Genomic DNA, 42,145 nt, shown 5'->3' on the forward strand with positions numbered 1-42,145 from the left:
CGACACGCCGGCGCGCCGGGGATGGCCGCCGGCGTTGATCCACGGCCGCGCCGTCGTATTCAGGTAGAACGGGCTACCGTCCAATCCGAGCGCCGGGTTGGGATGGTTCACCTTGATCGTCGGGGGGAGCACGCGGTGGTGCAGTGCCAGCGTCGCCTTGAGCAGCCCCGCCGCACCGGCGGCGTTCTTGGTATGCCCGATCTGCGATTTCACCGACCCCAGTGCACACCACCCGGTGTCGGCCCGGCCTGCCTCGCCGAAAACCGCTCGCAGAGCGGCGACCTCGGCCGCGTCACCGGCCGCCGTCCCGGTTCCGTGTGCCTCGACCAGTTCGACCGTATCCGGCCCATATCCGGCCATCTCGTAGGCACGTCGCAGTGCTCGTGCCTGGCCGCTGGATTGCGGCGCGTAGATCGCGCCGCCGCGGCCATCCGATGCGGTGCCGATCCCCCGGATCACCGCGAATATCCGGTCGCCGTCCCGTTCAGCATCGTGCAGTCGGCGCAGTGCGAACATGACCACGCCCTCGCCGAGAATCATGCCGTCCGCGTCCGCGGAGAACGGGCGGCAGTCCCCGGTTGGTGAGAGGGCGGGTGTCTTGCTGAAGGAGGTGTAGGTCACCGGATCGTTGAGCGTGTCCACGCCGCCGGTCACCACCAGGTCAGCGTGCCCGAGCGCGAGTTCGTTGATCCCGCTCGACAGCGCCGCCAACGAACTTGCGCACGCGGCGTCGGTGGTGTAGTTGCTGCCGTGGAGGTCGAACCGGTTCGCTATCCGACCAGCGACGACATTGCTGAGCATGCCGGGCAGGCTGCCCTCTTGCCACGGCACGTAGTGCTCGGCAATCCGATCGCAGATCGCGCGCGCCCGGTCCTCCGGGATTCCGTTCTCGCGCAGCGCGGCCAGCCACACCGGGCGCTCCATGCGCGCGGCCATGGTAGTGAGCAACTCCAGTGCGGACGTGCCGAGAATGACACTGACCCGCTCACGGTCCACAGCGGACATGCGCTGCGGTTCGAGCGACGACAGCAGCCGTTCGGCGACGACCAACGCCAGGAGTTGGCTCGTATCGGTGGCCTCGAGCGTGTTCGGCGGAATGCCGAAGGCGATCGGATCGAATGGCACTGGTGAGAGAAACGCCCCGCGCCGAGCATAGGTCCTGTCCGGTGTCGCGGGGTCGGCGTGGTAGTAGTCGTCGACGAGCCAATGTGTGGCCGGGACATCGCTCACCCGGTCTGCCCCGGACACGACCGTCCGCCAGAAACCGTCCGCGCCGGGTGCTCCGGGCAGCAGCGCGCTCACGCCAACGATCGCTACCGGTGGCACATTCCCACTATCGGACATGGTCGAACTTCCTTCGGTCGAGCTTTGTCACGACAGCCGTCGAGGCACGAATTCGAACGCCGTCGACGGCACCGGCACTCCGTATGTCCGCAGCTGGTGTGCCCTGGTGAGCACGGCCGCACCCTCGAGCAGGTTGCGGGCGACCTGCACGACATCACGTTGCGCGGGGTCGGCGAGAAAGCTGCCGGTCGCCCAATTGTTGAAGGCGCCGACCGCCGGTCCGCACCACAGTTGGTAATCGGTGCGCCTGGAACTTTCGCCCTCGATCGCCCACCAGCTGGACTTGCCGAGGTACCAGCGGAAAACCAGAGCCATGCGATGTTTCGGATCGGCTTCGGCACGGGCGACCTCGGTGGCATCCCGGTCGAGCCAGTAGCGGCGGGTCCGGGCCCAGATTTCGGCCAGGGGCGCCCGGAATACCGTGCGTTCCAGCTTGTCCCGCTCCGGCCCGGGAATCGCCTCTAGTGATTCGACATCCCGGTAGAGCTCGTAGAGCAGGTTGGCGCGGGTGCCGAACAGCGTGCCGCGGCGCAACACCTGCACCTTGATCCCGAGTTCGAACATGTCCGACGCCGGCGCCATGATCACGTCCGCGACGTCCGCCTGAGCCAGCAATTCCTTGGCCGCCGCGGACACGCCCGCTTCGACGCAGGTCTGGTTCACCGATCCGGTGACCACGTAGGCGGCACCGGCCGCGAACGCTGCCGCCACGCTGTGCGGAGTGCCCAGGCCACCGGCAACACCGATCCGTACCGATCGGCTGTATCCGGCCTGCTCGGTCACCCGCGCCGCGAGCGCAAGCATCCGCGGTAGCAGCGCTACCAGCGGCCGGTTGTCGGTGTGCCCTCCGCTGTCCGCCTCGACGGTCAGGTCCTCGGCCACCGGGACATGCGCGGCCAGCGCCGCCTCGTCGGCGGTGAGCCGGCCCTGGGCACACAGCATCTCCAGCATGGCCCGGGGTGCCGGCGACAGGAACTTCTCGGCGACCTCGGGCCGGGAGACCTTGGCGAATATGTGCCGAGGGCGGACGATACGGCCGTCCCGGTCCACCCGCAGACCGCTCGCGGCCAGTTGCACCACCGGCGGGGTCAATTCCATGAATGCGGAGGCGGATACGGCGCGGACATTCGCACCGATGAGCAGGTCCGCCATGTCTTGTTCCCAGCCGGGGTGCTGTGGCGCGTGAATGAGGTTCACTCCCCAGTTCGTCCGGCCGCCCAATTTCGCCCGGATCGTTGCGATCGCCTGCTCCACCAGGGGCACCGGCAGACCGGCCGCGCCGAAGAAGCCGAGCATGTCGGCCTTGCCCATCGCGATGACGAGTTCCGTGGTGGCGATGCCATTGGCCATTTCGCCGGCCACATAGGGAAAGCGGGTGCCGTGCAGTTCGCCGAACGACCGGTCGCCCAACCATTCGGGGTAAAGCGGTGGCAGGGTCGCGAGCACTCGGTGCCGGGTGGGATCGCCCGTCACTGCGGTGATCCCACCGTTGTCCTGGGATACGACGTGGACCTGCTCCCGAATCCGCCGCACGACCTCGGCGAGCGGCTCGGCGACGGTCACGGCATCGTCTCCGTCGATGCACGGCCACCGGGAAGCACGTGGCGTAGGGCGTCCGCCAGATCGCCCACTCGGCTCTCAGAGAGAATGGTGAAGTGGTTGCCGGGCACGTCCACGATCCGGAACCTGCCGGTTGCCACCGTGTCCCAGCCCTGGGTGCGATCACCGAGCGGCACTCTCGGTCCCCGGGCCGGGCCGAATACGATCGGAAATTCTCCGCGTGCCCGCAGCAGGGTGACAGGCAGATCGGACTCAGGCGGCCGGTAGCGGACGTTCGCCTCCAGATTCGCTTGGTACACCCGCTGGATGAACTGCAGCTGACGACGGGCGCTGACGGTGCTGCCGCTGGTCAACTGCCGGCATACCGCGTCGCGGCGCTGCTCCAGCGACAGATCCGGATCCAGGACCAGCTCGTGGCCCGAAGCCCCGGCTGCCGCCCGCAACATCGCCGCCAGCTCGTCCAGCGCGGCGCGCTCGTCCCAGGGCGGTGTGGGTTGACCGGCCAGCGGAACATAGGTGTCGATGAGTACGACCTCGCCGACCTCCTCGCCGGCGGCACGCAGCCGCCCGGCGACCTCGTAGGCGATCATCCCGCCGAGTGAATACCCGCCGACCAGATAGGGCCCGTGCGGTTGCGTCGCGCGGATGTCCAGGAGGTAGCGCTCAGCGAGTGCCTCGACCGTGTTGAGCGTCGGCTCGGATCCGTCATGACCGGGTGCCTGCAGTGCGGTGAACGGACACCATGGGCCGAGAGCGCTGGCCAGGGTCCGGAACTGGTAGGCGATGCCGTTCACTCCGGGTATGCAGAAGAAAGGGCGTGGCGGTGTCAGCGGAACTGCCAAGGGCGGGAGCAGCGCTGTGGCGGATGCGGTGCTCGGTGTGTCGGTCCCTACCTGCGCCAGCCGATTCGCAACACTCTCGATCGTCGGGTTCTCCAGCAGGATCGTAGGGTGGATGCGAAGGCCGAGCCACGCCGATAGGTCCAGGTGCATCGCGGCGACGGCCAATGAATCGAGTGGGAAGTCGTCGAGGACGGCTTGCGGGCCGATCTCGTTCTCCGCCAAATCGAACTCCCTGGCCAACCGGCTGATCAGCCAAGCATTGATCTCCGCGACGGTACGACCGGGGACGGGGGACCGGTGGTCATTCGTACCGGGCGCGTCGTCGATTTCCCCCTCGGCGAAGTGTCCGGCGACCACGTCGCGCGCATGGGCGATCGTGGTTTCGATCATCTCGAAGCCGAGCAGCCCGCCGACGTGGTAGGTCCGGCGACGTCCCTGCCGCTCCTCGAGCTTGTCGTAGACGCCTTCGGCGAGGTCCCTGCTCGCGAAGTGCGGAAAATACGGCCAGTGCCGCACGAGCAGGACCTCGGTCAGCTCGCCGCCGAACGCGACCACATCGTCACGTAGGTTCGCCACGATGTCGTCGGTGGTGAGACCGTCGGCACCGTAGGAGTAACAGACGTACACGTCGGTCTCGGCGTAGCGGTGATGGAACGAGACACAGTGCCCTGGTCCGGGGAGGGCGTCTCCGGACCGCACGGTGTAATGCCCGTTACGGGGCAACCCGGTGATCCGGCACAGCACGGTGTAGAAATCCAGTCGCCGGATCTTCAGGGCAAGCGCGCGCTCGGCCAGCGACATGTCCAGGACACCATCGAGCCGGTCGAGGGGGACGGACAGCACAAGGTCATCGGCGTGGACGGTGTGGCCGTCGGCGAGGTGCACGGCCACCCGGTCACCACTGCGGTCGATAGCAGTGATCTCGACGCCGGTCCGCACGTCGGCCAGCTTCGCCGCGACACGCTCCCACAGCGCACCGAGGCCACCGGAAATGGTGAAAGCGTTCGCGTGCCGGGTGCGGGTCGGCTCGGTGGACAGCTGGCTTACCGTCTCCGATACCTTGAGAAAGTACAGGGCAGGCAGGTCGTCGGCGAGATAGCCATATCCGGCCGAGGTGTACACGGCCCCGAGCGACGCGGCCATCGTCTCGAGATCGTTGTCCCGCAACCAGTCCCGCGCCGGCTGCGACAGCGCTCGGGCGGAGTGCGCAAGCCCCGGACGACCGATGTCGGGAAAGCTCTCGGCGCGCAACCGCATGTACCGCCCGACGATTTGGCGGGTGGCGAACGCCGTCTTGGGCATCGCGGTCGTAAAGGTCTGCGCATCGAAGATATGCGGCGGAATGATGTCCTCGGTCGCCAGCCCGAACTCGTCGGCCAGGTCGATGAAGTGTTCGTAGCGGTCGTTGCACAGGTGCGCGCCGAGATCGTAGGCACGCCCGTCGACCTGCACCGAGACCGACTTGCCGCCCGCGACCGCCTCCCGTTCGAGGACTACCACGGTATGCCCGAGCCGCTCTAGTTCGTTCGCGGCGACGAGCCCACCCGGCCCCGCGCCGATCACACAGACCGTCCGGCGGCCGTTGGCGGGGAGCGGCTCAGTCGTAGGCGGCGCGCTCGAACTCGTGGGATCGGGCCGGAAGGTGCGTGCGGCGTATCCCGCACGATAGACCAGGGCGCGGGCGTGGTTCATGGACGCGGCCTCGAAGGGGGACCGAGCGAGCGCGATGCCGAGCCCTTCCGGTGCGTCCGCGGGATCGAACGGCAGTTCCGCGGCGGGATCCCCATCGCACACCAGATTCAAACGAATCGCGCCGATCGTCCGGAAAGGATGCGACGCCACCGGCCATTCGGAGGATGGTGATAGTGCAGCCTGGTTCGCCGCGGTGTCGTCACCGAGTGGGTGCAGTTGGATCTGGAACAGCCCACGCAGGGTGTTCTCCGTTGCCGCCTTGCGAATCTCGTCACGTAGCAGCGTCGACGAACGTCGGTCGCCCGACTCCCGCATCAGCCGCTCGATGGGAGGCACCACCCATCCTCGAGGGGTGTGGTGGCCGACATCGGGCAGATTCTGCTCGGGCACCAGTCGGTAACGCACCAGCCAAGGACGTCCAGTGCCATCGATAAACTGTTGCGGCACTTGCGAGTTGAGGTGGTAGCGATCGTAGGGGTGCGGGTCCCGGATCGCGTCCAGCGCCGGTTCCACTGCGCCCGGGGTGGCGCGGACGAGTTCTTCACGCGCGGAGTCGTCGCGGAGCATGAAGAATTTCATGAAGGTCCATGCATTCGGGGCGAATACGCGGTAACCGGTATTGAACGTCAGATTGAATGGCGAACCACCCGATCCGTCCGGATCGAACCACCGCAGCGACAGCCCGCGGATTCCGGGCGCGAGATCGTCGTTGGACACGCCGTTGCTGTACCGCGCCAGGATCGGGTACCGCTTCCCGTCGGCAAAGAACGGGTGCACTGGCACACCGGGCGAGTCGAAGAAGTCGATGTGTCCGCGAACGACAATGCCCGGTGCGTGAAAGACCCGCGTACGGGTGAGTTTCCCCATCGCTGTCAACTGGGCGAAATCCGTAAGCAGTTGGTGGAAGTCGTCGTCGATGTCGTGGAGCCGGTCATCGTGCGCACCGGTGGAGAAGATCAGGCCGCTGCTCATCGCATCGCCGTTCCGGAAAGCCGACGTTCGCTCTCCTGCCGCAAGAACTCCGCACGGCATACGGCCCGGCGTACCTTGCCACTGGTCGTCTTCAGCACCAGTCCCGTGCCGACCAGGACGTCGTAACAGGCGATTCCGTGGTCGTCACGAACCTCGCGGCGGACCGCACGACGGATCTCGGTGGCGGTGGCCGGGTCGAGTTCGGTGCCGGTGGTCTCGGCAAGTATGATCAGCCGCTCACCCGAGGTTGTGCCCGGCAGTGGCGGCACCGAGAAGGCGGCGATCCCACCGGCACGAATGCGGGGGTGGGCGGTGCGAACGCTGTCCTCGATGTCCTGCGGCGCATAGTTGCGGCCGTGGATGATGACAAGGTCCTTCAGCCGACCGGTGACGAAAAGTTCACCGTCGCGGAGAAAGCCGAGATCGCCGGTGCGCAGGTAGTGCCGCGGGTCACCGTCGCCGACGACGGCGTGGAACGTGTCGCGAGTTTCCTTCTCGCGCAACCAGTATCCACGTGCTTTGGTTCGAGAGTCGACCCAGATCTCACCGATCTCGCCCGGTGCGCACGGTTGGCCGGTCTCCGGGTCGACGATGCGGACACTCGCATCGGGCTTAGTGGCCCAGCCGCTGCCGTAGAAGACGGCGGGTTCACGTGTCGAACCGGCGGCAGCCGGCACCGCGCGGCCCTGCTCGAGCTGATCACGGTCGAAGGCCACGGCGCCACCACTGCCGACGGTGACGCTGAGAGTATGCTCGGCAAGTCCGTAGCCGGGGTGGAAAGCCTGCCGTGAGGCCCCGGTGCCGTCGAATGTCGCGAAGAACGTGTCGACGGTTGACGGCTGGACACTTTCTCCCGCCGAGCCGAACCTCCGCACCGAACTGAGGTCCCAGGCGGCGCGTTGTTCGGGAGTCGTCTTGCGGACCATCAGGTCGTAGGCGAAGTTCGGTGCTGTGGTGTGCGTTCCGCCGACCCGGGAGAGCACATCGAACCACACGGCCGGGCGCTGCAGGAAGCTGAGCGGTGAGATCAGGTAGGTCCGGCGGGCATTGCCGACCAGGGTGTTGAGCAGGACGCAGACCAGTCCCAGATCGTGAAAATGCGGCAGCCAGCTGACCGCGATGGTGTCGTCGCCGAGCTCGAAGTCGGCGGCGAGAGCGGTGAGTTCGTGGTGGATATTGCGGTGGGTAACCACCACGCCCTTTGGAAAACCCGTCGAGCCGGACGTGTACTGCAGGAACGCCGGTTCATTCGGATCGGCGGGCTCGTACCAGGGAGACTCGTCGGGTTGACTTGTGCCGTCCGGCACTAGCCACGGCAACTCCGGCCACTGTGGTACGTGCGTGGGAAGCGGCACCGCGTGCACCGCGTCGCGATAGTCGCCATGCGTCAGAATCGCTCGCGCACCACAGTTTTCCGCGATCGCCGATACCGCATCGACCTCTTTCGCGAGTTTGAACGGGTTCGGCGGCGGGAGCGGCACGGGCACCACTCCGGCGGCCAGACAGCCGAGAAACGCGATGATGAAATCCAATGACGGCAGATGTAGCAGCAACACCCGATCGCCGGGGTTGATACCGGCCTCCTGCAGAATTGCTCGAGTGTGCTGAGCGCGCTCCGCGATCGCGGCGACGGTGAGATGGTCGGTGTCTTTGCCGTGCTCGTCGGCGAAGACGAACAACTTGCGCTGGGGATCCGTGGAATGAAGAGCGGTAAAGGCAGAGACGACGGATAGTTCACGGTCCATCGTGCATAGTCCTTAAGTTAGGCGACTCGACATACTCGCTCAGCACAAGCCGACCGTGCGGCATCAAGTTAGCGCGCTGTTCGCGGAGGGCTGTTGCCATCGGTGGGAACCGGCGACTTCGAAGACCTACCGTCTGCAGCTTCGGGCCTAGTCGGCGCCAAGGTCCTTGCGACTCGGCAACGCCGCACCAGCACACTCCGGTGTGACCGCACTCATCGGCGACAACCTTCGCCGCGTAGAGAACGAGGTCGCACGCCGCGGTTCCGCCTGAAGTGCGTATCGAACTGAATTGCGCGTGGCCGTGATGGTGCGCCAACAGCGCAGCCCGCGCCATTGTTTGTAAGCGGCGATGGCGTGCTCGACCGGGATGCGTTGCAAGGAGTGGGCGTGGCGGGCTCGTGCGCGGATACGGGCTGTCGCTGTAAGGATTTCAGTGTTCTCGATGGTGGGGCGATGACCTGGCGTGGGCAGCGCCCAGCCCGATCAGCGCGGCAGAGATCAAACAACGGGCGATATTCCGGGGCGATTTCGCCGAGGATCTGCTCACTCGCCGCGAGCGAGGCACGTGCGGAACTCACCGTGGCCGATATCAACGCCCGCACTGCAGGGGTGTCGCGTCCCTGCTCCAGGTCCGCCTGGGACACGCCGTACCGGTCGAGGTCGGAGACCGGCAGGCGCAGCCGTCCGTCCCGCAGGTCCTCGAACATGTCGGTGAGAAGGTCTGTCCGCTGCCCGCTGCCCGCTGCCCGCTGCCCGCTGCCCGCTGCCCGCTGCCCGCTGCCCGCTGCCCGCCGTCCGCCGTCCGCGTTCAAGCGGGCATAGGCGATGAAGTTTTGCCCCGGGGCCAGCCCAGGCATAGCCTCGGCGAGAATCATCACAGACGGCAACGACACCGCATCGACGTAGCGTTGGTAGTCCGCTTCCTGAGCGAATCCGGGGAAGTCCAGGTCGATCGGAATCCCGGCCAGATACGTGTCGATCCACATGCGGGCCAGATTCAGCAGAGCGGCGGAATGCAAATACGGGCGCAACAGCCGGTGCCCCGAACTACCGGTATCCAGCGCTGTCCCCACATGGGCGGCCCATTCCTTGAACCGCTGTGTCCGCCCCTCGACAGGGCCACGATCACAGAGGTCATCGGTATAGCGCGCCACCACCACCGCAGCGGCCAGGTGTGGCCGGCTCTCCGGCGGAGCCAACACCCACAGCGGACCCCAACCCGCGAACTCCCTGCGGCACAGGTACCGCGCTATCGCCGAATAGTCGGCGCGTGCCGCGCGGTCGTGTACCCCTGGTGCATCCAGACAACGTCGCCACGAAGGCATGATCACTCCGATCAGATCCACAGTCACACAAAGGATTTCGAGTATATCGATGACCTTGTTTACGGCGTGGGTGATTGTGTCAGGGGCTTCGGGCTGGTGAGGTCTCCGGGACCCCACCTGTTCGGTCATAGCAAAACTCCTTAACGTGACATTTCACCGAAAGTGGCCCCAAACCCCAAGTTCCTAACCGTCGATAACCTGCGTTGTCGACGCTTTGAGTTTGAAATGCGTTGTCTCGGAGATAATCCCAGGGTCCCTGCCTCGATGCGGTGCGGGCGCTAGGCCCTGTCCTCAAAGCCATATGAGCAGGGTGGCCAGATCCTGCATACGGCGGTAGGAGATGGCGGTCTTGTCGTAGCGGGTGGCGATCGCGCGGTACTGCTTGAGCCGGTTAAAGCAGCATTCAACCACGTTGCGGCGGCGATAGATTCGCGGTGAGAAGGCCGGGCACCACGATCCCGTCCATAAGTTCTGCCAACCTCGGTAAGATGCTCGTCCCCTTGCCATCCCTGGATGAGCAGCGACGACTCGGTGCAGAGGTGGCCACCGCAGATGCGGGCATTGCTGCCCTCCAGAAGCAGATCCAAATAGCAGAAGAAGAGCGAACTAATCTTGCGAGCGCCCTCTTCGCGAGGCTGCCTTCATCCTTTGAGGACGTGAACGGATCAGCCACTGGATCAGGAGAGCGGGCGTAACTCCGAATCACAAGAGGTACTCGAGCCGGTGCTGGAGGCATTCATCGTCGCAAGATCCAACACCGGCGTTGCAGAGGCTGGTCGTGCCCGCCCGTGGGAGTCTCGCGTCGGTACTCCGCGTTGACGGAGCGCGGCCAGCACGGTGGTGTGGGCGACGTCGAGGTGGTTGCCGACGCGTGCGAGTGACCAGCCGAGCTGGTAGAGGTGGATGGCGGTGTCGACCTGATCGGAGGACAGGCCGCCGCGGCGCATCGGTACCTCGTGCCGGTGGAGGATTTCGCTGACTGTGCGTCGTTCGATACCGAATCGGGCTGCCAGTTCATACACGGTCGCTCCGGTCTGGTAGCCGGTGGTCAATTCCGCTACCTGGGGGGAGTCGAGTTGCCGTGCCCGCCGGGGTTTGGGTCGTTCAACGGGTAGCTGGGTGGGTGTTGTGGCGTCGGGCAGCTTCTGGAGTAGGGCCTCCAGGGCTTCTACCTGCGTGTTTGTGTTGTAGTAAGCTCCCCCAAGCTCCACAGAAATAGCAGGTCAGGCCCGGTCTCGGACCGGGCCTGACCTGTTTTTTGCGTCTAGCCCCCCGTTTACCCCCCCGTTTTGGTCCCGCTTTCCGTCGATACGGCTCGGGGCCGTCGACGGCGGGTCGGATTCTACCGGGTCGGATTCTACGATGCGGGCATGCCAGCGCGTGGTGTGCTGGTCGGGATTGCCCGCGGTCCCACTGGATTTCAACCTTTCTCTAAGTGTGGACCAGAGGTGATCGACCTGGCTGCTTCGGACGTGGCGGTCACGCTCGGCTGCCACGTCATCCTGATCCGACACCGAAGAGCTCAATCGGCTTGCTGGTTCATAAACACGCGCAGAATTGGAGGAGTCGAAGAGACCCAGCGTCTCAGCGGCCACGGCGGCGGCTGTTCAGCGGTCGACCACCTTGTATCGAGATTCGTAGCCAGGAAGATATTGGCGTCGTCGCCTGCTGTCGGCGATGTACCCGCTGGGACCGGGAGATGCCGGACAATGCTCGTACTGTGTGATTCGTATGCGAATTGCAGGCAGTTGGCGGCTATCTCATGGCATCGCTTCGGAATGCCGTGATCAGCCTGCGCCGCCTCCACGGAGAGGAAAACATCGCCGAGGCCTGCCGCACCACCGCGCTCAGCCAACACCGCGGAATCCATCTCCTCCAGGACCATCAAAAAGCCAAGTCAGCAGCCTGAAACCCGACAACGCCGGAGCCCTGGATACCCCGAATTCAGCCACCTATCTTGCTGAGATCACCTCAGTAGCACTCATGTTGCGCTGATTACTCTATCTTAAGGTGACGGCGTTCGTCGGTTGCGTCATCGAAGAATTGATGCAGCTTCGTAACTACATTCTCTGTTGCCGGCCAATGATACTCCGTCTCGGCAGTGAATTCCCGCGGCCCGGCCTCATTAAAACCCATTTTCGCAAACTCGACAGCTCTACCCTTGTGTACTGCGAGAAATCCCTGGGTGTAGGAGTCGATCAAGTCATTGAAGGCGCGAACCACCGGATGGTCGCGTCGCTTTGCTGCGCACTCTTCAGCGAATTGTCGCAACTGGGGCCCGTGGGCCACGCTCTTGATGAAGACCTGATGGTTGTGCTGCATCTGCAGAAATGCCTTCTTTGAGGTTTTTCCTAGTTCGGTATCGAAGTTTGCACGCCCCAGAAAAGCATCGATTAGATGAATGCACGGAGCTTGTGGCCCCGACAGGCCGAGATGTCCCCCATACCCGGACGTGTACTTCACTATATCGCGGTGCCATACAACTGGATCGACAGATCTTCGTGACAGCATAGCAAATCCGAGTCGCAGTCGCTTGAATGCGTCGATAGCTTTACCAATATGATGTAGTATCTCGCCAACTATTGCCAGTTGCTCTGCGGATTCGGTTGCTCCGACGTTTAACGCACGGTAGTTGTGTATGAGTTGTTGAGTCTCGGCTACGATGCCCACAAGATCGCTTACACGATACTCCATCATGGTCGGCGTGTTGTGAAACCTATTCTCCGCTTGGCCTCGGACCTGTGATGATTCGATGTCGCCTGCGGCGGCTTCTGCTGGGCTGGATGCATTGTTAACCGGACATATCAGTTTGAAATCATCAAAAGTACAGCTCAGCAGGTCAACGTGGTCGCTCACCAGATAGGATGCGGTAAGACTCATGTCGGCAAGTGCACAATAATTAGGCGATTCACAATAATCGGCAAAGCGATTCACGGCATTCTGAACATGGCCGGGCAGCGGCTCCGGCTCAGGCATTTCTTGAGCAATAACTCGGTCGAAATCCATGCAAGCCTGAGCAATGCAAAAGACGATGCTTTTAGTCTTCATAAATGTTAACGGATCGTTAGCGCAGTCGTTATAAATGGAGTCGACATCCAGTGTTTCGACTTCATTAGCGCAAATTTCACGTACACGTTTACTGATGAATTGCTCTGGTAACTGTTTCCACAGGCGGAGCCATCGAGCGGGCAGGGCAATACGCGCCGATTGCATCGCTTTCGGATCAAACATGAAACCAAAATCTTTGGAGAGCGCGCCTTTCAAGGGATTAAGCCCATTTTCCAGAAGCTCCCATGACGGCACGGTTGATGCATGCATCGAAATGACCTTTTTCAGTTGATAGTATAAATTGGCAAACATCGGTCGGCCCGGAATAATCGCGTTTCAAACGATATGATTCCGTCCGCTCGAACCGAGGCGTTCACGGAACACATATTCACGCTGCAGAACTTTCACCGCGGAAGCCATCACGGCCTGCGGACGTAATTTACAAACGTACTCTTTACATATAATTCAGCAACATCACTCACGCTTCATTCGACGATGCTTGCCAAGCCCGAAGTTGATCACGCAAAGCGCGCGCCGAGCATCTTCTCGAGCGATGGGCTATGTACCGTTTCGACGACAGCGCCACCTCCTTTGGCAGTGCGTATCCCATCACATCTCCTCCAGTTCTACTTCTCTGCAGACTATCAGTGAGGCCCAGATTTGGAAACGATCTTTCTCATCGAACCTGAGTTGGCTCATCCGCTTAAAGATATTTTGGTAATAGAGTGAGTTGCTGTCAGAGGAGAAGCCTGGTGTGGTCGAGGAAGTTGGAACACAGATCGTAGTTCGTGCCGACGCGTTCGAGCCCGGTTTCGGTAGCGGCGCGGGCTTCGTCGATCGTGTCGGGACACAGATTGGCCAGTTCGGTGAATTTGATGTTGCCCCAGACCATTTCGATGGGGTTGAGTTCGTAACCGTAGGGTGGGAGTTGCTCGACGCGCAGCCACATGCGTTGGGTCGCGATCCAGGCTTTCATGGCCTTGGAGCGGTGCGAGGGCAGCCCGTCCCAGATCAGGGTGACCGCGTCACCGGCGAAGTGCTCACCCAGTGCGGTGAGGAATTCGATCAGCGACTCGGTGTTGTAAGCGCCCTCTTTGATCTGGAACACGAGCGCCGTGCCACTGCGGTCGGGCCGATAGGCCAGGACCCCGGCCATCGACAGTCGTTTCCACGAAAACCGGTGCCGCAGCACCGGTGTGACACCTTTGGGCGCCCAGGTCGCTCTCACTGCGGGCAGCAGGGAGAATCCGCTTTCGTCTTGGAAGCAGATCCGCACACCTCGGCGCCGAGCGCTTTTTTATGCGCGGCCACTCGATCTTGCGCCACGCCGCGATCGCCTCGTCGTTGCGCTCGACCGCTCGCCGTGCCGGACGCTGCCGACTCCATCCCATCCGCTCCCGCAGGATCGTCCAGGTCTGCGTCTGTGAATACCGCACCCCGGTCATGCGCTCGATCACCTCGGCCACCCGCGCCAAGGTCCACATGTCGGTCGGAAACCCATTCGCCTTGGGGCCCTTCATCAATGCGGCTTCGACCTCGCAAACGTGTTCATCGCTCAACCGTGGCCGACGACCCGCCCGGCCCACACTCGCCAAAGCGTCACGTCCACCTTCGACCCATGCCTTGTGCCAGCGCGACGCCGTCTGCGCCGACACCTCGAGCTCCACCACCACATCGACCTGCCGCCTACCGGCCTCGAACATCTCCACCGCCCGCATACGACGCTCCCGCAACACGTCGAAATCACGACGCGTCCGGGCACGCTTGCCCTTTCGGCTTCTCTCCCGCCCACCCGATGATGGCTCCCGCTCTGACACCCTGCGATTGTCCTACACCGCAGCACAACCCGACCGGAACAACTCACCAAGTAACCGAAAGATCTTTAGTTTTCGGATTTGATGTGATCGCAGCGGGTTGGAGGTTGCCGGTCGTGTGGGGCGCCGTGTTGTGGCAGATCGTTTGACCTGAACTAATGTTGAGGTTCTAGCATGCATGATCAACACTCAAACGTCGGCGAAGACGATTCTGGTGACCGGCGCGACTGGCAACATCGGCAGAGCACTGCTGACAGAGCTGGCTGAGCATGGTGAGGTCCGTGTGCGAGCGGTGACCCGCAACGCAACCTTCGCCGGGCTGCCCGAAGGGGTCGAGCCGTTCCAGGCCGATCTGCAGCATGCGGACTCGCTGCGGTCCGCGGTCGAGGGTGCGACCGCGTTGTTTCTGGTGTCCCGTGTCGGGGACGATGCCAGCATCCTGTCGGCGGCCCAGCGGGCGGGCGTCGAGCATGTCGTGCTGGTGTCGTCGATCACCGTGCAGACCCATCCCCATCTGGGACCGGCGCAGGAGAACGCTGCCGTGGAGCAACTGGTCGAGACCAGCGGCATGGACTGGACCGTCTTGCGCCCCACCCAGTTCGCGTCCAACGCTTTGTGGTGGGCGGAGTCGATCCGTGAACGCGGTGGTGTGGAGGTCCCTTTCGCCGACGTCGGTCTGCCGTTTGTATCGGATTCTTCGGATGGGCCGGCGGGTGTAGTGATCCAGGGCATCCGATAGCGCATAGCCGACTTTCGGTGCGCCCTATGTGCGGCATAGAAAGACGAGAAATCAGGGGAGGACGAAGCGTAACCAAGCGTCCGCGGACGTGGCGAGCCCTCCTGGGATCCGGCGATCTCTCTGTGCGCGATGTTGCCGGAGCCCGGGGAGGGCTTCGATTACCCGTGGGATCAGGCCGATGGCACGGTGAGTGCGCCCCCGACCAACGAGGTGTCGATCAGATTGTGGCCGTGTCGATCACGAAGCGGTAGCGCACGTCCGAGTTGTCGACCCGTTCGTACGCTTCGTTGATCTGGCTCGCCTCGATCAGCTCGATCTCTGCGCCCAGGCCGTGCTCGGCGCAAAAGTCGAGCATCTCCTGGGTCTCGGCTATGCCGCCGATCATGGAGCCGGCGAGGATCTTGGCGCCCCCGATCAGCGAGAACAGGTTCAGCGAGATGGGTTCCTCGGGAGCGCCCACGTTCACCAGCGCGCCGGCCGTCTTCAGCAGGCTCAGGTAGGCGCCGAAGTTCAGCGGCGCGGACACCGTGGAGAGGATGATGTCGAAGGAACCGGCCAGCTCCTCGAACGTTTTCGGATCGCTGGTGGCGTAGTAGTGGTCGGCGCCCAGCTTCAGGCCGTCGTCCTTCTTGCGCAGCGACTGCGACAGGACGGTGACTTCCGCGCCGAGAGCGTGGGCGATCTTGACGCCCATATGTCCCAGGCCGCCCAGGCCGATCACAGCGACCTTCTTGCCGGGGCCGGCGCCCCAGTGCTTGAGCGGGGAGTACGTGGTGATGCCGGCGCACAGCAGCGGTGCCGCGACGTCGAGGGGGAGGCCCTCGGGGATGCGTACGGTGAATGCCTCGGCGACGACGACCTTCTGTGAGTAGCCACCGTAGGTGGGTTCGCCGTCCTTGCCGATGCCGTTGTAGGTCTGCACATTTCCCTGCACACAGTGCTGCTCCTGGCCGTTGCGGCAGGGCTCGCATTCGCGGCAGGAGTCGACCATGCAGCCGACGCCGACGCGGTCGCCGACCTTGAACTTCGTCACACCGGAACCGACCGCCTCGACGACGCCGGCGATCTCGTGCCCCGGGACCATCGGGAAGATGGCCTCACCCCAGCCCGCACGGGCCTGGTGAATGTCGGAGTGGCAGATCCCGGCGAACTTGATGGCGATCAGTACATCGTGCTCGCCGACCGTGCGGCGCTCGATGGTGGTGCGCTCCAGCGGAGCCTTGGCGCTGGGGGCGGCATATGCGGCAACAGTGGTGGTCATGGCTTCCAGCGTGCTGGACGAACCGGCACTTGCCTAGGCCGTGCTTTGCGTACGTCCAGTGGTCCTACCACTGACAGGATCAGGCTCGTAGTCGTACGACCGGGAATACTGGAGAGCATGAGCGACAATCCTGCCCCGGACGACGCTCAGGCCGCCCACTCCGACGGCCTGGACCAGCGCGCCGAGCTCAGCGAGTTCTTGCGTACGCGCCGGGCCCGGCTCGAGCCGGGTGACGTAGGGATTCCCTGGCAAGGGCGGCACCGGCGGGTGCCGGGCCTGCGTCGCGAGGAACTGGCTCAGCTGGCCGGGGTCTCGGTGGCATACTACACACGGCTGGAGCAGGGCAACGGGCGCAATGTGTCGGCGGAGGTGCTCGACTCGATCGCGCGCGCCCTGCGGCTGACCGACGCCGAGCACGCGCACCTCACCCACCTCGCCAAGCCCAAGCAACTGCGGCGCAAGTATCGGGCACCCAAGCAGCAGCAGGTGCGGGTCACGTTGCGGCAACTGCTGGAGTCGATGGACAGGATGCCCGCGTACGTGGCCGGGGCGCGGTCGGAGATCCTCGCCTGGAACCAGATGGCGGCGGCGCTCTTCGGCGACTGGGGGCAGCTGCCGCCCGCCGAACGCAATTGGGCGCGGCTGACCTTTCTTTCTCCCGACTACCGGCGGCTGTTCCTGGACTGGGATTCCAAGGCGTCCGACATGGTCAGCTATCTGCGGCTGTACGCGGGCCAGCATCCGGACGACCCGGAGCTGTCGGCGCTGGTGGGGGAACTATCGGTCAAGAGCGAGGAGTTTCGGCGGCTGTGGGCCACGCATGACGTGAAGGAAAAGGGGCATGGTGTGAAGCGGATGCGGCACCCTCTGGTCGGTGAGCTGACCCTGGCGTACGAGACGTTGTACCTCCCGGACGACGCGGAGCAGTACCTGTGTGTCTACCACGCGGAACCGGGCTCGCCGTCGGCGGAGGCGCTGTGTCTCCTGGCCAGCTGGGGCACGGACGCCGCCCAAGCGCCCATCAACTCAACCCGCTCCTGACGCCCCGGCTGGGCTGGGTTTCGCGTCCGGTCGCATCGCCCCCCCCGGAGGTGCAGCACCAGGTCGGGTACGGCGTATCGGTCGAGGTTCTCGACGACCGAACCGCCGACACCCTCGCAGCCTGGCTACGAACCCATCCGGGCGTCGAGATGGTCTGCCGTGACCGGGCCGGCGCCTACGCCGAGGGCACCGCTGCCGGAGCGCCGGACGCGGTGCAGGTCGCCGACCGCTGGCACATCTGGCACAACCGCGGCGAGGCAGTCGAACGCACCGTGGCACGCCACCGCGCCAGCCTCGCCGCCGCGATCGCCGAACCCGAACCGCAGAACCGGCCCGACATCACCGACATTGCCGCTGAAATGCATCGCGGGCCTGTCACGCCCGATCAGCGGAAGGATCGCACCGCAGTCCGCACCCGCCAGCGCTGGGCCGAGGTCCATGCGTTGCTGGCCCAGGGCACGACCATCCGCGCGATCAGTCGTGAGCTGGGGCTGGCCCGCGGCACCGCCCGCCGAATCGGCCGACGAACTGCTGGTCAACGACCGCACCGGATACCGCATCAGCGTGCTCGAAGCACATAAATCCCACCTGCATCAGCGGTGGAACGAGGGCTGCACCAACGCGACCCAGCTGTTCGAAGAGATCAAGGCCCTCGGCCACCAAGGCAGCGAGAGGATGGTGCGCAACTACCTTCACCCCTTCCGCGCCCTCGCACATATCCCGGCTCCGCCACGCAAACCGCCGGCGGTCCGGAAGGTCGTCGGCTGGATCATGACCAACCCCGCCGCCCTTGCTCCCGAGCACCAGGAAAGTCTCGATCGGATTCTGGCGATCAGTCCGGAACTTGCCGCTCTCACCGGGCACGTCCGCGCGTTCGCAGAGATCATGGGCGAGCGGCGCGGTCGAGATCTCGAGCGGTGGATGGTCGCCGTCGACTCCGACGATCAACCGGCACTGCACTCGTTCGTCCGAGGACTGCGCCGCGACCAGGACGCAGTCACCGCGGGCCGAACCATGGCATGGAGTAGCGGAACGGTCGAAGGGCACGTCAACCGCATTAAGATGCTCAAACGGCAAATGTTCGGCCGAGCGAAGACCGACCTCCTCCGAAAGCGAATCCTGTTGAGCGAGTGAACAACCTGAGATCCGCGATCGCCAAATTTGTGCCAGATCCAGTATTCAGACGGCATCGACATTGCGGCCGAGACGGGCGGGGCGGTGTTGACCGGCCCCGCCGGCCCCGATAGCGGTGTGGCTAGTGGCCTCGATGGATGCAGAAGATCTGGTCCTCAGTGGCGTTCTGGTCACCCGCGCCTTGACACGGGAGGGGAGCCTACTTACCGCGCGTTCGAGGTAACTGGTGGTGCAGGTTGCGTATCGTTTGGTGGTGGTTCGCGGGTGTGGGCGCAGACTCGAGCTGGCCCCACGGTTACCCCACTCTTTCGTCGTCGATGTGATGTCGGTGTCGGGTGCCTACAGGGGGAGGACTGCTCATGGAGCCGAAGGGCCATCGTCGGTCGCGCAGCCTTTTCCCTGCTCAGTCGTCTGCTCGGGCGTCACGGACCGCCTCGGGCGCAGTGGGCTGGGAGCTACGGTGCCGCCGGTCGACTTGACGTTCTGACGAGCGGGTCATTGAGGTTGAGTATTCGTTGTGGGGGTGCGTTCGGGGTAGCCCGGTGAGGAGGCCGTGCAGTTCGGTCCTGACGGGAGTTCCTCGCCGTGCGCTGTATTTACGTTGTGGCCGAACGTAATTCGTCGGCTTCATAGCCGGGCCGGTGCGGCCACTTCCGTTGCTATCGCGGCGGCGATCGTTGGTGTCGGTGCAGAACGTCGATGCCTCGCCGGACCGATGAGTCTCATGAACCTCTTTGTGGGGGTCAGGGGTTCGAGTCCCCTTAGCTCCACCAAGTTTGCCATTGGGCGAACACTTTTCTCTGAGGCCCTGACCGGCGGTTTTCCTCCGGTTGGGGCCTTTTTCGTGTGCGGGGTGGTGGTCTTTTGGGGGTTGGTGGGTGGTTGGGGGATGCGGAAGACGGGCACGATGGTGTCGGGTCCGGTGATCTTAATTTCTTCGATGACGGTTTCGATCAGGGTTTTGCGGGCGTGGTCGGTGCCGGTGGCGATCAGTTCGGTGATGTGATCGGCCATGTCGGTGAGGGTGGCAGAGTCGGGGCCAGTGGGGACGGTGTCGAGGGTAGCGGTGAGTTCGTCGCGGCGGTGGGTGAGTTGGCGGCTGTTCGCGCGTAGTTGGGCCAGGCGGTCGCCGATGAGTTGTTCGTCCATGGTGCCGTTCTCGAACGCGGTGAGGTAGCGGCCGATCTTGGTGTCGATGTCGGCGATGTTGGCGCGGACGGCGGAGAGTTCGGCGTGGTGGGCGTCGTGTCCGGTGTGGTGCTGGCGTTGGGCCTCGGTGACAGCGTCGGCGATGAGAGGGTGATGGTCGCGGTAGAAGGTGGCTAGGGCGTCCAGGACGGCGGATTCGACGTTGTCGGCGTTGAGGCGGTAGCCGTCGCACCGGGCGCTGTCGTAGCGGTTGCGGGTGTGGCAGGTGTAGTAGCGGTAGACCTTGGTTTTGCCGTGGGCGCGGGTGCCGATCATGGCGGTACGGCACTGGGGGCAGCGCATCAGGCCGGTGAGGGTGTAGTCGGAGTCGTTGGCGCGGCGATGGGCGTGGTCGTCGCCGCGCTCGGTGAGTATCCGTTCGGCCTCGGTGAACAGGTCTGTGTCGATGAGTGGCGGGTGGCAGTCGGCGACAGTGATGTCACGGAAGGACAGTTCCCCGAGGTAGACGCGGTTGGACAGGGTGCGCAGGACTTGGTGCCCGGACCAGGTACCGCCGTTGGTTGTGCGGTGCCCGCGATCGTTGAGGACACGCGCTAATGCTTTGGAGCCCAGCCTGTCTCGGGTGTAGAGGTGGTAAATCAGTGCCACGATCGGGGATTCCTCGGGATGGGATGTGAGGCTGTGCCCGGTGGCGTCGGGGAGGTAACCGAAGGGGCGGCGTCCGCCTTTCCAGAGTCCTTTGGCGGCTTTGCGTTCCATGCCCGCGATGACGCGGTCGATGATGGTGTCGCGTTCGAATTGGGCGAACATGCCGAGCATTTGGACAAGCATGCGTCCCATGGGAGTTGAGGTATCAAACGGTTCTGTCGCCGACCGGAACACCACGTCGCACTTGTCGAGATCGTCGAGCAGGCCGACCATGTCGCGCAGGTTGCGGGAGAACCGGTCGACTCGGTAGACGAGTAGGACATCAATCAAACCCGCCTCGGCGGCGCGCATGGCGCGTTGCAAGTCCTCGCGTTCGGTGGACGCGCCGGAGGCGTCGTCGGCGAACCGCATGACGATGTGCCAGCCTGGTTGGGAATCCACGTAAGAACCCAAACGGGCGTCCTGGGCCTCGATCGAATATGGCTGGTGTTCATCATCGGTGGACCGGCGCACGTAGATCCCGACTCTGACCGTGTCGAGAGTATCGAGACGGTCGGGCTGAACGCGCGCGATTTTGTGGCTTTTCTTTCTCGGTCGTGCCATGCGAGAATTTCCCCTTCGTTCTGCGAATTCCCTGTGGTCTATTTTCCCATATATCCCGGAATGGAAACAGGTGCAATGGGGCGGTTATGCGGCTTTCTCGCTGGATTGTTCCGGATAGTCAGGGCCGTATTTCCATTCGTTGACAAGCATGGCAAGCGCGGCGACGGCACGCTGGTATTGCTCGGGTGTCATGGGTGTGGTTTCGATCCGTTCCACGGTGATCTCGCCATGTCGGCGGCGGGGGCGGCGCAAGGGGGTCACGGTAGCGGGGCGCTCTGGTGTGGCAGGCTCACTGGGGTTCGGGTGGTCGTCCTGGACGTGGTGGGAGTTGCCGGTCACGGGGGCGCTCCTGACATCGAGAGGCGAAAGGTGTCTACTTACTACTCCCGCCGAAATCGCCGTTTCGGGACAACTCGATGTGAAAATTTTCGAGTTCATTTCGTGAGGGGCCTCGGCAGGGCTCGCCCGCATGTGCGATGTCGGCCCACGCAGCGGGGATTTCGCGAGTCCTGCGGATACCGGCGCGGCGCTGGCTCGGCGCGAGCACGATTCGCCTGCGATCACCGGGCGCGAGTCCGCTCGCACACTGCGACACCGCCGACCAAACCGGGCAAGACAAACACGAACAAGGCAGAAAGCGGACATGAGGAGTGTCTCCGCAGGAACGATCGGGCACCAGTCCGGGCGGCAGCGACACTCCTGTGTACGGCGCGACGGCGGATGTCTATATATGAGTGATATATAGACAATCCTGGGTATGACCCAGCCGGATATGTGCCATCTGACCAGCGGGTCCACGGGTTCGGGGTGGCGTGATTTGAGCACCGCACCGAATCCACCATGGAATACCACCACGGAACACCCCCCGGAATGGCCTCATCAAGATCACCGCACAAAATCTGTTCTGCCGCCGGAGCGCATCGGTTATCCAGAACGTTTGAAGGTGATCTCTCCACCCGGTCTGGAGGGATAATTGCCGATATGCGGCGGTACCACCGTTTTTCAGTATAAAAATGTATTCGTCCGACGCTGCTGGTATCAGAGCTTCATTCCGAGCCATGTTGATAAACTCGAAACGAAATTTTTCTGGCTTTGCCGAGTTGCTGAGATTCACGTACGCTCGGGGAGCGTGTTCGAGCCGGACTGGATCGTGCCTAATACGGCTGCCGCAGTGAAACTCGCGATCGACGTCATAAAGGCTCAAGAACGGCCATGAAGCCACGGCGGTCGCCGTATTGGCGTCTGCCGCAGCGGCGGCACAATGTCCTGCAGTCGTGGCAGTATCTCCGTATCATCCTCACTGACCCAGGACTCTTGGGCTGCGTTTGTCTTCATCGGTTGCGTGTCATTTTCCTCGTGACAGTAATGATCCTCGTCGTCACGGTCACAGCTGACGAACTCACCACCTCGCCCGTCGGGCGGATGGACTGACTTCCAGCGCTTGCCGATTCGGAACCACGCTACTGCTGTGCAGAACAGCGAACTCGGCCAGAGGATCACCACCAGCGATGAAGTCAACAGCGTGGCCTCGATCGCAGGTGCGTGGGTTCGGTACAAATGCTCGTGACGTGACGTCCTCTACCGTGAGTATGGGGAATCCGTTCGGTCACAGCGAATTTCACTCCCACAACCGCGAGCACGGCAATGTTGGAGGGTCTTCGGTCACGTTGTCATCGACCGTGACAACGACCTCCGGCGATCCGTGGGCCAGCTCATCGGCGACATTCTGGGCCTGTTCAGCTGACCCCTGATAGTCCAACCTCAGCGCACCGGATTCGATCCGGATGTGTCGCGGCCTACGCATGTCCACCACTCCCGTTCCGTTTATGGCCGAATTGCCTGGTAACGAGGGTGAATCCGCATCCAGGATCGATCCATATCGCGACCCGTTGGTCGGTATACGTTCGGTGTATATAGCACCGATGACGGGAGATCTAGGCTCGGTGCGTTCAGGGGCTCAATGCATCAAACAACCAGTTCAACCACTACGAGTGGAGACAACCGAACGATGACTGACACAACGATCGCGCTCGCTCAAGAAGCAAAGTCGCAGCGGCACAAGGTGACTGGTGACGTTCACCTGCTACTGCGCCGAGGGGCTGAAGTGCTGTTCGGCCAGCGCCAGAACACCGGCTTCGAGGATGGAGCCTGGCACTTGCCGAGTGGTCATCTCGAAGCCGACGAATCGGTGGTCGACGCTCTGATCCGCGAGGCCAGGGAAGAAATCGGCGTTGCCATCGCGCCGGAGGATGTGCACTTCAGCCACATCATGCACAACTCGTCCTCAGGCGGGCGGATAGCGTTCTTCTTCACCGTGGACACGTGGCAGGGGGAGTCAACCAACCTGGAACCTGAAAAGTGCAGTGCGCTCGAATGGTTCGCGGCAGATGCACTGCCCGATCATATGATCCCCTACTGCCGCACAGCGATGGAGCGCGTTGCGGCCGGCGACTCCTTCTCGGTCTACGGCTGGTAGATCACGGTGCCTCCGTCTGGCCCGGTGGTGTGCGTCAGCTACCTGGCGCAGGCGGAATTATGGACCGTGCCCGTATTCCCCCTCGCCAACCATGGAGCGGAAATCCGCACCATCGAATGGTCGGTAGCGGCTGACGGGCCAATGACAGCGGCGGTGCTCGCATCGCTGGGAGCACCGACCCTGCTGATTACCAACGACATTGGCGACGATGAGCACGGCCGAGGCGTTGCCCGCTGGCTGGAACAACGCGAGGTCCAGCGTGCCTTCGCGATCAGGACGGATGTCGTCACACCACGAATCGTCGTGAGTGGCGACGACCAGCACACCCGCACCTGGTTCGCCCACTTGCCGGGCGTCGTCGCCAGTTTGGAGCGTGCCGACCTGTCGCCGTTGGCGGATACGGCATTCGTCTACCTGGATGGCTACGAGCTGATCGAATCAGCTGCACTGCGCGTGATCGAGGTCGCCCGTGCCGCCGAGGTGCCCTTGTTGCTAAATCTTGGTGGCTCCGCGCTTTCGCCCGAAATGGCAGCTGCTGTCCGCGGCTACTCCGGCCTGCTGGTGCAAACGAATGTCGATGACACTGCCCACGCCGATGCGCCAGCTCTGGCCCGATCCATCTTGGACCGGACTCGTGCAGCCTGGGTGATCGTGACCGCTGGTGCTCGGGGTGCCGTCGGGCTCAGTCGGTCGGAACTGGTCTCGGTGCCAGCGTTTCCGGTGGAGGTTCGTCACACGCACTGCGCGGGTGCTGCCTTCTCGGGTGGCCTGCTTTATGGCCTCTGGGCTGGCTGGTCCATGGGGCAAAGTATGTTGCTCGGATCGGCGAGTGGGGCACTCCGGTGCGCACGACATCAAGGTGCCCCACTGCCGACCTTGGCCGAACTGCGGGCATTCATCGCCGGTCGCCAACAGTTCGCCGCCGCTAGAACAACCCCCACTCATCCATCCAGCCAGTTACTTCCGCGAATCGCGCCCGGCTCAACTGTTTCTTCTTGGCCTCCGCGTCGGACTCATCCTTGGCCCCGCACTGCCACCACGCCTCGTTCGTCTGCCGATCCATAACCAAAAACCGATCCTTGACGGCTGGCCCGCGTATCACGAGCGACACCGTGAACGGCTCCGCGACGACTGCATGCACCATCGAGTGGTGCAGCGCGTAGCTGGTGCCCACCGGCTCCTCTCGAACGTGCAGCACTGGCAGCTTGTTCGGCTCCACCTGTTCGTCCAGCTCGGCGTTGCCGAACATGTAGTGCCGGTAGTGCCCACGCAGAATCTTGCTGGCGTAGGACCAGCGGTGATTGTGCGGGCGGTCGAAGTAGCCCGGCAGGAATACGTGCAGCCGTACCCGTACTCCCGGATCGTCCTCGCTGGCCAGCACGATTTTGTCCAAGATGTCGTAGTGCTCGCACAGGTCGAGCAGTTCGGGCCGGTTCGGTAGCTCCTCCAGCCGTGTACGCACAATTCGCGGTTCGGCCGCAAGTTCGTTCAATGCCTCACGACAGTTCCGCTCGACATCGTCGATGTCGCCCCAGTCAATCCAGCGCAGATTTTCGGCGATCCGATCCATATCGTCCATTGAGTTCACTCCTCGGGCTTGGCGCTGGACTTCCACAGGCGGCAGACGGGCACGATGTCCTCGTAGGCCGCGCACGAGGACTGGCCCATCACCACCTCTTCGGCCGGACACCCGCCCATGCAGGCACCGGCTTTGCATCCGCCGCATGAGCTTTCGGCGAGGACACTGGTGAACAGCTCGAACTCGTTGGCACTGTGGTTGAGCCGTACTTGCCCGTCGACCATCTGGGCGAAGTGCAGCTCGGTGTCGAACAGGTAGGAGCAGACGTAGCAGCGGCCGTCCGGGAAGATCGAAATTCGGTCCAGTGTTCGGCCGATGCACCCCTGGTAGCCCTCGGCGGCGTAGCGCTCCATCTGATCGCGCCGGGCATACGTCGGCTGATACCACACCCTTGTCTTGTGCTGGGGCGCAACATCATTGAGCGTGTCGCAGAAACTCACCCATTCCGGCGGTGTCATGGCCATCTCCGGATTGCCGTGCCCGGTGCCGATGGTCGAGAAGACGTGAAACTTCACCAGGCTCACACCCAGGACATCCGCAATGTCGAGGAGTTGGAACACATCTCGTTCGTTGGCCTTGTTGACCGTGCATATGATGCGAGTGTCGAAGCCGCGTTCGGCCAGCTCCCGCGTGGTTTCCATGGCTTCATCGAACGTGCCGGCACCACGCACGGCATCGTGGGTCTCGCGGCTGCCACCGTCGAGACTCACCTGTACGTAGGCGAAGTCCTCGGGTCCGAGCTGCCGGAAGCGCCTAAGTGCCGGTTTCTGAGCGTTCGTCGTGGTGATGACGTGCTCGTAGCCGAGCTGTTTGCTCAGTCGGATCACCTCGCAGTAGTGAGGATGGAGCGTCGGCTCCCCACCGAGGATGGTCAATTTGTTCCCGCCCAGCCGACGCCACGTGGTGAGCGTGTCCACGATCTTGGGCAGCGGCATCTTCAGCGCCCGGTCTAGCCGTTCGCCCATGTAGCAGTGCTCGCAGCGAAGTTGGCACGCCTCGGTGATGTAGAGGTACACGTTGCGGAAGCGGCCGTAGGCCACGCGGTCGATTCGGTCCGGCTGAGGAACGATGGCACCGCGCGGCATGCGGGCGTGGCCGTACCCATCACTGCTCGGCTCGAGGCTGGGCATGGGCAATGGAACAGTATTCATCGTGTGGAACTCCGTGAATTAAGTAGCGGGGCAAGCAGATTCGCCGCCCCGTCGATGGTGTTGGTGGTGTCGAGCTGAGTGACAGCAATACCGGAGTCGGTGAAGCCCGCTCGGATACCGGCAGCCGTCTGGTGGTAGCGCTGCAACCTGGCCTTGAACAACCGCGGCGAATCACCTCGCCGTGGATGCAACAAGCCACCGCAATGAGCGCACTGCCAGGGGTCATCCCGGCTGGGTATGGCTGGAAGTCGGGGATCGCGGATGGGATCGCGCTCGCACTGGTGGCACACCTTTCGGTTCTTCGCCCGCTGCTTGAGCGTCTTGGCGTCGGTTATGACTTCGATCGCCTCGATATGACCGGGCGGCGTCAACGCCCAAAGGGTGGTGAGCAGTTGGTCGACCTGGCTCGCAGAACCGGGGAAGTTGTCCAGCAGCACGGTGTGCACGTCCGGATCGGCGTGAGCGGCATCGAAGTACGAGCGCAGCGCTTCCCCAACAGTGAACTCGTCGATCCAGCCCAGCCGTTCGCTACTGGTCGCGGTGGCAGCCAGTACGTAGGTCGGCACGTGCTCGCGCAGTCGGAAGATCCGCCGCCCCGGTGCCGATCCGAGGCGCAATGTCAGAGTGGTTTTGCCTGCGGCCGGTGAACCGAAGATAGGTACTACAAGGGACAGAGCCACGGCCTATTCCTTTCGCTCGAGGGGCTGAATGTGTCTGGTCCCCAAGCGTCGGATTTCGGCGATAAACCCACCACGACCACGGCGAATATGCGATATACATGGAACGCATACTGACGGCGGAAACCAGTGGTAGCGTCCCTGACCAGGGCAAACGGGGGATAAGGCAACCCTCGCGGACGATCCGGAGCGGTTCACATGACCGAAACGCCGCACAACCAGCGCTATTGCGCGCGCTGCGGCAACCGTCTGAGCCGCTACAACGCCGAATCTGTTTGTGGCGCTTGCGAAGTCACGGTACGGGGACAGCGCCACCGCCCGCCGACGCTCCCGCCAGACTTTTGGCAGACCGACCAAATGCGCGATGCGCTCGCCACCTGGCACATAGGCCGGGTCTTCTTCGCGTACCGCAACCACCCGTATCACGGACAACAGCTGCCGCAGGAACTCATGGGCAGTTGGCTCGGTATGACACAGGTGCAGATCAGTCGAATCGAAAAAGGTTCGGCGCCAGAGCAACTGTCCAAACTGACGCGGTGGGCACAGATACTCCGAATTCCGCCCGAGTTGCTGTGGTTCAAGCTGCCCGACGACGGGGGCTCGGCAGCCGTATCCGTCGAATATGCAAGCACGACAGGCAATAACGCGCTTGCGCTTGCCCACTGGTTAGCCAGCGATGGCATCGGCATCCCGCCGATTAGCCACAGTGACGATCTGGACCGAGTGAGCGTGGCATTGGAGGATGCCCGCCGCTACTTCGACGGCTCGGTCCTGGAGTTCTTCCGTGCCCAGCTTGCGCGTTGCAAAGCCGATGACGGTTCCCTCGGTCCAGCCGAAGCGTTGCCCCTCACGCTCGCCGTGCTCGGCGCAATCCGACGGCACAGCAAGGATGTTCAGTCGGATGTGCGTCGGCAACTGCTGGCAGTTGGATCGGATGGCGCGGAATTCGCAGGCTGGCTGTACCGCGACCTCCATGACCCGGTAACGGCGACCTTCCTGTACGACCGTGCGATGGAGTGGGCGCAGGCCGCGGGCAGCTTGCCGATGCAGGGGTACGTGCTGCTCAAGAAGTCCCAGATGGCCTATGACTCGCGCGACGCGGGCACGCTGCTCGGATTGGCACAAGCCGCCAAAGAGGGACCGTGGCAACTGCCAATGCGGGTACAAGCCGAAGTCGTGCAACAGGAAGCCTTGGGGCTCGCCATGATCGGCGAATCAGCCACTGCCGTCGAGCAAAGCCTTGGTCAGGCACAGCACCTCCTCACCGAGGCCAACGGTACCGATGACCAGGCGTTGGTGAGCTACTTCAATGAGAGCACGCTTCTGGTTCGCTCAGCCTGCTGCTACACCGAGGCGGGCAAGCCGCAGAGAGCCACTGAACTGTTCGGTCAGGTACTCGCCGGTGGGGGATTGTCCCGCCGTGATGCTGGTTTCTTCAGTGCTCGACAGGCAAAAGCGCTCGCACTCAGCGGCGAACCAGACGAAGCCGCCACCGTCGCAACCAAATCGGTCGCGGTGGCGCGCGAGACCCGTTCGGAACGCACGATGAATGTCGTTGTGGACGTAGTGCGCACGCTCGCCCCTTGGAATCACCGGCCGAATGTGCGGCAGCTCCGTGAAGCCTTGATGCCGTCGCGCTAAGCCGTGAGCCAGTCCGCCACGATGCGGATCACTTCGGCCTGGAACTCCTGGCTTTTCGGGTTGAGGTACTGCGGATCGTCATGGACGGCGAATCCGTGCTGTGATCCCTCGATTTCGACCAGCTCAACGGGTGCGGTGAATTGGGTGACGGCAGCGCGGGAACCTTCGATTGGGACCAAGGTGTCTGCGTTGCCATGGACGATCAGAGTCGGTGCTTTGATCTCGCCGAGGACTTCGTTCGGCTTCAGCCAGAACACCTCGTTTAGCAGCGGTCGACCATGCCGCAGTGTCGGCGTGAACTGGATCGCTCCGGTTTTGTTGAGTTCTTCGGCCTTCTTGTCGCTGATGACGTCGTTCGTCCAGTAGTCGCGAGTGTCGATGGTGCGCTTCTTGTAGTCGAACTGTGGATTCAGCAATACCAACCGAGACAGATCCTCTGGGCGTTTGGCAGCGTAATAGCCACAAATGCCACCCCCGAAGCTGGCACCGAGCAGCGACACGTCACTGGCACCCGTGGCGTCCTGCACCGCGGCGAGGCTGACGCGGATGTCGTTCAGGATGGCGGAGAGGGTCAGTTCCTCCTGGCGGCCTTCGCTGTCGCCGTGGCCGCGAAGGTCAAACCGCAGCGACGCGATACCAGCATCGGCCAGGCCGGTCGCGAGACAGGTGAAGAAGCCGCCCTCCTCGCGAGTGACGCCACCACCATGCACCAGCACGACAGCGTGCGCCGTGGGTTGACCGGGAGTGACGAGGGTGGCTGCCAGGTGCAGGCCGTCGAGGGTACGGATGCGGGTGATGGTGCTCGTCGGAACCACGGAGCCAGTCAACCAGAGCAGGCACACTGCTGCCAGGCGATGATCACCATGCGAGAACCGCTTCCGCGGCCGCCCTGCGTGGCTCATTAGTGCGATGCCGAACGCCGACCACTACCCCGGCAATCTGACGATGAATGCAGATCTGGACGTCTGGCAGCGCAGGCAGGTCAACGGCATCACACTGCACATCGTCCACGGCTAGCCCATCGGCGACTGCGCACTGCTGTGGAACGTAAAGGACCCTTGGCATATGGCCACCGATCTGGGATCAGGGCTCGAACGAATCGGCTGGGCGCTCACCCGCCGCGATTGGCGGCACCTCGCGCACGAAAGCCTTTCCGAACACTCTGGACGCGCTACGAACAGCGGCCCTCGCAGTGGCAGCTATATCGTCCTGGATGCTCTTATGCTGTTTCAGATGGTCGGCTATGCGTTGCTGGACTTCCAGGACGAGTTCACCATCCGTGAGGTCACTTTCTTCAACGCGCGCTACGGTCACCCAGCTGCTGGGACTTCAGGAACTCTTGGACTCTGTCGGGGCGTCAGGTCGATTTACCCACTCTCAGAAGCGAATGCGCACGCTTCCTGGACAACTACTGATCGCTTGTTCAGGTTCGTGCGAATGTCGTTGGGCCGGTTGATATCCCAAGTGGTGTCGGTGGCCGGGTGTAACGTTCGAGCAGCTCTGAGTGAAGCCATGATGAAGGTGCTGCGCGGGCGCGCGGCTGACGATTGGAGTGCCACGGGATGGGCATTGGGGACGAGGTTCGGCGCAACGTAGAGCTCAAGAAGCCGCTCACCGCGCTGATCAACAGGGGGTGTCTACCGGTCGGGGGCATCTTCAGGCTCGACTACGATTCTGCGGTCGTCCTCACTGACGACTTCAAAAAGCGCGAGGCGGGCGGCGTGCCCCGGGGCGGATTCCTACTCGCGGTTGCGGGTGAAAACACCGACTCCGGGTTCATTCTTGAGGATCAAGAAATCATTCTGCTCCGAGTGCGTGGGACGGCACCGCTGCCCAACGAGTCGGAGCTGATCCAAACTCGGTTGGCGGTTGTTCGTGACGCTGGCGCATCAGGCGTCGGATTCGACGATGTCACCGACGTGCTCACTCGGAACGAGCTGCAGCAGTCCGCCTTCGATTGCGAGGTACTCGGCACGTTCTATACCGAGACTGACGACCGAGAAGCGCGGATCGAGTACGGGGCCGATATTGACAACGTTGTGGTATCTGCTCGCTATCAGGTTTTCCTGCCTTCGACGGAGGTTCTGTCATGGCTGGGTTCGTACCCGGAGCCGACCGAGGCACGTGATTCCTTGCCCATCGGAAAAGTTCGATTCGCTGCAACTCGCCGGAAGGCGCTGATCGCTGGCACCGACCAGGCCGAGGTCCGCATCGACGTTTCGGACTTCATCGGCCGTAAAACTGCGGTCTTCGGCATGACCAGGACTGGAAAGTCCAACACGATCAAGACTTTGGTCACCGCAGTCCATCGGTATGGCTCGGAGCATGACCGGGCCATTGGTCAGCTGATCTTCGATCCTCAGGGTGAATACGCCAACGTCAACAGGCAAGACGGCACGGGGCTTCGCCTGTTGGGAGACGACGACAGCACGGTCCGGATATACAAGGTGGAGCCGAGCCAGTCAGACAGCCGCGAGAAGCCACTTCGGATCAACTTCTACGACCGTGAGGTGTTGGAAGCCGCCTGGAGCCTGGTGAGCGAGGCCACCGCGCCAGTAAATACGAACTACGGCAAGAACTTCCGATCTGCGGTTCTTTCCGAACCTGAGAACAATGACCGCAGCGCGCAAAGTCGATGGAGCTGGGCAATGGTCGCGTTCTACGGCTTGCTGGCCAAATGTGGCTTCCACGGCGACTCGCTACCGCAGATCCTCACAGTTGCCGCACCGGCGCCACCAATGAACGCCTTCATTGCCGCGAATCCCGGCGCTGCTGAACAGGCCGGTCGAGCTGGAAGCTATCGCGTGAAATCGCCATCGGGGGCGCGGGCTCTGGCGGAATGGGTGGGCGAACGCCCCGACGACTTCCCCAAGTGGCACGAAACCGAGAAATGCCACTTCAGTGCTTTGTATGGCGTCTACAAGTACACGGGTGTGACCGCCGCAATCCGGTCCATCCGTGCATTCCATGGTGCTCAATCCGCTGGAGATGTCAGTGAACATCTGTGGCAGGACATGCTTGCCGGTCGGCTCGCCATCGTTGATCTCTCCAGCGGCAATGACCAAGTGGCCAAGGTCATGTCGGAGCGGATTGTCAGTCACCTCCTGAACCGGGCAGGGGAGCGATTCCGGGCCGACCACGAACCGGTCAACATGCAAATCATCGTCGAAGAGGCCCACAACCTGTTCGAACGCGGCGGGCGAGATGTGGCCGACGACCCTTGGGTGCGGCTTTCCAAGGAGGCTGCCAAGTACAGGATGGGACTGATCTACGCGACCCAGGAGGTCACCTCCGTCGACAAGCGAATTCTGTCGAACACTTCGAATTGGCTGATCGCCCATCTGAACTCCGACCATGAGACGCGGGAGTTGGCGCACTACTACGACTTCAAGGTCTGGACACCCAGCATTATTCGAGCCGAGGATGTCGGCTTCGTTCGGATGAAGACCTACTCGGGCAAGTACATCGTGCCTGCGCAGATCACCAAGTTCGACCACAGTATGGTCAACGGCGCTCGCAAAGCCGCTGGCCTCGCAGCCGTGGATGCTCAGGCCGAAAGCGAGTAGTCGATGCCCTATCCAGGAGAGAAAGCCTCCCGTCTGGGGCACGTCGGTACAGCCCGCAACAAGGCCGTCAAGGATGCCCTTGAACGATGGGCCATTACTAGCGCTCGCCCCACCAGCGATGATGACATTGCCGCGATGTGTGCTCCGATCGAAGAACTCCCCATGGTCGGGAACCCTGACGATGTGGACTACTCGATCACGGTCGATGGTTCGGATACTGAGGTTGAGGCCACCCGCGAGCACCCCACCGTTAAGGTTGGCTACCTCCGGGTCGCGGGATCAATGGTTCGACTGGATGTGTTCCGAGAACTTGCCCGTGCTCGATATATCGACCCACGGGATGTCCGACAAGCCCACAGCGAGTATGCGTTCGATGTTGCCCTCCCAGGCTCTCAGCTCGCGCGCCCGGGCCTGAGCGGTGTCGAAACCTGGCGCGCCGAGCTTGATGGGTTTCTTGGCAGTGCACGGTTCGACTCGAGCACCGAAATGACGCTCGCTGATGGACTTTTGGCTCTGCATGGCACCCGTGATGCGCCTGCCCGTCAGATTGAACTGCGGGTCTGCCCTAGTTGTGGGCTCAAGGCTGCGAGCGCGTCGACCCTCATAGTGACCCGCACCGGCGGGTCCTGCCCATCGTGCAAGATGCCTTTGTTTCTCGCGGATGCGCTTCGCACGCATGAGGAGTACAAGGTCGAAGGGTCGAACTTCGAGCCGCTCGGTCGGGTCATGACAGCAGCCGAGCGCCTGATGTCGTTGTGCTACTTGAACTTCTTTGCTGATACCGCGCCCGATGTGCTGCGGCATACGATCTTCATCACCGATGGTCCGCTAGCACTCCATGGGCCCTTGGCCCCGCTCAAGAGACGGTTCCAGGAACATCTCAGCGATCTGAGTGGTTGGTGCGTGCAACATGGGCTGGCGGCTCCGCTCATGGTCGGTATCGAGAAGCAGGGGGCCTTCGTCGAGCATGCTGAGCTGATCAAGGATTTGATCCCAGCCGGTCATGTCATGCGGCTCCCGACCAGCTACATCAACCGCGTCCTGGGAAGGGCGGAGGCAAATCAATACGGCAAGGACGAGTTCTACGGTCGGCGCTTTATCTATCGCACTCGCGCTGGCGATCCGTTGGTGATCACGGTCCTACCTGCAGCAGGATTTGCACCCTACGATGGAGGCGCCGAGGTCGAGGGATGGAAGGCGTACCCGACACTGCGCCTGATCTGCGAGGTTCTGGACTCGCTAAGAACGCGGATGTATCAGCACGCGGTCATACCCGTCGCCCTCGCACACTCGGCTGCCGCGCTGCCGTTGGGTGTCGGACGATCCGTGCTGACCATGATGGCGCAGCAGAACATTCCAGGACTGAAATTCGACTTCCAAGCGGTAAAACCACCGACATACTTCACCAGGTAGGCGGATGGTATGCCCGAACGTTCAACTGTCCGGCAAGATACCACTATGCCGTCGTTGATCTTGCCGCCCACCAACCTCGTTGCTCGCGAACTCGCCCAGGGCGCACATCTTTTCGGCTCCGGCGAAGCGATCAACGCTAAGGCGCGTCCGCTGGTTGCAGAGTTGGAGCCAGTCGCACACGATCTCGCCCGCGGCCGCTACCAATCGCCCTTGCGCTATCCCGGGGCCAAGTCCTCGCTCGCGCCGGTCATCGGGCGAGTGATTACATCGGCGAAGCAATCGCGGGAAGTGCCCGAAATCAACCTCCTCGTAGAGCCGTTCGCGGGAGGCGCGTCAGCATCACTGCGCATGATCGGAGACGGCACCGTCGAGCGCATCCTTCTCGCCGATGCCGACCCCCTGGTCACCGCCTTCTGGCAGACCGCAGCCGATGACACTGAGCGTCTGGTCGATCGAATGCATGACGAGTGGAAGCGATATGTCCGGGACGGTGGCCAGAAAGCGGTTGAACGATGGGACTACTGGCGTGCCTGGACACCCCGGTCGAGAATGAGTCCACGCAACCGTCGGCTGGCCACCGCGATGCAGTGCTTGTTCCTCAATCGGACCACCTTCTCAGGCATCCTGCATGGCAAAGCAGGGCCCATAGGGGGGCGAGCTCAGACCAGCGCGTACCCCATCAGCTGCCGTTGGAATTCTGATGCACTCGCAGACCGACTCCGATATATCGGCCACCTCTACGACACGGGCCGCCTTGTCGACGTGTGGTGCAAGGACTGGCGCCAGACTTTGGACGACGTTCCCGAGTATTACCCGCAACTCCTTCCCTCGCGGGTGGTCGCCTACCTGGATCCGCCCTACGTCGAGAAGGCATCGCACCTGTACCGGGCCTCGTTTGATCCCCTCGGGGGCTACGGCGGCGATGGACTTGGGGCAGCCCGGCCCAGCGATTACACCCTGCACCTCAGCCTTGCCGACTACCTGAGGACGAAGGCACAGTTCCGGTGGTTGCTCAGTTACGACGATCACCCGTTGCTCACTGAGAGCGAGTGGCTGTACGCCCACGACCAAATGACACCGTCGCGCTCTGACCGCGAAGTGCTCGGCGTGCGCTGCTGGCGAATCAGCAAGCGCCTGGTTAGCACTCGATATTCGGCGGCAGGCCGAGTCGGAAAGCGATCTGCCGAGGAATTGCTGATAACAACCCTCCCACCGGCAACCGTTCCGATCGACGACGAACTGCGAGTCCTGGGGAGCCCTCCAAAGTAGGGAGTTTCAGCGCTGATTTCTCTGGTGAATCTCAGCGGACCAGCGCAATCGGACACCGCCCGAACTGGCGAACCTTGGCGGGAGTGAGGTTCGCCGCGATCCTGGTGCGCGAGCTATCCGCGCAATTACCACCGCGGCACTGACGATGCTGGTGAAGTCGGAACAGACTGCGCCCGAGACAATCCGGTACAACGGGTTCGCCCGCGACATGCTCCGCGTATTGTTGAAGAAGCCGCCAACGGGCATGCGCATCGACGTCCGCGATCTGAGCCAGCGGGTGGGCATCCACGTTTAGCCGGATACTGGCCGACGTGACTGCGGCAGTCCAGAATCAGGCTGTGCCATCTAGCACGGAGAGAAAGTCCCTGGCGCGAATACGCGACAGGGACTGCAATGAATGCTGGGCTCAGCCTGGCACTGCGTTTGCGATGACACTGGATATGACAGCGGAGCACACAAGCGCAGTGGCGGAAAGAATCGCACCGAACCGACGGGAACCGATCATCCTCATCACCTTCCCTTCTGTGAAACTGACTCGAAGACGAGCCAACAGATTCGGAACAAGGTTGAGCATAACGGCCACCACAAACAAGATCAGTACCAGACCTGACATTGCTGCCAGGCTCAATCCAGCCTGGCCATTCTATCAGGCGGCCTGGAATTCCGCATACCGTTATGAGAGCGGCTGTCGGTTCGGGTAGTACTCCTCGATGTAGCGCGCAACTACCTCTCGTGTCCATCGGAGCCAGTGCACCCGGTCATCGTGAGAAAGTGGCAGGGCTTCACCATGCCGTCGCGCCGTCGCAAGTCGCGTCAAAGGCTCCATATCGGCCTTAGAGATGCCGAGGGCAGTATTCATGCGTTCCCATGAGCGCAGCGTCTTGGTCCCATCTTCGTCGAGGACGAACTCCTGCCGCAAGCACTCGATCGAGCGAAAGCAGTAGAAAGCGGTATCGATCGTTAGTCGAAGTGCCATTCGCATGTCAGCGAGCGCGTGACGCACATTGGCGTTCTTGTTCGCGACATTCAGGTACAGGCCGAGCAGTTCGGGCTCTACTCGATTTCCCTCGACGCAAGCGAACGCCGGCATCGAGGTAAGCCCACCGACGAGAGCGCTGGTGTCTGCGCGTCCCGCTGTCATCTCAAGTTCGAGAGACGCAGCCAAGATGAATCCCAGCGAATCAACTACCGACTGAACTGCCGCCTCTGTTTCGTACCAGATCGGGTTTAACCAGGCGGCATCCTCTTCGCCGTCGTTCCCAAGTTGGTGATCATCACGGAAGGTGACACGCACGTTAAATGCCGAGTTGGCGAAGAACACCTCTATCCGACGATCGCCTTGAGTCATCTGGACCGGGCGATCCAGATGCCAGTTTCCGGCCTGCGGATGTATGAGACCCGTGAATATCAGGTCGTGCTGCTGCTCTGTCATGCGCGCATCTTCCTCGGTTCTCTCCATTCAAGTCGAGTCATTTAGCATCAGACAGCAGACTATGAGCCACGTTCACACGGGCAGATACCCTTCTGCCGCAACCAGTCTCACCGTCGACTGCTCTGGACTGTCGGTATCGGGCTTAAGATCGACCGCTCCTCTCTGACTTCAACTTGGATGCTTCGGCGCGTACTATGCTCCATAGCTTCGGCGAGGAGATCTCATCGGCGTCAACAGTCTCCGTTTCGCCTCGCTGTGGCATATCCTCGCGCGATAGGTACTGTGGAAGTTTGAATTCTTTGCGCAGTCGCCGAATAACTTTCTGTTCTACGCGATGGGCGTCGATTCCTTTTTGAAACCGAAGCGTATCGAATAATTTCCATCCGTACTGACGATGCACATTAATTCGATCGGTTTGAATGCCGATCCCGGCTATTCCCACTTTGTGGGCAGCCAAACCGGCGTGTGTTACAAGATATATGATCGCGGGAGCGGTGTAATCAAATCCAACTTCGTTGCACAATTTACATCCTCTACCCCATCGGCGCACATTGCTCAGGGTTGGTCTGACTTCGTTGCCGCATGTGGTACATATGCACCTCCATGGTTCGTCGCAGCCGCGATACCGTTCAATGGGCTCCAATTTCGATTCGCGTATCTCCCTTGAGGCGCATTCTGGATCAAGCGGAATATTCCCAGCGCAGTATCCGCAACCCCCGCCTCGGCGGCGGACGTTATTTAGGCTCGGACTGACCTCATTTCCGCATGCAATGCAGCGGCAGTGCCACGGCTCCATTAGTCCCGGGTAAGGTGACAGTGGCTCCAGGTTGGCTCCCTGCATCGTTTCGACGGCGACATCTGGGTCCAGTGGAATATTTCCGGCGCAGTGTGAGCAGCCAGTGCCTCTCTGGACATTGCTAAATAAGGGGAGGCTCTCCTTATTGCAGACAAGGCATCTGGACTTCCATGGCTTATGCCCTCCAGGGTAGGGTGTTAATGGTTCTAAGCCTGCCGATCTCATTATCGACACCGCTTTTTCGTTGGGAATTCTCCGAGCCATCGCGCTGGCTTTACGACCGCAATGCCGACACCCGGTTCCGTTGCGAACCCTATTCAAGTCTGTAACGATCTCGTTAGTGCATGATATGCACTCGCATTTCCATGGCCTGTGTATCAGTCCAGGATATGGCTCCAGCGGTCTGATGCCTGCCGCTAACATTTCGGCTATAGCGTCGGCCTCGGGGGTTCTTCGGGAATTCCCACCTCTTACGTGGCCGCATTGAATACATCCGCTACCCTGGTGTCGAATAGTGTTAAGCAGCGGTGTAACCACTGCGCCGCAAGCGACGCACTCACACCGCCAAGGATTCATGCTGCCACGGTAGGGCTCCAAGGGCTTTAGCCCGGCAGCGACCATATTGGCTATTGCCTCTGCCTCGGGTATGCGTCGAGCGTCAGCACGGGCCTTCTGTCCGCATTCCCGGCATCCGCCCCCTCCATTACGGATGGTGTTAAGACGCGGCGTAACGACGTTGCCGCACTTCATGCATCGGCATCGCCATAAGTCGCCGACTCTACCGGGATAGGGTTCTAGGGGGTCGAGTCCAGCTTGAATCATGCTGGTGATAGCTTCCGCTTCAGGAAGTTGCATGGCCACAGAGCGTGAAGCAACGCGGCAGTAGCGGCATCCCCCATTGCTACTACGAATCCTGCTCAACGTCGGGCTGACCTCTTTGTTGCAGGTCAGGCACCGACTGTGCCAAGGCTTGTTCACTCCGGGGTACGGCATCAACGGTTTCAACCCAGCGTTGATCATGTTGGCAACGGCCTCCGCGCTTGGGATACGACGAGTGTCGCTCCTGGTGGCGCGAGCACATGGCGGACATCCGATCTTGCTCTGTCGGATGCTATGGAGGCTTCGCGTGGTTTTTTGGTTGCAGGTCAAGCAGCAAGAGAGCCACGCGTTGATTGTTCGACCTGGGTACCGCTCTAGTGGCTCAAGACCGACAACCCTCATGTCAGCCACCGCCTCAGCTTCCGTTGTCTTTCGGGCCATTTGAGTGTTCGCTCCAACTTCGTTGCGATGCAGTCCGCGAAGCATGTTTGGGCCTTGATGCTAAGGGATCGGTCCGACAGCTTTGAGAGCCTTGTCGAGCCACTTCTACGGGGATGCGGCGCAATCTGATCGCCGGTCGTGCAGCGGACCTGATGGGTCGTATTGCCGAAAAGGGTTGCTGGCTAGCCGAGTTGATCGATGTCAGTCGCTATCGGCTAGAGGGATCTCGATCCCACCACCACCACCACCATCGTCGGCGAGCGTCGGGTCCTCGGGTTCCTCGCTAGAGCCGATGACGTTGGCTGTGGCTGGGGTGGTTCGTCGGGTGCGGTCAAGCGCGAGGATCTAAGTGATATTCGGGTCGTAAGGGTCGAAGGCGGCTTCGCTGTAAGGGCTGGGCGGTGTCAGTGTGGTGAGCGATGCGAGGGCCGCGTTCGGGCAGGTCTGCTGGCCCGCGCCGCTCGGTTATGGTGCTGCCGAGCAGGGGCGTGAGTAGGGCACAGACCGGGCCTGCAGGGCCGTCCGGATGGGTGTGGTCGCGCGCGGTGGTAGCGATCACGAGGGCGGGCTCGTAGCCACGCAGTGCCCGGTGCAGCGCGGCCCGAACCGTGGTCTCGCGGCGGGACGAATGCAGGGAGAACAGCAGAATGCCGAAGTCGTCGGTCGGGAAGTTGTGGTAGGCATCGAGTTTGTGGGTGAGGGTGGTCAATGATTCGGTGCCGGTGCCGGTGCCGGTGCCGGTGCCGGTGCCGGTGCCGAATTCGATGAAGAACCGCACCGCGCGGTCATGGCGTTCCCAGCAGCCGTATCCGTCCGGGCACAGCCGGACTCGTTCTCCGGAATACTTGTCGAGCTGAAAGAACTCGCTGCACTGCCGCTCCGACCACCAGTGCGTCAGCCCTTCCACCCGATCAGGGTGCGTGATACCGCGGCGACGAGTGGGGTTGCGGTGAGCGGCTAAGGCGCAGAAGAAGTCATTGACGCCGAGGCGATGCTTGAGAGTTCGGTGAGCAGGCCAGACGTTCGAGCATCAGGGCGTGCGCGCCAGGGGCGCTGGTGGCTTGTTGAGGGACGTGGTGCCACTCGTATCGGAGGGCGTGCGACCGCACACCGGAAACGAACTCGATCGGTTCCTCAACGCCCATGCCCACGCGCGAGGGGAACGTGATTCCCCGCGTTTCCGCGAGCAGATGCTGATCGACGCAACCGATTCCGACCACCGGATCCACCGCTACTGGGCTCTGACAGAACAGTTCTTCGGAACTCGTGTCACTGTCGGACGAGCCCACGACTGGTTGTACAACGCGCTGACGCCGGTGTACGGGCACCCCAATCAGCGTTCACTCCCATGAATTCCCGACGCTGATCCACGCCACCGACGCCATGGGTCATACCCGGCAGCGCGCACTGTCGTGCCGTATACCGAGCGAACGACTCTAGTCGACGCTTGAGGTGTGAGCGGTGCACTAGCGGAGCGTCGATCGCTGATAACTCGGTGAAATTCAGCAGTTCACGACATGGATTTGACCTGCCGAACGCCTACCGGCCTGATCCGAATCGCTGGTCCATCAGCCGTCAGGGTGTTCGGGTTGTGGAGCGTTAGGCCCACCCATTCCGGGTCTGCTGGCGGCCGGAGAGTTGAGTCGCTGACGAGACGACCGCTCGACTCATCGACAGTACGTTCCCAATGTTCGCCTGTGGTTTTCAGGATCACAGGACGTCGCCGGTCCTCGAACGAGGCCGCCTGCACCCAGGCGACACGGATCGGAACCTGCCACCAGACCGTGCCGTCACGACGAACACGCGGACGAGGAGTCGGCATAGCAGCCTCCAGATGTAGTCCGTATATGTTGCGGCACAACGGAATCAGATGGCCCCTGGTGGGTGGTGTGCCAATGTTCGGTCCCTCCCTTGCAGCACGCCTTGCGCTCGACGAAATCATCGATCGGAGGGCGTCAGTGCCCGGGTCAGTAGGTTCGATTCCCTATCAGTGACAGCGACTTTCGACGCAGTGTGGCCTGCTGGACTATTGAACACGATTGAGGATGCCTCTGAGATTCGGCCTCCCAACTCGGCGCGATCCAGTTCCTCGACTCTCGGCCAGGATCGTGTTGTAGCGCTTCACTTTCCAGGTGTGGCGTGGGTCTGCCTCTTCGAGGATTCAACCTGCTGGTGTGAGTCGAGTCGCGGCCGCGAATGCAGCTGGGACGACCGGAAGCTGGGCGCGCCCGCCATGCCTATGACAGTTTCACCGCGAAGCCCGACCCGTCCTGACCACACCGCCGCTATCGTGGAGGTACCCGTGGGGGAGGAACACGATGGTATCGGTGACGCTGTACCGCTATTCGTTCAATTTCCGCTATGCCCTGAACGACCGGCAGATGGCGGGTTTCGACCCGGGCCGGGCATTCGTCGAGATCTATGCCGTCGACACGCCCGAAGGCCGGGACGAGCGCGGGTGGACCTGTCTCGACCGGAGGACGGCGACGCGGAGTATCCGAGTCGAGGCCACCGACGGGGAATCCGCCGCGTGGGCCCGGGCCCAGACCGCCGCGCTGGATGCACTGTGGATCGCCGAACAGCAGCTCGTCCACGATGTCGGCATGCGGATCGAGGGCGGTTTCTCACCCGGACTGCGGCGTGGTTCCGGCTGGTCGGCGGCCCGCCGCCGCAGCCGGACCGCGTCACGGCAGGCATTCGACAGACTCGAACAGCGGCTGCACGACATCGCCGAGCGCTATCGCCCCGTCCGCGAGCAGATCGAGCCCCGCGTGCACGAGGCCGACGCACGCGCACAGGAAGAACAGGCACGACTCTGGAAAGCCCAGCGCGAGCGGGAAAAACGCGATGACCGCTTCACCGAGCTGGCGGCCCGGACCCGATGGAGCTACCGCGTCACCGAATCCGACCGAACCGTCCACGCCTTCCGCGCCGACGACTCGACCCTGACCACCGGCGAACTGATCGACGAGCTCCAGCGCCCCACGCACCACCTCACCGGCTACACCGTGCACTGGGCCGCCGCCGATCGCGCCGAGATCGAGCACGTCAGCGGCGCGGATTTCACAACCTGGTGGGCCGTAGTAGCTCCCGGCCACTGGAACGATTCCCGGCGCATCCCGTCGCGCCCGTCGACCCGTTCCGGCCCATACATCGGCGGCCACTCCAGCTACGGCGGCGGAACTTCCTGCGGTGGCGGCTTCTCCTCCTGCGGTGGCGGCTTCTGACGCGACGGCGCGCAGCCGCCGCGCACGATGATCCACCTCATCATCCAATGACCGTCTGTGCACAAGGTTTGGTCTGCAGACGCGGTGACTCGGTCTACGGACCTGGTCGCCGCTCGTCGGCGTGGACGAAGGTGGTCTCGAGGCTCACGACCGAGGCCGTGATCGTCGGCGCAGCCCCTGGCAACGGCGCCAACGCCACCACATTCGGCGGCCTGGTCTTGGCCGGGCACGTCCCCGGCGGGCGCCTGCGCTGTATCGGCGGGGTCGGGACCGGTTTCACCGCGGCGTCGCGACGCAGCATCCGCGCCGCTGGACAAGGTCCGCCGCGAAACCAGCCCGCTCGATGACCCACCGCCGGCGCCGGTCGCGCGGACCGCTTGGTGGGTCGACCCGGTGTTGGTCGCCGACATCGAGTACCGCGAGATCAGCGGCGACGGTCTGCTGCGGCACCCCAGTTTCCGGGGGATCCGGACCGACAAGACGCCCGACGAGGTCGGCCTGCCCAGCTGACCGCCGATATCGCCTGAGATGTGAATGTTTTCGACAGCGAACTGCTCGAGAGTGGACCCCCGATTACCCCGCTGGGTGTTCTGGACCGATCAGCTCACAGGTGGGTTGCCGGTCCGCGGGCGTCGAGGGCGTGCTGGAGGTCGAGGTTGATGCGGTGGGCTTCAGCGAGCTGGTCCTCGAGGATGACGATCCGGCAGGCCGCCTCGAGGGCGTTCCCGGCGTCGACGAGCT

At 62.7% G+C, this 42,145-nt stretch carries 30 protein-coding genes and 5 pseudogenes (1 of these 35 cut by a window edge); 15 read left to right on the plus strand and 20 right to left on the minus strand.

The genetic code is table 11. The features are described from left to right. From ACLMAJ_RS24525 to ACLMAJ_RS24570, 10 genes and pseudogenes are all read right to left on the minus strand, one after another. Positions 1 to 1,344 carry the 5' portion of an SDR family NAD(P)-dependent oxidoreductase gene (locus ACLMAJ_RS24525; protein ID WP_412016161.1) on the minus strand. Its footprint begins 4,524 nt before the window's first position, so 1,344 of the gene's 5,868 nt are visible here — the first part of the coding sequence; the start codon lies at positions 1,342 to 1,344; the stop codon falls past the left edge of the window. A 27-nt stretch (positions 1,345 to 1,371) separates the two neighbouring features. Then, positions 1,372 to 2,907 (minus strand): PfaD family polyunsaturated fatty acid/polyketide biosynthesis protein, encoded by a 1,536-nt coding sequence (locus ACLMAJ_RS24530; protein WP_412016162.1) that lies wholly within the window; start codon positions 2,905 to 2,907, stop codon positions 1,372 to 1,374. After that, positions 2,904 to 6,410, minus strand: a complete 3,507-nt coding sequence (locus ACLMAJ_RS24535; protein ID WP_412016163.1) for an alpha/beta fold hydrolase — start codon at positions 6,408 to 6,410, stop codon at positions 2,904 to 2,906. The genes ACLMAJ_RS24530 and ACLMAJ_RS24535 overlap by 4 nt, the downstream gene beginning before the upstream one ends. Continuing rightward, the gene (locus ACLMAJ_RS24540; RefSeq protein ID WP_412016164.1) at positions 6,407 to 8,155 is read right to left on the minus strand and encodes a fatty acyl-AMP ligase; all 1,749 of its coding nucleotides are present in this window, start codon (positions 8,153 to 8,155) and stop codon (positions 6,407 to 6,409) included. The genes ACLMAJ_RS24535 and ACLMAJ_RS24540 overlap by 4 nt, the downstream gene beginning before the upstream one ends. A gap of 212 nt (positions 8,156 to 8,367) precedes the next feature. After that, positions 8,368 to 9,507 carry a squalene/phytoene synthase family protein gene (locus ACLMAJ_RS24545; protein ID WP_412016165.1) on the minus strand — a complete coding sequence of 380 codons (1,140 nt, stop codon included), beginning with the start codon at positions 9,505 to 9,507 and terminating at the stop codon, positions 8,368 to 8,370. 264 nt (positions 9,508 to 9,771) lie between these two features. After that, a pseudogene (locus tag ACLMAJ_RS24550) lies at positions 9,772 to 9,906 on the minus strand (IS5/IS1182 family transposase); the annotation flags it as partial. Between the two features lie 251 nt (positions 9,907 to 10,157). Then, positions 10,158 to 10,691, minus strand: a complete 534-nt coding sequence (locus ACLMAJ_RS24555) for a hypothetical protein (protein WP_412016166.1) — start codon at positions 10,689 to 10,691, stop codon at positions 10,158 to 10,160. Positions 10,692 to 11,475: 784 nt separating this feature from the next. Then, positions 11,476 to 12,840: a PrnB family protein gene (locus ACLMAJ_RS24560; RefSeq protein ID WP_412016167.1), complete on the minus strand. Its 1,365-nt coding sequence runs from the start codon at positions 12,838 to 12,840 to the stop codon at positions 11,476 to 11,478. Between the two features lie 424 nt (positions 12,841 to 13,264). Further along, a pseudogene (locus tag ACLMAJ_RS24565) lies at positions 13,265 to 13,807 on the minus strand (IS630 family transposase); the annotation flags it as partial. Between the two features lie 46 nt (positions 13,808 to 13,853). Continuing rightward, positions 13,854 to 14,246, minus strand: a pseudogene (locus ACLMAJ_RS24570) (winged helix-turn-helix domain-containing protein); the annotation flags it as partial. Positions 14,247 to 14,520: 274 nt separating this feature from the next. On the opposite strand from ACLMAJ_RS24570, the gene ACLMAJ_RS24575 reads away from it, so the two are divergent. Beyond that, on the plus strand, positions 14,521 to 15,081 hold the full coding sequence (locus ACLMAJ_RS24575; protein ID WP_412016168.1) for an SDR family oxidoreductase: 561 nt from the start codon (positions 14,521 to 14,523) through the stop codon (positions 15,079 to 15,081). Positions 15,082 to 15,298: 217 nt separating this feature from the next. Here the strand turns inward: ACLMAJ_RS24575 and ACLMAJ_RS24580 are convergent, their stop codons facing one another. Further along, positions 15,299 to 16,342 (minus strand): NAD(P)-dependent alcohol dehydrogenase, encoded by a 1,044-nt coding sequence (locus tag ACLMAJ_RS24580; RefSeq protein WP_330256289.1) that lies wholly within the window; start codon positions 16,340 to 16,342, stop codon positions 15,299 to 15,301. 117 nt (positions 16,343 to 16,459) lie between these two features. Here ACLMAJ_RS24580 and ACLMAJ_RS24585 point away from each other — a divergent pair, with 117 nt between their 5' ends. The 3 genes from ACLMAJ_RS24585 to ACLMAJ_RS24595 all read left to right on the plus strand — a co-directional run bounded on the left by ACLMAJ_RS24585 (position 16,460) and on the right by ACLMAJ_RS24595 (position 18,517). Beyond that, positions 16,460 to 17,383, plus strand: coding sequence for a helix-turn-helix domain-containing protein (locus tag ACLMAJ_RS24585; protein WP_412016169.1), 924 nt, complete (start codon positions 16,460 to 16,462; stop codon positions 17,381 to 17,383). Positions 17,384 to 17,433: 50 nt separating this feature from the next. Then, on the plus strand, positions 17,434 to 17,964 hold the full coding sequence (locus tag ACLMAJ_RS24590) for a transposase (RefSeq protein WP_412016170.1): 531 nt from the start codon (positions 17,434 to 17,436) through the stop codon (positions 17,962 to 17,964). A gap of 190 nt (positions 17,965 to 18,154) precedes the next feature. After that, the gene (locus ACLMAJ_RS24595; protein ID WP_412016202.1) at positions 18,155 to 18,517 is read left to right on the plus strand and encodes a transposase; all 363 of its coding nucleotides are present in this window, start codon (positions 18,155 to 18,157) and stop codon (positions 18,515 to 18,517) included. Between the two features lie 627 nt (positions 18,518 to 19,144). On the opposite strand, the gene ACLMAJ_RS24600 is transcribed toward ACLMAJ_RS24595, so the two are convergent. The 3 genes from ACLMAJ_RS24600 to ACLMAJ_RS24610 form a co-directional block, all read right to left on the minus strand. After that, a complete protein-coding gene (locus ACLMAJ_RS24600) occupies positions 19,145 to 20,917 on the minus strand; it encodes a recombinase family protein (protein WP_412016171.1) in 1,773 nt (590 codons plus the stop codon). An 84-nt stretch (positions 20,918 to 21,001) separates the two neighbouring features. Beyond that, the gene (locus ACLMAJ_RS24605; protein WP_412016172.1) at positions 21,002 to 21,256 is read right to left on the minus strand and encodes a hypothetical protein; all 255 of its coding nucleotides are present in this window, start codon (positions 21,254 to 21,256) and stop codon (positions 21,002 to 21,004) included. Positions 21,257 to 22,535: 1,279 nt separating this feature from the next. Beyond that, positions 22,536 to 22,721 (minus strand): hypothetical protein, encoded by a 186-nt coding sequence (locus ACLMAJ_RS24610; protein ID WP_412016173.1) that lies wholly within the window; start codon positions 22,719 to 22,721, stop codon positions 22,536 to 22,538. A gap of 204 nt (positions 22,722 to 22,925) precedes the next feature. Here ACLMAJ_RS24610 and ACLMAJ_RS24615 point away from each other — a divergent pair, with 204 nt between their 5' ends. Then, a complete protein-coding gene (locus ACLMAJ_RS24615) occupies positions 22,926 to 23,393 on the plus strand; it encodes an NUDIX hydrolase (RefSeq protein ID WP_412016174.1) in 468 nt (155 codons plus the stop codon). A gap of 141 nt (positions 23,394 to 23,534) precedes the next feature. Further along, a pseudogene (locus ACLMAJ_RS24620) lies at positions 23,535 to 24,197 on the plus strand (carbohydrate kinase family protein); the annotation flags it as partial. Positions 24,198 to 24,318: 121 nt separating this feature from the next. Here the strand turns inward: ACLMAJ_RS24620 and ACLMAJ_RS24625 are convergent. Genes ACLMAJ_RS24625 through ACLMAJ_RS24635 form a run of 3 tightly spaced genes read right to left on the minus strand, consistent with a single transcriptional unit; the run spans position 24,319 to position 26,803 of the window. Then, complete coding sequence (locus ACLMAJ_RS24625; protein ID WP_412016175.1) at positions 24,319 to 24,972, minus strand: hypothetical protein; 654 nt, start codon at positions 24,970 to 24,972, stop codon at positions 24,319 to 24,321. Positions 24,973 to 24,977: 5 nt separating this feature from the next. Further along, a complete protein-coding gene (locus ACLMAJ_RS24630) occupies positions 24,978 to 26,123 on the minus strand; it encodes a radical SAM protein (protein WP_412016176.1) in 1,146 nt (381 codons plus the stop codon). Continuing rightward, positions 26,120 to 26,803: an adenylate kinase family protein gene (locus ACLMAJ_RS24635; protein ID WP_412016177.1), complete on the minus strand. Its 684-nt coding sequence runs from the start codon at positions 26,801 to 26,803 to the stop codon at positions 26,120 to 26,122. The genes ACLMAJ_RS24630 and ACLMAJ_RS24635 overlap by 4 nt, the downstream gene beginning before the upstream one ends. A 195-nt stretch (positions 26,804 to 26,998) precedes the next feature. Between ACLMAJ_RS24635 and ACLMAJ_RS24640 the strand changes: the two genes are divergently transcribed. Next, positions 26,999 to 28,441 carry an NsdA family TPR-like regulatory protein gene (locus ACLMAJ_RS24640; protein ID WP_412016178.1) on the plus strand — a complete coding sequence of 481 codons (1,443 nt, stop codon included), beginning with the start codon at positions 26,999 to 27,001 and terminating at the stop codon, positions 28,439 to 28,441. Here the strand turns inward: ACLMAJ_RS24640 and ACLMAJ_RS24645 are convergent. Next, on the minus strand, positions 28,438 to 29,343 hold the full coding sequence (locus tag ACLMAJ_RS24645) for an alpha/beta hydrolase (RefSeq protein ID WP_412016180.1): 906 nt from the start codon (positions 29,341 to 29,343) through the stop codon (positions 28,438 to 28,440). The genes ACLMAJ_RS24640 and ACLMAJ_RS24645 overlap by 4 nt on opposite strands. 163 nt (positions 29,344 to 29,506) lie before the next feature. Here ACLMAJ_RS24645 and ACLMAJ_RS24650 point away from each other — a divergent pair, with 163 nt between their 5' ends. From ACLMAJ_RS24650 to ACLMAJ_RS24665, 4 genes are read left to right on the plus strand one after another with little or no spacing between them, the layout of a single operon-like run. Beyond that, complete coding sequence (locus ACLMAJ_RS24650; RefSeq protein ID WP_412016181.1) at positions 29,507 to 30,037, plus strand: hypothetical protein; 531 nt, start codon at positions 29,507 to 29,509, stop codon at positions 30,035 to 30,037. Then, a complete protein-coding gene (locus tag ACLMAJ_RS24655) occupies positions 30,004 to 32,007 on the plus strand; it encodes an ATP-binding protein (protein ID WP_412016182.1) in 2,004 nt (667 codons plus the stop codon). Before ACLMAJ_RS24650 ends, ACLMAJ_RS24655 begins: the two co-directional genes overlap by 34 nt. Before the next feature lie 3 nt (positions 32,008 to 32,010). Then, the gene (locus tag ACLMAJ_RS24660; RefSeq protein ID WP_412016183.1) at positions 32,011 to 33,420 is read left to right on the plus strand and encodes a hypothetical protein; all 1,410 of its coding nucleotides are present in this window, start codon (positions 32,011 to 32,013) and stop codon (positions 33,418 to 33,420) included. Between the two features lie 45 nt (positions 33,421 to 33,465). After that, a complete protein-coding gene (locus ACLMAJ_RS24665) occupies positions 33,466 to 34,689 on the plus strand; it encodes a DNA adenine methylase (protein WP_412016184.1) in 1,224 nt (407 codons plus the stop codon). A gap of 673 nt (positions 34,690 to 35,362) precedes the next feature. Here the strand turns inward: ACLMAJ_RS24665 and ACLMAJ_RS24670 are convergent. Together ACLMAJ_RS24670 and ACLMAJ_RS24675 are read right to left on the minus strand one after the other, a co-directional pair. Further along, complete coding sequence (locus ACLMAJ_RS24670; RefSeq protein WP_412016185.1) at positions 35,363 to 36,121, minus strand: DUF8168 domain-containing protein; 759 nt, start codon at positions 36,119 to 36,121, stop codon at positions 35,363 to 35,365. 2,387 nt (positions 36,122 to 38,508) lie between these two features. Next, positions 38,509 to 39,138: pseudogene (locus ACLMAJ_RS24675) on the minus strand (replication-relaxation family protein); the annotation flags it as partial. A 115-nt stretch (positions 39,139 to 39,253) separates the two neighbouring features. On the opposite strand from ACLMAJ_RS24675, the gene ACLMAJ_RS24680 reads away from it, so the two are divergent. From ACLMAJ_RS24680 to ACLMAJ_RS24695, 4 genes are all read left to right on the plus strand, one after another. Continuing rightward, the gene (locus tag ACLMAJ_RS24680) at positions 39,254 to 39,529 is read left to right on the plus strand and encodes a hypothetical protein (protein WP_412016186.1); all 276 of its coding nucleotides are present in this window, start codon (positions 39,254 to 39,256) and stop codon (positions 39,527 to 39,529) included. A gap of 966 nt (positions 39,530 to 40,495) precedes the next feature. Further along, positions 40,496 to 41,404 (plus strand): hypothetical protein, encoded by a 909-nt coding sequence (locus ACLMAJ_RS24685; protein WP_412016188.1) that lies wholly within the window; start codon positions 40,496 to 40,498, stop codon positions 41,402 to 41,404. 131 nt (positions 41,405 to 41,535) lie between these two features. Beyond that, on the plus strand, positions 41,536 to 41,751 hold the full coding sequence (locus ACLMAJ_RS24690; RefSeq protein WP_412016189.1) for a hypothetical protein: 216 nt from the start codon (positions 41,536 to 41,538) through the stop codon (positions 41,749 to 41,751). Continuing rightward, the gene (locus tag ACLMAJ_RS24695; protein WP_412016203.1) at positions 41,714 to 41,914 is read left to right on the plus strand and encodes an ATP dependent DNA ligase; all 201 of its coding nucleotides are present in this window, start codon (positions 41,714 to 41,716) and stop codon (positions 41,912 to 41,914) included. The genes ACLMAJ_RS24690 and ACLMAJ_RS24695 overlap by 38 nt, the downstream gene beginning before the upstream one ends. Positions 41,915 to 42,145 lie beyond the last annotated feature (231 nt).

This window comes from Nocardia arseniciresistens (assembly GCF_046764875.1).
GTDB lineage: Bacteria > Actinomycetota > Actinomycetes > Mycobacteriales > Mycobacteriaceae > Nocardia > Nocardia arseniciresistens.

Bases quoted from the DNA above. Each gene is read 5' to 3' on its own strand.
- ACLMAJ_RS24535 (WP_412016163.1), bottom strand. From the start codon at position 6,410: ATGAGCAGCGGCCTGATCTTCTCCACCGGTGCGCACGATGACCGGCTC.
- ACLMAJ_RS24540 (WP_412016164.1), bottom strand. From the start codon at position 8,155: ATGGACCGTGAACTATCCGTCGTCTCTGCCTTTACCGCTCTTCATTCC.
- ACLMAJ_RS24560 (WP_412016167.1), bottom strand. From the start codon at position 12,840: ATGTTTGCCAATTTATACTATCAACTGAAAAAGGTCATTTCGATGCAT.
- ACLMAJ_RS24575 (WP_412016168.1), top strand. From the start codon at position 14,521: ATGATCAACACTCAAACGTCGGCGAAGACGATTCTGGTGACCGGCGCG.
- ACLMAJ_RS24580 (WP_330256289.1), bottom strand. From the start codon at position 16,342: ATGACCACCACTGTTGCCGCATATGCCGCCCCCAGCGCCAAGGCTCCG.
- ACLMAJ_RS24585 (WP_412016169.1), top strand. From the start codon at position 16,460: ATGAGCGACAATCCTGCCCCGGACGACGCTCAGGCCGCCCACTCCGAC.
- ACLMAJ_RS24595 (WP_412016202.1), top strand. From the start codon at position 18,155: ATGACCAACCCCGCCGCCCTTGCTCCCGAGCACCAGGAAAGTCTCGAT.
- ACLMAJ_RS24600 (WP_412016171.1), bottom strand. From the start codon at position 20,917: ATGGCACGACCGAGAAAGAAAAGCCACAAAATCGCGCGCGTTCAGCCC.
- ACLMAJ_RS24610 (WP_412016173.1), bottom strand. From the start codon at position 22,721: ATGCGTAGGCCGCGACACATCCGGATCGAATCCGGTGCGCTGAGGTTG.
- ACLMAJ_RS24615 (WP_412016174.1), top strand. From the start codon at position 22,926: ATGACTGACACAACGATCGCGCTCGCTCAAGAAGCAAAGTCGCAGCGG.
- ACLMAJ_RS24625 (WP_412016175.1), bottom strand. From the start codon at position 24,972: ATGGACGATATGGATCGGATCGCCGAAAATCTGCGCTGGATTGACTGG.
- ACLMAJ_RS24630 (WP_412016176.1), bottom strand. From the start codon at position 26,123: ATGAATACTGTTCCATTGCCCATGCCCAGCCTCGAGCCGAGCAGTGAT.
- ACLMAJ_RS24640 (WP_412016178.1), top strand. From the start codon at position 26,999: ATGACCGAAACGCCGCACAACCAGCGCTATTGCGCGCGCTGCGGCAAC.
- ACLMAJ_RS24645 (WP_412016180.1), bottom strand. From the start codon at position 29,343: ATGAGCCACGCAGGGCGGCCGCGGAAGCGGTTCTCGCATGGTGATCAT.
- ACLMAJ_RS24650 (WP_412016181.1), top strand. From the start codon at position 29,507: ATGGCCACCGATCTGGGATCAGGGCTCGAACGAATCGGCTGGGCGCTC.
- ACLMAJ_RS24655 (WP_412016182.1), top strand. From the start codon at position 30,004: ATGGGCATTGGGGACGAGGTTCGGCGCAACGTAGAGCTCAAGAAGCCG.
- ACLMAJ_RS24660 (WP_412016183.1), top strand. From the start codon at position 32,011: ATGCCCTATCCAGGAGAGAAAGCCTCCCGTCTGGGGCACGTCGGTACA.
- ACLMAJ_RS24665 (WP_412016184.1), top strand. From the start codon at position 33,466: ATGCCGTCGTTGATCTTGCCGCCCACCAACCTCGTTGCTCGCGAACTC.
- ACLMAJ_RS24670 (WP_412016185.1), bottom strand. From the start codon at position 36,121: ATGACAGAGCAGCAGCACGACCTGATATTCACGGGTCTCATACATCCG.
- ACLMAJ_RS24685 (WP_412016188.1), top strand. From the start codon at position 40,496: ATGGTATCGGTGACGCTGTACCGCTATTCGTTCAATTTCCGCTATGCC.